The sequence below is a fragment of the Herbiconiux sp. genome, assembly GCF_004297105.1.
Classification (GTDB): domain Bacteria; phylum Actinomycetota; class Actinomycetes; order Actinomycetales; family Microbacteriaceae; genus Herbiconiux.
The window spans coordinates 57,390-115,060 of the sequence record NZ_SCVE01000008.1 but is presented as its reverse complement, the minus strand read 5'-3'; the positions used below and the strand labels follow the sequence as shown (position 1 = coordinate 115,060).

At 69.8% G+C, this 57,671-nt stretch carries 47 protein-coding genes and 1 pseudogene (1 of these 48 only partly in view); 27 read left to right on the top strand and 21 right to left on the bottom strand.

The features are described 5' to 3' along the window. The 3 genes from EPO52_RS05100 to EPO52_RS05090 form a co-directional block, all read right to left on the bottom strand. Positions 1-468 carry the 5' portion of a DNA starvation/stationary phase protection protein gene (locus EPO52_RS05100; RefSeq protein ID WP_290802848.1) on the bottom strand. The gene continues 78 nt to the left of window position 1, outside the view, so 468 of the gene's 546 nt are visible here — the first part of the coding sequence; the start codon lies at positions 466-468; its stop codon lies beyond the left edge, outside the window. A gap of 49 nt (positions 469-517) precedes the next feature. Beyond that, the gene (locus EPO52_RS05095) at positions 518-1,003 is read right to left on the bottom strand and encodes a pyridoxamine 5'-phosphate oxidase family protein (RefSeq protein ID WP_290802846.1); all 486 of its coding nucleotides are present in this window, start codon (positions 1,001-1,003) and stop codon (positions 518-520) included. A gap of 100 nt (positions 1,004-1,103) precedes the next feature. After that, positions 1,104-2,237, bottom strand: a complete 1,134-nt coding sequence (locus EPO52_RS05090) for an AI-2E family transporter (protein WP_290802843.1) — start codon at positions 2,235-2,237, stop codon at positions 1,104-1,106. A 98-nt stretch (positions 2,238-2,335) separates the two neighbouring features. On the opposite strand from EPO52_RS05090, the gene EPO52_RS05085 reads away from it, so the two are divergent. Continuing rightward, complete coding sequence (locus EPO52_RS05085) at positions 2,336-2,704, top strand: ATP-dependent DNA ligase (RefSeq protein WP_290802840.1); 369 nt, start codon at positions 2,336-2,338, stop codon at positions 2,702-2,704. A gap of 74 nt (positions 2,705-2,778) precedes the next feature. Here the strand turns inward: EPO52_RS05085 and EPO52_RS05080 are convergent, their stop codons facing one another. The 7 genes from EPO52_RS05080 to EPO52_RS05050 are packed head-to-tail and all read right to left on the bottom strand — an operon-like array spanning position 2,779 to position 10,829. Then, on the bottom strand, positions 2,779-2,982 hold the full coding sequence (locus EPO52_RS05080) for a hypothetical protein (RefSeq protein ID WP_290802837.1): 204 nt from the start codon (positions 2,980-2,982) through the stop codon (positions 2,779-2,781). 27 nt (positions 2,983-3,009) lie between these two features. Further along, on the bottom strand, positions 3,010-3,699 hold the full coding sequence (locus EPO52_RS05075; protein ID WP_290802834.1) for a response regulator transcription factor: 690 nt from the start codon (positions 3,697-3,699) through the stop codon (positions 3,010-3,012). Beyond that, positions 3,696-6,233, bottom strand: a complete 2,538-nt coding sequence (locus EPO52_RS05070; protein WP_290802830.1) for a DUF4118 domain-containing protein — start codon at positions 6,231-6,233, stop codon at positions 3,696-3,698. The genes EPO52_RS05075 and EPO52_RS05070 overlap by 4 nt, the downstream gene beginning before the upstream one ends. 35 nt (positions 6,234-6,268) lie before the next feature. After that, a complete protein-coding gene (gene kdpC / locus EPO52_RS05065) occupies positions 6,269-6,871 on the bottom strand; it encodes a potassium-transporting ATPase subunit KdpC (RefSeq protein WP_290802828.1) in 603 nt (200 codons plus the stop codon). Between the two features lie 34 nt (positions 6,872-6,905). Then, a complete protein-coding gene (gene kdpB / locus EPO52_RS05060) occupies positions 6,906-9,065 on the bottom strand; it encodes a potassium-transporting ATPase subunit KdpB (RefSeq protein WP_290802824.1) in 2,160 nt (719 codons plus the stop codon). Then, positions 9,065-10,738, bottom strand: a complete 1,674-nt coding sequence (kdpA, locus tag EPO52_RS05055) for a potassium-transporting ATPase subunit KdpA (RefSeq protein ID WP_290802821.1) — start codon at positions 10,736-10,738, stop codon at positions 9,065-9,067. Before kdpA ends, kdpB begins: the two co-directional genes overlap by 1 nt. A gap of 1 nt (position 10,739) precedes the next feature. Next, positions 10,740-10,829: a potassium-transporting ATPase subunit F gene (locus tag EPO52_RS05050; RefSeq protein WP_137836632.1), complete on the bottom strand. Its 90-nt coding sequence runs from the start codon at positions 10,827-10,829 to the stop codon at positions 10,740-10,742. A 342-nt stretch (positions 10,830-11,171) separates the two neighbouring features. Between EPO52_RS05050 and EPO52_RS05045 the strand changes: the two genes are divergently transcribed. From EPO52_RS05045 to EPO52_RS05015, 7 genes and pseudogenes are all read left to right on the top strand, one after another. Further along, the gene (locus EPO52_RS05045; protein ID WP_290802814.1) at positions 11,172-11,645 is read left to right on the top strand and encodes a hypothetical protein; all 474 of its coding nucleotides are present in this window, start codon (positions 11,172-11,174) and stop codon (positions 11,643-11,645) included. Next, complete coding sequence (locus tag EPO52_RS05040) at positions 11,642-12,160, top strand: hypothetical protein (protein WP_290802811.1); 519 nt, start codon at positions 11,642-11,644, stop codon at positions 12,158-12,160. The genes EPO52_RS05045 and EPO52_RS05040 overlap by 4 nt, the downstream gene beginning before the upstream one ends. A 17-nt stretch (positions 12,161-12,177) precedes the next feature. Then, a pseudogene (locus EPO52_RS05035) lies at positions 12,178-12,306 on the top strand (transporter); the annotation flags it as partial. 230 nt (positions 12,307-12,536) lie between these two features. Next, a complete protein-coding gene (locus tag EPO52_RS05030) occupies positions 12,537-13,604 on the top strand; it encodes a TerC family protein (protein ID WP_290802808.1) in 1,068 nt (355 codons plus the stop codon). Then, positions 13,601-14,602 (top strand): hypothetical protein, encoded by a 1,002-nt coding sequence (locus tag EPO52_RS05025; protein WP_290802805.1) that lies wholly within the window; start codon positions 13,601-13,603, stop codon positions 14,600-14,602. The genes EPO52_RS05030 and EPO52_RS05025 overlap by 4 nt, the downstream gene beginning before the upstream one ends. A gap of 33 nt (positions 14,603-14,635) precedes the next feature. Next, complete coding sequence (mtnN, locus tag EPO52_RS05020; RefSeq protein WP_290802803.1) at positions 14,636-15,379, top strand: 5'-methylthioadenosine/S-adenosylhomocysteine nucleosidase; 744 nt, start codon at positions 14,636-14,638, stop codon at positions 15,377-15,379. A gap of 20 nt (positions 15,380-15,399) precedes the next feature. Beyond that, entirely contained in the window at positions 15,400-16,059 is a 660-nt protein-coding gene (locus EPO52_RS05015; protein ID WP_290802801.1) for a pentapeptide repeat-containing protein, read from the top strand. A gap of 21 nt (positions 16,060-16,080) precedes the next feature. Here the strand turns inward: EPO52_RS05015 and EPO52_RS05010 are convergent, their stop codons facing one another. Genes EPO52_RS05010 through EPO52_RS05000 form a run of 3 tightly spaced genes read right to left on the bottom strand, consistent with a single transcriptional unit; the run spans position 16,081 to position 17,519 of the window. Beyond that, positions 16,081-16,344: a type II toxin-antitoxin system RelE/ParE family toxin gene (locus tag EPO52_RS05010; protein ID WP_290802798.1), complete on the bottom strand. Its 264-nt coding sequence runs from the start codon at positions 16,342-16,344 to the stop codon at positions 16,081-16,083. After that, positions 16,341-16,616: a type II toxin-antitoxin system Phd/YefM family antitoxin gene (locus EPO52_RS05005; protein WP_290802795.1), complete on the bottom strand. Its 276-nt coding sequence runs from the start codon at positions 16,614-16,616 to the stop codon at positions 16,341-16,343. The genes EPO52_RS05010 and EPO52_RS05005 overlap by 4 nt, the downstream gene beginning before the upstream one ends. A 48-nt stretch (positions 16,617-16,664) precedes the next feature. Continuing rightward, positions 16,665-17,519, bottom strand: a complete 855-nt coding sequence (locus EPO52_RS05000) for a hypothetical protein (RefSeq protein ID WP_290802792.1) — start codon at positions 17,517-17,519, stop codon at positions 16,665-16,667. A 150-nt stretch (positions 17,520-17,669) separates the two neighbouring features. Here EPO52_RS05000 and EPO52_RS04995 point away from each other — a divergent pair, with 150 nt between their 5' ends. The 4 genes from EPO52_RS04995 to EPO52_RS04980 all read left to right on the top strand — a co-directional run bounded on the left by EPO52_RS04995 (position 17,670) and on the right by EPO52_RS04980 (position 24,012). Beyond that, positions 17,670-18,014: an L-rhamnose mutarotase gene (locus EPO52_RS04995; RefSeq protein WP_290802789.1), complete on the top strand. Its 345-nt coding sequence runs from the start codon at positions 17,670-17,672 to the stop codon at positions 18,012-18,014. A gap of 40 nt (positions 18,015-18,054) precedes the next feature. Next, positions 18,055-18,960, top strand: a complete 906-nt coding sequence (locus tag EPO52_RS04990; RefSeq protein ID WP_290802788.1) for an ABC transporter ATP-binding protein — start codon at positions 18,055-18,057, stop codon at positions 18,958-18,960. Beyond that, entirely contained in the window at positions 18,957-20,621 is a 1,665-nt protein-coding gene (locus EPO52_RS04985) for a hypothetical protein (RefSeq protein ID WP_290802785.1), read from the top strand. Before EPO52_RS04990 ends, EPO52_RS04985 begins: the two co-directional genes overlap by 4 nt. Positions 20,622-20,703: 82 nt before the next feature. Further along, a complete protein-coding gene (locus tag EPO52_RS04980) occupies positions 20,704-24,012 on the top strand; it encodes an efflux RND transporter permease subunit (protein ID WP_290802782.1) in 3,309 nt (1,102 codons plus the stop codon). A gap of 182 nt (positions 24,013-24,194) precedes the next feature. Here the strand turns inward: EPO52_RS04980 and EPO52_RS04975 are convergent, their stop codons facing one another. Further along, complete coding sequence (locus EPO52_RS04975) at positions 24,195-24,578, bottom strand: DUF1304 domain-containing protein (protein WP_290802780.1); 384 nt, start codon at positions 24,576-24,578, stop codon at positions 24,195-24,197. A 124-nt stretch (positions 24,579-24,702) separates the two neighbouring features. Here EPO52_RS04975 and EPO52_RS04970 point away from each other — a divergent pair, with 124 nt between their 5' ends. Continuing rightward, entirely contained in the window at positions 24,703-25,560 is an 858-nt protein-coding gene (locus EPO52_RS04970; RefSeq protein ID WP_290802779.1) for an NAD(P)-dependent oxidoreductase, read from the top strand. Between the two features lie 7 nt (positions 25,561-25,567). Here EPO52_RS04970 and EPO52_RS04965 read toward each other — a convergent pair whose 3' ends face one another. Both EPO52_RS04965 and EPO52_RS04960 read right to left on the bottom strand, forming a co-directional pair. Continuing rightward, positions 25,568-26,674: a hypothetical protein gene (locus tag EPO52_RS04965; protein WP_290802777.1), complete on the bottom strand. Its 1,107-nt coding sequence runs from the start codon at positions 26,672-26,674 to the stop codon at positions 25,568-25,570. Between the two features lie 67 nt (positions 26,675-26,741). Further along, positions 26,742-28,328 (bottom strand): amino acid permease, encoded by a 1,587-nt coding sequence (locus tag EPO52_RS04960; protein ID WP_290802775.1) that lies wholly within the window; start codon positions 28,326-28,328, stop codon positions 26,742-26,744. 139 nt (positions 28,329-28,467) lie between these two features. On the opposite strand from EPO52_RS04960, the gene EPO52_RS04955 reads away from it, so the two are divergent. The 9 genes from EPO52_RS04955 (at position 28,468) to EPO52_RS04915 (ending at position 40,419) form a co-directional block, all read left to right on the top strand. Then, a complete protein-coding gene (locus tag EPO52_RS04955) occupies positions 28,468-29,094 on the top strand; it encodes a TetR/AcrR family transcriptional regulator (RefSeq protein WP_290802773.1) in 627 nt (208 codons plus the stop codon). 77 nt (positions 29,095-29,171) lie between these two features. After that, a complete protein-coding gene (locus EPO52_RS04950) occupies positions 29,172-32,195 on the top strand; it encodes an MMPL family transporter (RefSeq protein WP_290802771.1) in 3,024 nt (1,007 codons plus the stop codon). After that, entirely contained in the window at positions 32,192-34,276 is a 2,085-nt protein-coding gene (locus EPO52_RS04945) for a YhgE/Pip domain-containing protein (protein WP_290802768.1), read from the top strand. Before EPO52_RS04950 ends, EPO52_RS04945 begins: the two co-directional genes overlap by 4 nt. A 63-nt stretch (positions 34,277-34,339) precedes the next feature. Further along, entirely contained in the window at positions 34,340-35,596 is a 1,257-nt protein-coding gene (locus tag EPO52_RS04940; RefSeq protein ID WP_290802766.1) for an MFS transporter, read from the top strand. A 45-nt stretch (positions 35,597-35,641) separates the two neighbouring features. Beyond that, complete coding sequence (locus tag EPO52_RS04935) at positions 35,642-36,568, top strand: LLM class F420-dependent oxidoreductase (RefSeq protein WP_290802763.1); 927 nt, start codon at positions 35,642-35,644, stop codon at positions 36,566-36,568. 274 nt (positions 36,569-36,842) lie between these two features. Next, positions 36,843-37,793, top strand: coding sequence for a polyphosphate kinase 2 (ppk2, locus tag EPO52_RS04930; RefSeq protein ID WP_290803068.1), 951 nt, complete (start codon positions 36,843-36,845; stop codon positions 37,791-37,793). Beyond that, a complete protein-coding gene (locus EPO52_RS04925; RefSeq protein WP_290802760.1) occupies positions 37,790-38,551 on the top strand; it encodes a hypothetical protein in 762 nt (253 codons plus the stop codon). The genes ppk2 and EPO52_RS04925 overlap by 4 nt, the downstream gene beginning before the upstream one ends. A 66-nt stretch (positions 38,552-38,617) precedes the next feature. Beyond that, entirely contained in the window at positions 38,618-38,980 is a 363-nt protein-coding gene (locus EPO52_RS04920; protein ID WP_290802757.1) for a cupin domain-containing protein, read from the top strand. Further along, complete coding sequence (locus EPO52_RS04915; protein WP_290802754.1) at positions 38,980-40,419, top strand: FAD-dependent oxidoreductase; 1,440 nt, start codon at positions 38,980-38,982, stop codon at positions 40,417-40,419. Before EPO52_RS04920 ends, EPO52_RS04915 begins: the two co-directional genes overlap by 1 nt. A 100-nt stretch (positions 40,420-40,519) precedes the next feature. On the opposite strand, the gene EPO52_RS04910 is transcribed toward EPO52_RS04915, so the two are convergent. Then, the gene (locus EPO52_RS04910; protein WP_290802751.1) at positions 40,520-41,839 is read right to left on the bottom strand and encodes a M1 family metallopeptidase; all 1,320 of its coding nucleotides are present in this window, start codon (positions 41,837-41,839) and stop codon (positions 40,520-40,522) included. Continuing rightward, positions 41,836-45,888 carry a Pls/PosA family non-ribosomal peptide synthetase gene (locus EPO52_RS04905; RefSeq protein WP_290802749.1) on the bottom strand — a complete coding sequence of 1,351 codons (4,053 nt, stop codon included), beginning with the start codon at positions 45,886-45,888 and terminating at the stop codon, positions 41,836-41,838. The genes EPO52_RS04910 and EPO52_RS04905 overlap by 4 nt, the downstream gene beginning before the upstream one ends. Before the next feature lie 64 nt (positions 45,889-45,952). Between EPO52_RS04905 and EPO52_RS04900 the strand changes: the two genes are divergently transcribed. Continuing rightward, entirely contained in the window at positions 45,953-46,246 is a 294-nt protein-coding gene (locus EPO52_RS04900) for an antibiotic biosynthesis monooxygenase (protein WP_290802746.1), read from the top strand. A gap of 269 nt (positions 46,247-46,515) precedes the next feature. After that, a complete protein-coding gene (locus EPO52_RS04895; RefSeq protein ID WP_290802744.1) occupies positions 46,516-48,945 on the top strand; it encodes a DEAD/DEAH box helicase in 2,430 nt (809 codons plus the stop codon). Positions 48,946-49,219: 274 nt separating this feature from the next. Here the strand turns inward: EPO52_RS04895 and EPO52_RS04890 are convergent, their stop codons facing one another. Then, positions 49,220-50,098, bottom strand: a complete 879-nt coding sequence (locus EPO52_RS04890; protein ID WP_363339311.1) for an energy-coupling factor transporter transmembrane component T — start codon at positions 50,096-50,098, stop codon at positions 49,220-49,222. Beyond that, entirely contained in the window at positions 50,095-52,089 is a 1,995-nt protein-coding gene (locus EPO52_RS04885; RefSeq protein ID WP_290802741.1) for an ABC transporter ATP-binding protein, read from the bottom strand. The genes EPO52_RS04890 and EPO52_RS04885 overlap by 4 nt, the downstream gene beginning before the upstream one ends. 159 nt (positions 52,090-52,248) lie before the next feature. On the opposite strand from EPO52_RS04885, the gene EPO52_RS04880 reads away from it, so the two are divergent. Beyond that, positions 52,249-53,715 (top strand): hypothetical protein, encoded by a 1,467-nt coding sequence (locus EPO52_RS04880; RefSeq protein WP_290802738.1) that lies wholly within the window; start codon positions 52,249-52,251, stop codon positions 53,713-53,715. 186 nt (positions 53,716-53,901) lie between these two features. Here the strand turns inward: EPO52_RS04880 and EPO52_RS04875 are convergent, their stop codons facing one another. Beyond that, positions 53,902-54,468, bottom strand: coding sequence for an ECF transporter S component (locus EPO52_RS04875; RefSeq protein WP_290802735.1), 567 nt, complete (start codon positions 54,466-54,468; stop codon positions 53,902-53,904). Between the two features lie 121 nt (positions 54,469-54,589). Between EPO52_RS04875 and EPO52_RS04870 the strand changes: the two genes are divergently transcribed. Further along, the gene (locus EPO52_RS04870) at positions 54,590-55,669 is read left to right on the top strand and encodes an agmatine deiminase family protein (RefSeq protein WP_290803063.1); all 1,080 of its coding nucleotides are present in this window, start codon (positions 54,590-54,592) and stop codon (positions 55,667-55,669) included. A 110-nt stretch (positions 55,670-55,779) separates the two neighbouring features. After that, positions 55,780-57,477, top strand: coding sequence for an amidase (locus EPO52_RS04865; RefSeq protein WP_290803060.1), 1,698 nt, complete (start codon positions 55,780-55,782; stop codon positions 57,475-57,477). Positions 57,478-57,671: the final 194 nt, after the last annotated feature.

The window sequence follows — 57,671 nt, the reverse complement described above, 5'->3', positions numbered from 1 at the left end:
CAGGATGTCGGCGCTCGTCGGGTCGGCATCGTCGACCTCGTCGTGAACCTCGCGCATCGTGCCCACGACCGCCTCGAGGCGCGCCGTGATGAGGTCGACGGTCTCCGCCGTGTCGATCTCACCGTTCGGATACTCGGGCAGCGTGGTGGTGGCGGCGACGGTGTCGCTGCGGCCATCCGGAGCCGCGTGCAGGGCGCGGAGGCGCTCGGCCACGACGTCGCTGAACTCGCGGGCGTCGTCGATGATCTCATCGAGCTGCAGATGGAGGTCGCGGAAGTTCTTGCCCACCACGTTCCAGTGCGCCTGCTTGCCCTGCAGGTGCAGTTCGACGAGGTCGACCAGCACCTTCTGCAGGTTGTCGGTGAGCTGCTTGGACGCCTTGAACCCGCGCTCGGCGTTCTGTCGTCTGGTGGGGCGCGCACCGCCGTCGGCGGGCGCTTCGGTCTGGCGTTCGATGGTGTTCGTCATGGTGTGATTCCTTGCTTTCGAGAGAGAAGAGAAGCTGGCTGGCTTCGACCTAGAGGTCGACGGTGCGGTTCTCGCCGAGATCGGGCTCGCCGCCGCCCACGGCCGCGCGCGCGATCTTCAGCAGCTGCAGCGGCTTGGGGTCGTCGATCGACCAGTACTCGGCCGAGTCCGCCTCGATCTTGAGGAGGGCGACCGACGGGTCGTCGCGTCCCTCGGGGAACCACGCCTCGACGCTCTTCGACCAGAGCTCGTCGATCTTCGCCTGGTCTTTCACCACCGATGCGGTGCCCGAGATCGACAGGTAGCCCTTGCCGGACTCGAACGAGGCGTTGGCCAGCGGATGCGCCGCGATCTCGTCGGTCTTCTCACTCGGATGCGGCGTGAAGAACCAGAGGTCGCCGTCGAACTCGGCCTCCTGCACGCCCATCGGGCGGCTGTGCAGGGCCCCGGCCGCCGACTGGGTGGTGACGAGGGCGATCTTCGATGCCTTGATCAGTTTCGCGATGGTCTCGATGTCGTCGTCATGTGTGCTCATGTCCGCGAACCTACGCCGCCCCACGACAACCGCCAGGGGTTGCCACCCCCCTCCCAGGAGGGCTACGGCATCCGCTCGGCCCGGATCGCGAGGCGCTCGGTCAGACCTTGGCGTCCTGCTTCGGGAAGACGACCTTCTGAACGATGATGATCGCCGAGGCCGCGACGGGGATGGCCACCAGTGCGCCGAGCACCGAGCCGAGGGTTCCTCCGGCCACCGCCGCGATCACGACGATCGCGCCGGGCACGGCCACCGCGCGGTTCATGATGCGCGGGCTGAGGAAGTAGGCCTCGACCTGCATGTAGATGATGTAGTAGATCGCGGCGGCGAGTGCGGTGAGCGGCGACGCGAAGAGGCACACGAGGGAGATGATGATCGCACCGCTCAGCGTGCCCACCAGCGGGATGAGCGAGGCGAGGAACGCTATGAAGGCGAACAGCACCGGCAGCGGGGCGCCGATGATGGTGAGGAAGATGAGGCTCAGCACGCCGTTGATGGCCGCCAGCCCGATCTGGCCCACGACGTACCGCCCGACGGCTCCCGTGACGTCATCGGTGAGGGCGGCGAACGAGACGCGCTTGTTGGCCGGCACGAAGCGGTAGGTGATGCGCTTCATGCTGCGCAGCGACGCGAGGAAGTAGAGGGTGAGGATCAGCACGATCACGGCACCGGTGGCCCCGCTCGCGATGCCCGTACCCACGGCGAGCAGGCCTCCGCCGAGGGTGAGCAGGTTGTTCGGGTCCTGCACGAAGGCGGTGGCGCCCTGCACGGCCTGGTTGATGTCGATCACGCCGCTCAGCTGCGACTCGAGGCCGGTGACGAAGTCGCTGTTGGCCAGATCGGTGAGGAACTGAGGTGCCTTGTCGATGAAGTTGGCGGCCTGGTTGACGATGAGCGGGATGACCGCGAACAGCAGGCCCCCGAAGAGCGCGATGACGGCGGCGAACACGATGGTGATGGCGAGGCCGCGCGGCATCCGCCGCTCCAGCCAGGAGACGAGGGGGTCGAGTCCGAGAGCGAGGAAGAGTGCGACACCGATGTAGATGAGCACGGTGCTGAGCTGGGTGACCACCCCGCCGATGAGGAGCGACAGCAGCACACCGAGGCCGCCGACGAGGCCGATGCGGAACGCGTTCACGCGCACCGAGGGAATGCTCTCGTTTCCGGCGACGGCGAGGTCGGAGCCGGGCTGCATGACCTCGGCCTCCGGATCACGCGGCTTCTTCTTGAACACGGCACACCCCTCTCGACTCCCGCAACACTAGTCCGACGCGCGCGCGCCCGCCCATCGTGCGTTAATGGACTGATCAGCACCGCGGCGGAGGAACACGCATGGGAAAACTTCTGTACGGATCATCGACGATCGAGATCGAATTCGACGACCGCACCCTCACGCATCTTCAGATCGTCATCGCGGCGAAGTTGCGCCGCAAGGAGAGCTTCTTCTTCTCCTGGAAAGACGATCCCGCGATCGGTGACGGCCGTTCGAGCATCTGGCTCGACTCGTCGATCCCGCTCTACTTCAAGTTCGCGGGCGGCCGGGTGCCGTCGATCAACCGGGAGTGGCTCGACATCCTCACTGCGTCGTCGAACGGCAGCGGTGGCCTGCAGTTCACCGAGGAGCCCGGCAGCGGCAACGGCTCGTCGAACGGCAACGGCAACGGTCACGGCGGCGCGTCCGGCCCCGCGACCGTGCGCTGATCGAGAAACTGCGGAAATGCGAGAGACCGAGGCCGTCTGGCGCCTCGGTCTCTCGCATTAACGGCACGACTGGATCAGAGCGACGCCTCGAGGGCGGCCTGCGCCTCGTCGAGGCTGCGATGGGTGCCGAGGTCTTTGCCGCTTCGGCCGGTGACCACGAAGCCGTGCACCCACTTCTCGGTGACGATGCCGACGGGCCGGGCATCGGCCGCGGTGGCGACCCAGAGCCCTTGTTGCTTCTGGCGCCAGGTGAGCGCCGGTGCGAGTGTTTCAGTCATGGTTCTCCTTTGAACTCGACTCACGAATCATAGACCTGCGTCCGGCTCGAACCGGTACCCCATTCCCGTTTCGGTCAGGATGTGCACGGGATGCGCAGGGTCGGGTTCGAGCTTCTTGCGCAGTTGCCCGATGTACAACCGCAGGTACCCCGTCTCGTGCACATCGGGTGTGCCCCAGATCTCGGTGAACAGCTGCGCGTGGGTGAGCAGCCGGCGCGGATTGCGCACCAGCAGTTCGAGGATCTTCCACTCCGTCGGCGTCAACCGGATGGCTGTGCGCTGCCCGTCGCGCGTCACCGCGTGGGCGGCGAGGTCGATCGTCACCCCGCTCATGGTCACCACCGGCCGGCTCACGGCGGCGGGTGATCGGCGGGTGAGCGCCCTCACCCGGGCCAGCAGCTCGTCGATCGCGAACGGCTTGGTGACGTAGTCGTCGGCCCCGGCGTCGAGCGCATCGACCTTGTCGGCGGAATCGGTGCGCCCGGAGACGACGAGGATCGGCAGCGGCGACCAGGCACGCACCGTGCGGATGACGTCGAGCCCATCGAGGCGCGGCATGCCGAGGTCGAGGATGAGGAGGTCGGGCGGATGCGCCGACGCGGCCGCGATGGTCTCCTTGCCGTCGGCCGCGGTGCGGATCTCGTGCCCCTGAGCGCCGAGCGTGACGCGCAGGGCGCGGAGGATCTGGGGGTCGTCATCGGCGATCAGGATCCTCACGACGTCACCGCCTGGAGGGTGACCACCATGGTGGAGCCGCCGAGCGGTGTCTCCTCGAACTCGAGGGTGCCGTTCATCCCCTCGACGAAGCCCTTCGCCAGGGCGAGTCCCAGCCCGAGACCCGTGGTGTTGTCGGTGTCGCCGAGCCGCTGGAACGGCACGAAGATGTCGTCGCGGCGGTCTTCCGGCACGCCCTTGCCTGCATCGATCACGCGGATCTGCACCACGTCGTGGAAGGCGGATGCGGCGATCACCACGCGTCGGCCTGCGGGCGAGTACTTCATGGCGTTCGACAGCAGATTCGCCAGCACACGCTCCAGCAGCACCGGGTCGGCCTGGATCGCGGGGAGATCGGTCGGGATGTCGAGGTCGACCTCGGCCGGCCCCACCTCCAGCTCGTCGAGCGTCGCGGGAACGAGGTCGACCAGGTCGACGGGTTGGAGGTTCACCGCGAGCACTCCCGCCTGCACGCGACTCACATCGAGCAGGTTCGTGAGCAGGTCGGTGAGCGACTTCAGACTCGTCTCTGCGGTGTCGAGCAGCTCGTCGCGGTCGTCGTCGGAGAGCGATGCCCCCGAGGTGCGCAGCCCGGTCACGGCCGCGGTCGCGCCCGCCAAGGGCCTCCGGAGGTCGTGGCCGACAGCGGCGAGCAGGGCGCTGCGCACCTTGTCGGCCGCGGCGAGGGGCGCCATCTCGCGCGCGGTCTCCTCGAGGTCGGCATTCGCCAGGGCGGAGGCGAGCTGGGCGACGATCACGCTGAGCAGCCTGCGGTCGGAGGATTGCAGTGCCCGGCCGTGCAGCTCCAGCACCGCCTCGTCGTTGACGGGTACGCGATCGACCGAGTCGTCACCCGATCCGGATGCGGCACCGCCCGCGCGCCCGGAGGCGGAGTCGCCGACCCCGGTGCCGGCCGGCTCGCCATCGGCGGCGAGCACGCGATCGCCGACGAGGATGCGCACGCCCGTGAGCCCGAACGCCTCGCGCGTGCGGCTGACGAAGGCCTGGAAGGCGTCCTGGCCCCGCAGCACCTCACCCGCGACGCTCGCGATGAGCTCGGATTCGGCGGCCGACCGGCGGGCCGCCCTGCTGCGCCGCGCCGCCTGGTCGACCACGATCGAGACCAGCACGGCGATCACCACGTAGAGGATGAGGGCCAGCAGATGGAACGGCTCGTCGACCGTGACGGTGTAGAGCGGGTCGACGAAGAAGAAGTCGAGCGTGAAGCCGCTCAGAACCGCCGCGAAGAGCGCCGGCCAGATGCCGCCGACGAGAGCCACCACCACGACGAGCAGCTGATAGCTCAGCACATCGGAGGTGATCGAGTCGTCGTTGCGCATCGACGCCAGCAACCAGGTGAGCAGGGGCCCGCCCACGAGAGCCAGCACGAAGCCGTAGACCCGGCGCCGGATCGTCAGCGAACCACGGGAGCGCGGGAGCGAGATCCGGCTGCCGGCCGCAGCCGAGTGCGTCACGATGTGCACGTCGATGTCGCCCGACTCGCGGATGACGGTGGCCCCGATCCCGGGGCCGGTGAGCAGGGCGGCCAGCCGGCTGCGGCGGCTCACACCGATCACGAGCTGGGTGGCGTTGGACGCCCGCGCGAACTGCACCAGCGCCTCGGGCACGTCGCTGCCGACCACCTGGTGGAAGCTTCCGCCCAGCGACTCCACCAGCATTCGCTGAGCCGCCAGGGCACCGGGGTTCGTGTCGCGCAACCCGTCTTGGCTCGTCACGTGCACGGCGAGCAGCTGCCCGCCGGCGGAGCGGGCGGCGATGCGTGAGCCGCGGCGGATGAGCGTCTCGCCCTCGGGCCCGCCGGTCAGGGCCACCACGACGCGCTCGCGGGCCTCCCACTTCTGGCCGATCCCGTGCTCGGCGCGGTACTTCTGCAGCGAGGAGTCGACCTCGTCGGCCAGCCAGAGCAGGGCGAGCTCGCGGAGCGCGGTGAGGTTGCCGAGGCGGAAGTAGTTCGAAAGGGCGGCGTCGATGCGCGCCGCCGGATACACGACGCCCTCGGAGAGCCGGTCGCGCAGCGCCTGCGGGGCCAGGTCGACGACCTCGATCTGGTCTGCCTCGCGGAGCACCGCATCCGGGATCGTCTCCCGCTGCGGCACGCCCGTGATCTGCTGCACCACGTCGTTGAGCGACTCGATGTGCTGGATGTTCACCGTGGAGATCACGTCGATACCGGCATCGAGCAGCGTCTCGACGTCGCGCCACCGCTTCTCGTGAGCGAGTCCCGGTGCGTTCGTGTGGGCGAGCTCGTCGACCAGGGCGTACCCCGGTGCCCGGGCCAGCACGGCGTCGAGATCCATCTCCTCGAGCTCGACGCCGCGATGGGAGATGCGGGCACGGGGGATGATCTCGAAGCCGGCCGTCATGGCTTTCGTGGCGGCGCGGCCGTGGGTCTCCACCACGGCCACCACCACGTCTTTGCCCTGGGCCCGCAGCCGGCGGCCCTCTTCGAGCATGGCGTAGGTCTTGCCGACGCCGGGAGCGGCGCCGAGCAAGACCCTCAGCCTGCCCTGTTTCACAGGTGCACCATATCGCTGTTGTCCCTGTGCGCCGCTCAGCGGACGAGCTGCGAGAGGGCCACGTTGAGCTGCAGCACGTTGACGGTGGGCTCACCCAGGTAGCCGAGGTCGCGGCCCTGCACGAAGGCGTCGACGAGTTGGCGAACGGATGCCTCGTCGAGGCCACGGGCATCCGCGATGCGGGAGACCTGCTCGTAGGCGTACTCGGGGCTGATGTGGGGGTCGAGCCCCGAGCCCGAGGTGGTGAGCGCATCCACCGGGATGTCGCCCTCGGCCACCCCGTCGCTCTCCGCGATCGCGGCCTTCCGGGCCTCGATCTCGGCGATGAAGTCGGGGTTCTCCGAGCCGTAGTTCGACCCGACCGAGGCGGCCCCGTCGTAGCCGGCCGCGGAGGGCCGCGACTGGAACCACTCGGGCAGGGCGGCACCGTCGGCGTCGGTGAACGACTGGCCGATCAGCGAGGAGCCGACGGGCGCGCCGTCGACGGTCACGATCGAGCCGTTCGCCTGAGCGGGCAGCGCGAGCTGTCCGATGCCCAGGATCGCGACGGGATAGGCGATGCCGAGCACGACGGTGGCGACGATCATGTACCGGATCGCGACCCAGTAAGGGCGGGCGAACCCGCGATTGGTAGCCATTTCGATGTCCTGTCTCTTCTTTTCTGTGCGCGGCTCAGAAGCCGGGGATGAGGCTGATGACGAGGTCGATGATCTTGATCCCGATGAAGGGCGCGATCACCCCGCCCAACCCGTAGATGAGGATGTTGCGGTTGAGGATGCGCGAGGCCGACATGGGCCGGTACTTCACGCCGCGGAGGGCGAGCGGGATGAGCACGACGATCACGAGCGCGTTGAAGATCACGGCCGAGAGGATCGCCGAGGCCGGCGAGTGCAGCCCCATGATGTTGAGCAGTCCGAGCCCGGGGAACACCGCGGCGAACATCGCGGGGATGATGGCGAAGTACTTCGCCACGTCGTTGGCGATGGAGAACGTCGTCAGGGCGCCGCGGGTGATGAGCAGCTGCTTGCCGATCGCCACGATGTCGATGAGCTTCGTGGGGTCGGAGTCGAGGTCGACCATGTTGCCGGCCTCCTTCGCGGCGCTCGTGCCCGTGTTCATGGCCACGCCGACATCCGCCTGCGCGAGAGCCGGGGCATCGTTGGTGCCGTCGCCCGTCATCGCCACGAGGCGGCCGCCCTCCTGCTCCTTTCTGATCAAGGCGAGCTTGTCTTCGGGAGTGGCCTCGGCGAGGTAGTCGTCGACTCCGGCCTCCTCGGCGATGGCCTTCGCGGTCAGCGGGTTGTCGCCCGTGATCATCACGGTGCGGATGCCCATGGAGCGCAACTCGGCGAAGCGGGAGGCCATGCCCTCCTTCACGATGTCCTTGAGGTAGACCACACCGAGGATCTGGGCAGGCTGCCCCGAGTCGCGCGTCGCCACCACGAGCGGGGTGCCGCCCAGCTCGGCGATCGCGTCGGTCTGCTCCTGCAGTTCGTCGAAGAGCGAGCTGCCCGCCGTGCCGCTCTCGCGTGCCCAGGCCGTGACGGCCGAGCCGGCGCCCTTGCGGATCTGGCGTCCGTCGGCGAAATCGATGCCGCTCATGCGGGTCTGTGCGGTGAAGGGCACGATCTCTCCGTCGACCGACGAAGGCCGGCGGAAGCCCTGCTCCTCCGCCAGATCGACGATCGACTTGCCCTCGGGAGTGGGGTCGGAGAGCGACGACAGGGCGGCCGCATCGCGCAGCGCGAGGGTGTCGACACCCGTCAGGGTGCGGAACTCGGATGCGCGGCGGTTGCCGTAGGTGATCGTTCCGGTCTTGTCCATCAGGAGTGTGGTGACGTCGCCGGCCGCCTCGACCGCACGGCCCGACATGGCCAGCACGTTCCTCTGTACCAGCCGGTCCATGCCCGCGATGCCGATGGCCGAGAGCAGGGCGCCGATGGTGGTGGGGATGAGGCACACCAGCAAGGCGACCATCACCGCGATCGAGGGTGCCGCATCCGAGTACCCGGCGATCGGGCCCAGGGTGAGCACCACGATCAGGAAGATGATCGAGAGGCTCGCGAGCAGGATGTTGAGGGCGATCTCGTTCGGCGTCTTCTGCCTCGACGCGCCCTCGACGAGCCGGATCATGCGGTCGACGAAGGTCTCGCCGGGCTTCGACGTGATCTTCACGATGATGCGGTCGGACAGCACCCGGGTGCCGCCGGTGACCGCGCTCCGGTCACCGCCGGACTCGCGCACGACCGGGGCGGATTCGCCCGTGATGGCCGACTCGTCGATCGAGGCGATGCCCTCGATGATGTCGCCGTCGCCGGGGACGAGCTCGCCCGCCACCACCACGACCACGTCTCCGAGGCGCAGGTCGGCCGAGGCCACCTGCTCGGTGGTGGCGCGATCGGCCGCGGCATCCGTCGTGGCGTCGTAGTCCACGACCCGGGCGGCCATGGTGCTGGTGCGGGTGGCTCGGAGTGTGGCGGCCTGAGCCTTGCCTCGGCCTTCGGCCACGGACTCCGCGAGGTTCGCGAAGAGCACGGTGAGCCACAGCCACACGGCGATCGACCAGGTGAAGGCGAGCGAGGTGGCCTGCGGGCCTGTCTCAGCGGGCAGGAAGGGCTGCGCGATCGCGATCACCGTGGTGAGCGCGGCGCCGATCTCCACGAGGAACATGACGGGGTTGTGCCACATCTCGCGCGGGTCGAGCTTGCGCACGGCGCCCGGCAGGCCGTTCGCCAGCTGGGCGAGGCTGAAGGTGCGCGCGCCGGGCGAGTGTTCCGCGGCGGCGGGCCGGGTCGACGGCTCGGGTGAGCTGGTGGGTGTGAGGGTGGACATTACTGAAGCCCTTCGGCGAGAGGTCCGAGTGCGAGCACGGGGAAGTAGGTGAGAGCGACGACGATGAGCACGACGCCGACGAGGAGGCCCACGAACTGCGGGCGGTGAGTGGGGAGCGTCCCGGCGGTGACGGGCACCTTGCCCTGCGCGGCCAGCGAGCCGGCCAGTGCGAGCACGAACACGATCGGGATGAACCGGCCGAGCAGCATCGCCACACCGAGGGCGGTGTTGAACCACGGGGTGTTGGCCGTGATCCCGGCGAACGCCGAACCATTGTTGTTGCTGGCCGAGGTGAATGCGTAGAGCACCTCGGTGAAGCCGTGCAGGCCCGGGTTCCAGATCGACGTTCCCTCGACGTCCTCACGGATGGCGGGGATCGCGAAGCTGAGCGCGGTTCCGACGAGCACGATCGTGGGCGTGGTGAGGATGTAGAGGCTCGCCAGCTTGATCTCGCGCGGGCCGAGCTTCTTGCCCAGGTACTCCGGGGTGCGGCCCACCAGCAGGCCGGCGATGAACACCGTGATGATCGCGATGATCAACATGCCGTAGAGGCCCGAGCCGACCCCACCGGGGGCGATCTCGCCGAGCATCATGTTGAACAGCGTCATCATGCCGCCGAGCGACGTGAAGCTGTCGTGCATCGAGTTCACGGCGCCCGTCGAGGTGATCGTGGAGGTCGTGGCGAACAGCGTCGACGCGGCGATGCCGAATCTCTGCTCCTTGCCCTCCATCGCGCCGCCGGCGAGCTGTGTGCCGGTTCCGGAGCCCATGATCTCGAACGTGGTGAGCGCGGCGAGCGACACCACGAACAGGGTGCCCATCGCGGCGAGGATCGCGTAGCCCTGGCGGTTGTCACCGACCATCTTCCCGAACGCCCGGGGCAGCGAGAACGGGATTGCGAGCATCAGCACGATCTCGAAGAGGTTCGTCCAGGGTGTCGGGTTCTCGAACGGATGCGCGGAGTTCACATTGAAGAAGCCGCCTCCGTTCGTGCCGAGCAACTTGATCGCCTCCTGCGACGCCACCGGCCCGCCCGGAACCGTGGCGGTGCCGCCGGTCAGGGTGGTGACCTCGGTGAACCCGGAGAAGTTCTGGATGACGCCGCCCGCGATCAAGACGATCGACGTGATCACGGCGAGCGGGAGCAGGATCCGGAAGGTGGCGCGGGTGAGATCGACCCAAAAGTTGCCGAGCGTGCCGGTGCTGCGCCGCGAGAATCCTCGGATCAGTGCCACGGCGACGGCGATGCCGACACCGGCCGAGACGAAGTTCTGCACTGCGAGGCCCGCGATCTGCACGGTGTAGCCCATGGTCACCTCGGGTGAGTAGGACTGCCAGTTCGTGTTCGTCACGAACGAGACCGCGGTGTTGAACGACAGGCCTTCAGGAACGGCGGGCAGCCCCAGCGAGTAGGGCAGCACCTCCTGCAGCCGCTGCAGGGCGTAGACGAACAGCACCCCGATGAGCGAGAAGGCGAGCACCCCACGGAGGTAGGCGCCCCAGGTCTGCTCCCGGGTGGGGTCGACGCCCACGACGCGGTAGAGGCCGCGCTCGACCTTCAGGTCCTTGGAAGATGTGAAGGTGTAGGCGATGTAGTCGCCCAGAGGACGGTAGATCACCGCGAGGATGATCGCGAGGGTCGCCAGTTGGGCGATCAGAAGCCATGCTTCCATGTCAGAACTTCTCCGGCTTCACGAGAGCGACGATCAGGTAGGCCACTCCGGCCACACCCAGCACCGCGGCGACGAGTTCGAGAACGATCACAGCTTCCCGACCCCCCAGGCGACGAAAGCGACCACGCCGAAGACGGCGAGGATCGCGACGATGTAGACGACGTCGAGCACTGTGTTTCTCCATCCGACAGGCGCCCAGGGTGGGCGCACGGGTACGGAGGACGATCATGCTCGCCGGATCGGCCCCATCACGGGGTCCTAACGGATTCCTGACGGGCGCGCGGGGCGATCCATCGGAATGCAAACGGAATCCTGTCACCGTGACCGTCCCGACGGGCCGCGTGCAGTGGTCCGCGTCAGGATTCACGGCATTCCCGCTCGTATCCCGTTAGGACCGGCCACGAGGAGCTCGAGGCGGCGTAGACCTTCCCCCGTGACTCTCACCAGCATCCTTCCCACCCTCCGCGCCAGCATCCCCGATCCGTTCGCCATCGACCGGTGGCCTGAGTGGACGCATCCGACCACCCGCGACGTCATCGTCTCCGGAGTGTCGATGCTGAGACTCGTCGAGATCTGCGACACCCCGTGCGTGCACGTGGCGGCGGCCGTGATCCCGGGGACGCACGGACGGCCCTCCGGCCTCGAGCAGGCATCCGTGATCGTCGCCCGCGTCACGGCGGTCCCGCGCGCCGGCGTGCTCGAACTCGACGCCGCACTCGGCACGGTGCAGGCGCATCTCGACGAGGCCCGCCTGATCGGGCGCGTCTCGACGCGGCGCATCCGCTCGTACGAGCTCGGCGCTTCGTGCGTGTCGCTCCCCGACGACGTCGTGGCCGGCGACCTCGTCGCCATCCCCTGCCGCGGAGCGATCACCTGCCGCTCCCTGCGAACGGGGGCTCGCCCATGAGCATGATCCACACGCTCAACTGGTACCGCCGCCACCACGTGGGGCATCCCGACCTGGCGCTCTGGCCCGAGGTCACCGCCCTCACCCGGGAAGACATCGTGCTGGCCGGCGAATCGATGTCGCAGCTCGCTCGCGCGGCCGGCACCCCGTGCACCCGCGTGGCGGAAGCCGCCCGCGGGTCATGGTCGTCGGTGCTCGGAGAACGCTACTGCGCCGTGATCGTGACGGCCGTGGAGACCGTCGTTCCGGCCTCGCGGGGCGCCGACAGGGAGGTGTGGGTCGACGCGGAACTCGACGGCTGCGAACCCCTCGCGGATTCGATCCGGATGATCGGCCGCCGATCCTCGCACCCCGAGGTCCCATTCGTGGTGCGGCCGTCGCGGCGCTCTGGTGACCTGCGAAGCGTGCTGCCCGGCGACGTGGTACCCGGCGACCTCCTTGCCTTCGTCGTGGTGCGGCCGGTGGCGCTTCACGACATCCGTCGCCGCAGCCGGCACCACGAGCGGCTGTACTGAACCTCGAGGGAGCGGCCATGGCCATCATCGAAAACGCCATCGACGTCAACGGTCGCCGCACCGAGAGCCCGCACAGCCTCGACGAGACCTACGAACTGCTGCGCGAGCGCGACGGGATGGCGTGGATCGGCCTGTACCGGCCGAGTCCGAGCTGCTCCGTGAGGTGATCAGCTTCCAGAGGGCCAGACGCGACGCCTGACCGAGACGGCAAGCGGTGGCTCTGATAGGCTGGGTGCAACAAGGGGAGTACTCCCGTCTGCGGTGAGCCCGTCAATACGGATGCGTCGAAGCATCCCGGGCCACAGGTTCCGATCTCGGTCGGAGCGGAGGAGACCTTGGCGTCATCGTTCACGCCGAATCCCTTTGGAGTACGCCCATGCAGGTCACCCCGCTGATCTGGATCATCACGATCCTCGTCACGATCGCCTTCTTCGTCTACGAGTTCTTCGCCCACGTGCGAAAGCCCCACGAGCCCACCATCGCCGAATCGGCGCGCTGGTCGGCGTTCTACATCGGCCTCGCACTGCTGTTCGGGGTGGGCATCGGACTGGTCTCGGGCTGGAACTTCGGCGGCGAGTACTTCGCCGGCTACCTCACCGAGAAGGCGCTGTCGATCGACAACCTCTTTGTGTTCCTGCTCGTCATGTCGGCGTTCGCCGTGCCGAAGGCCTACCAGCAGAAGGTGCTGATGATCGGCATCGTCATCGCGCTCATCCTGCGCGGCGGGTTCATCGCCGCGGGCGCGACACTGATCGAGAACTTCTCCTGGATCTTCTACCTCTTCGGCGCCCTGCTCTTGTTCCTCGCCTACCGTCAGGCGTTCTCGAGCCACGAGTCCGACCCCGCGAACGGCCGGTTCATGCGCTTCGTGCGCCGCATCCTGCCCGTGAGTGACGAGTACAACGCCGACAAGCTCACCGTGAAGAAGAACAGCAAGCGCTTCGTCACACCGATGTTCCTCACCATCGTCGCGATCGGCTTCATCGACCTCGTCTTCGCGGTCGACTCGATCCCCGCCATCTACGGGCTCACCAACGAGGCCTACATCGTGTTCACGGCGAACGCGTTCGCGCTGATGGGCCTGCGGCAGCTGTTCTTCCTCATCGGGGGGCTGCTCGAGCGACTCGTGTACCTCTCCCAGGGGCTCGCGGTCATCCTCGCCTTCATCGGCGTGAAGCTCGTGTTCCATGCGCTGCACGTGAACGAGCTGCCGTTCATCAACGGCGGTCAGCCGATTCTCTGGGTGCCCGAGATCCCGATCTGGTTCTCGCTGCTGTTCATCGGGGCCACGATCGCGGTCGCCACTGTGGCGAGCCTGCTGAAGACGCGGTCGGATGGGCGAGCCGAGGTCGTGGCGTCGTCGGCGCACCCGACAGCGCCCGTCGATTCCCGCACCACCTCCGTGTCCACACCCTCCCTCGAGCGAAAGGATGACTCCGCATGAGCATGTTCTCGAAACTCAGCGATCTGGCGAAGAAGGCTCTCGACAGCTCGGGCTCGGCATCCGGGTCGCGTCCGGGCGGCGGGTCGGGTCAGACGGACTGGCGCTCGGTGGTGCGGAGCGCCGCCGATGCGCTGACGGGAGACGGGCGGCCGGGCGAACAGCGCCCCAGTGACGGCCGGCCGTCGCACGGCGCCGCACAGCAGAACGACTCCGGCTGGTCGGGCTCGCAGCGATCCGCCTCCGCTTCCACCGGTGGCCACGGCTCTGCGGGCCCGGCCCGGCCCACGGCGCAGGAGAGCTCCCCGGCCGCGATCGACCCCGCCGACCGGGCCGCGATCGCCCGCTACGACTACCTCCTGAAGACCGCCGACCCGCATCAGATCGAGGGGGTGCACCGCGAGGCCTTCGCGCGCCTCACTCCCGCGCAGCGGGCACAGGTCGACGAGCGGATGCGCGCCGAACTGCCCGAATCGGAGCGACCGCGGTCATCCGGGGTGGACGACCTCGCTCGCGCCGCCGCGCGCACCGAGGCGGCGCGTCCCGGTGCGCTGCGCGGGCTGCTCGCTCGGGCCGGCGGCCTCGGGGGAGGTTCCCGTGGCGCGGGGCGGGCAGGCTCCGGCGGCGGCATCGGCCGCGGCGCCCTGGCCGGTGGTGCGGTCGCCGGGGCGGGACTGGCCGCCGGCGGCATGCTCGCCGCGGTCGCCGGCGGTGCCGTCGTCAGCTCGGTGGCCGGCCCGCTCCTCGAGCAGGCCGCTTCGTTCGGTGTCGACTTCGACGCCCTGGCCGGCTCGCTCGATATCGAGGGCCTCACGGGTGGTCTCACCGACGGGCTCGCCGGCGGAGTCGACGAACTGGCCGCGGGGGCGGGCGAGACCGTGTCCGGGCTCGGCGACCAGGTCGGGGGCATCGCGGAGCAGGTGGGTGGACTGGGCGAGCAGGTGAGCGGCCTCGCATCCGGATTCACCCTGCCCGGCCTCGACGACCTCTTCGGCCGCTGACCGACCCGGCACAGGATGGGTTACGGTACCGAGGTGACTTCTCAAGCCGTTCTCGTCGTCGTCGCCATGGCTGAAGAGGCTGCACCCTTCCTCGCGAGGGCCGACCACACCACCGAACCCGTGAAGTCGGGTGAGGCCACCGAGCGCTGGCTCGCGATCGACGGCCTGCAGGTGCTGCTCGTGCAGAGCGGCATCGGCTTCGTGAACGCGGCGGCCGCGACGGCGCGCGCCCTGCTGCGCATCGTCGACGAGACGGGGGCTGATGCCGCGGTGGTCGTGTCGGCCGGAACCGCCGGCGGACTCGGGACGGATGTCGGTGTCGGCGATGTGGTGATCGGCAGCGAATACATCAACATCGATGCGGATGCCCGGGCGTTCGGTTACCCGCGCGGCCAAGTTCCCGGCATGCCCGCCCGGCACGAAGCCTCACCGCGCCTGCTCGAACTCGCGGGCGAGGTGTGGCCCGATGGGGCGGTGGCGGCATCCGGTGGGTCGGTGCGGATCGGACCCATCGGTTCCAGCTACGCGTTCATCGCGGCCGAGCGCGCGGCGCTCGCCCGGGTCGATTTCCCGATGCTCGACGCCGTCGACATGGAGTCGTCGGCCATCGCCCAGGTGTGCCGCTCGCACGGGGTGGGTTTCGCCTCGGTACGTGGCATCTCCGACGGCGCCACCGACGAGGCCGCCGCCGACTTCCTCGAGAACACGCCCGACACGGCGGCGCGCTCGGCCGAGGTGGCGCTGGAACTGGTGAAGCGGTTCGTCGGCGGCGAATGACGGCCTGCTAGATTCCGGCCATGGCCTCGAAACGCACCGCCCCGCCCCGCCTCGACCCGATCGTGCTGCGCGATCTGCGGGAGGGGCATCCGGATGCGCTGGAGCCCCATGAGACCGTCGAAGGCGAGCGGTTCACGGCCGCCGACCTCTCCGGGCGCGATCTCAGCGGGGCGACGTTTCTCGAGTGCGAGTTCTCGGGTCTCGCCGCTCATGAGACTGATCTGCGAGCGGCCTCCTTCGTCGAATCGACCATCGAACGCCTCGATGCCCCGATCTTCGCCGCTCCGCGCTCTCGGTTCCGCGAGGTGTCGATCGCGTCGTCGCGCCTCGGATCCGCCGAGTTCTTCGAGGCGAGCTGGAGCTCGGTGCGTCTCGAGCAGTGCAAACTCGGCTACCTCAACCTCGGCGGCGCCGCGCTCGAAGACGTGCTCTTCACCGACTGCACCATCGACGAACTCGACCTGAGCGATGCCCGCGTCACCCGTCTCGCCTTCGAGAACTGCGAGGTGCGTACGCTGCGCCTCACCCGTTCACGGCTCACGGATGTCGACCTCCGCGGCCTCGAGCTGAACGCCCTCCTCGACGCGGAGGGCCTCCGAGGTGCAACGCTGAGCGACACCCAGGTCGCCCAACTCGCCACCCTCTTCGCCACCCAACTCGGCATCCGCATCGACCCCTGACGCGATGCCGGGGTTCGCGTACTACAGGCGGTAGACGTCGGCCCGATGGGCCACCCGCACGACGAGGAGGGTGTGGGTGGAGTCGTCCAGTGTGAACAGCACGCGATAATCACCACGTCTCGCCGAGCGAACACCTTCGAGTTCGTTGCGGAGTGGTTTGCTCAGACGCTCCGGGTTCGTCGGCAGGGTGACGGTCGCGAATTCGACGATCGCAGGTGAGATGCGTGTCGGAAGTCGCTGAAGACCGCGAAGTGCCGCCGGCGCGAACCGCACCGCCCAGTTCACGCGTTCGGCAGGCCGAACATGGCGCGCACGTCATCGGCTCCGACCGTTCGGCCCTCCGAGGCCGCCTCACGAGCCTCGGCGAGGTCGTCTCGTATGCCGGGCTGGGAGAGCCAGAACAGAGTCTCGTGCAGTGACTCCAGATCGTCTTCATTGATCAGCACCGCGGCACCATGGCCGTGTCGCGTGATGCGAATGATCTCGTGCTCACGGTCGACGTCGTCGACCAGCGCTGAGAGCTTGTCTTTGGCTTCACTGAGGGCTACCGTCTTCATGAGCTCATACTAGCCCGACTATTAGCCGATGGATAGCCCGAAGACCGGCTAGTCGAGCGACAGGGCCTCGCGGATGCGGGTGCGCTCGGCGGCGAAGGCGGGGTAGTCGTCGAAGTAGCGCACCTTCTGCGACGCCTCCGAGCTGCCCGTGGCGTCGCTGAAGGTGTAGCCCGGGGCGTTGGAGAGCACGCACTCGGCCCAGCTCTCCGCCACGTCCTCCACCATGTTCGTGGCCGCGTACTCGCTCACGAAGGTGTCGAACGAGCCGTGCTCGCGGAAGAACGCGGCGACCTCGTCCTCATCCGCTCCGTCGTCGGCTGGTATCGCGGTGCCATACGCGGCCCAGAAGCGCGACTGGAAGCCGGCGACGAGCGACGAGGGCTCGGGGCATCCTTCTCCCAGCTCCACCGTGGGGCACGCGCCCGTGGTCTCCGGAACCTGATCGGTCGACAGGGTCAGGATGTGGCCGACCTCGTGCACCATGGTGTGCTCGAGCTCGGCCTCGTCGTCGATCCAGGCGGTGTTCACGTCGGCGTTCCATCGGGAGGGGTCGTCCGCGCGCATCACCGATGCCATCGAGGTGTCGTCGGGGTCGTTGTAGACGGCGAACTCGTCGAGGGAGTCGACCCGATCCCCGGCCACCGCCGAGAACAACGACCACAGCTGCTGTGCCGTCTCGTCGGGCACCACGCCGTCGGCGCTCGGTCCGAGCGCGGCACCGTCGGGGATGTAGCGCACCGCGTCATCCGCGAGCCGCACCTCGCCCGGCTGCACGTCGGAGCGCGAACTCGCGCTCTGGCTGCCGGCCGAGTCGTAGGCGGCGAGGCCGAGCGACAATCCGCCGGCCACCACCACGATGCCCGCCACGACGGCGCCCAGAGCGATGAGCGGCCGCTGTGACATGGTCGAACTGTAGCGGACACCGGGCGACCGCCCGGAGTGGTGGTCGTCGCGGTGACGCTGTGGCCTCCGGGGTCGAACCGGGTGTACTCTCGATGAATCGTTTCACCCGCGCCGCGACCTGCGAGCGCCATCGACGACGAAGGAGTTCTCGTGAGTGCTGTCGAAGGCGGGAGCCGATCCCAGCGGGTCTGCTTCGTGATGCGGTTGAAGCCCGAGCGGGTGCAGGACTATCTCGTGGCACACGAGACCGTGTGGCCCGAGATGCTCGACGCCCTGCGCGAGACCGGATGGCGCGACTACTCCCTGTTCGTGCTCGAAGCCGAGGCGCTGGTGGTGGGCTATCTCGTCACCGACGACTACGAGCGCGCCCAGGCCGAGATGGCGAAGCGCGAGGTCAACGCGCGCTGGCAGGCGGGCATGGCCGAGTACTTCGCCGACTCCACGAATCCCGACGAGACGGCGGTGCGTCTCACGGAGTACTTCCACCTCGACTGATCCGTTCCCGCGCTGCTGAAATCGGAGTAATTTCGCCGCCATGAGCGACGTCATCGAGATTCGCGGGCTCCGCAAGCGCTACGGGCGCACCACCGCGCTCGACGGCCTCGACCTCACGGTGGCCGCGGGGGAGGTGCACGGTTTCCTCGGGCCGAACGGCGCAGGAAAATCCACCACCATCCGCGTCATCCTGGGTCTCGCCCGGGCGAGCGGGGGCGAGGTGCGGGTGTTCGACCGCGATCCCTGGCGCGACTCGGTGGCGGTGCACGAGCGTATCGGCTCGGTGCCCGGCGACGTCGCTCTCTGGCCCACGCTCTCCGGCGGAGAGGCGATCGACCTGATCTGCCGCCTCCGTGGCTCGCAGCGTGATCGCGCCGCGTACGACCGGGAACGGGCACGTCTGATCAGCGCGTTCCAGTTCGACCCGCGTAAGAAAGGGCGTGCGTACTCCAAGGGCAATCGACAGAAGGTGGCTCTCATCGCCGCGTTCGCGGTGCCGGCCGCCCTCTACGTCTTCGACGAGCCCACCAGCGGTCTCGACCCTCTCATGGAGTCGGTGTTCAACCAGGAGGTCGCCCGGGTTGCCGCCGCCGGAGCGACGGTGCTCCTGTCGAGCCACATCCTCTCCGAGGTCGAACGGCTGTGCACCAGAGTGAGCATCGTGCGGGCTGGCCGGGTGGTCGAAGCGGGCACCCTGGCCGAGCTCCGCCACCTCACCCGCACCGAGATCTCGTTCGCCGTCGAGGGCGTTCCGGATGCTCGGGTCGCCGCCATCCCGTACGCCCATGATCTGGCGGTCGAGCACGGCCGGGTGCGGTTCTCGGTGGACAGCGCCCAGGTCGGGCGGGTCCTGTCGTCGCTCGGCGACCTGCCGCTCGCGAGCCTGCGGGTTGCGCCACCCACCCTCGAAGAGCTCTTCCTCCGGCACTACGGAGACCGCTTGTGAGCGCGTTCCTCGCCCTGCTGATGCAGCGCATCCGCCGGGATCGCGTGCAGCTCCCCATCTGGATCCTCGGCAACGGCCTGCTCGCGCTGTTCGCCTCGGTCTCGGTGGCGAACAGCTACGGAGACCCGGTCGAGCGCACCGGGATCCTCCTGCTTGCCACCGGCAGTCCGGCCATCCTGCTGCTGCGCGGACTCCCGCAGGGCGCCGATCTCGGCTCCTTCGTCTTCTTCGAGATCTTCATCTACCTCGCGCTGGTGGCCGCGTTCATGAGCACCTTCCTCGCCGTGCGGCACACCCGGGCGGAGGAGGAGTCCGGTCGAGCCGAGCTCGTGGGTGCGACACCGGCCGGCCGATCCACACCCCTCGCCGCGACCGCGGCGTACGGCGCGCTCGCGGCCCTCGCGATGGGCGTGAGCGTGACGCTCGGGCTCGTGGCGGGGCGGCTTCCGCCGGCCGGTGCCGTGGTGACGGGCGCGGCCGTGGCCGCCACGGGTATCGCCTTCCTGGGAATCGGGCTGGTGTGCGCGCAGATCGTGCACTCCGCGCGCGCGGCGAACGCGCTCGCCCTCGCCGTGACCGGAGTGGCGTTCCTGCTGCGCGGGATCGGCGCCGCAGCCGGCACCCCGAGCGCCGACGGAGTCTCCATGACCGCGGCCTGGCCCACCTGGCTCTCGCCCCTCGGGTGGGGCGAGGAATCCGCCGCGTTCTCCACGGGAACACTCTCTCCGCTCCTCCTCGACCTCGCGCTCGCGACCGTCGCGGTGGCCATCGCCCTGATCGCCGCGCGGCGAAGGGATCTGGGCGCCGCGCTGCTTCCCGACCGGCTCGGCCGCGCATCCGCCCGCGGGGTGCTGAGCTCGTCGTTCGCGTTGGCGTGGCGCCTGCAGTGGCCCTCGATGCTCGCGTGGGCGCTCGGCGCCGCGGTGCTCGGGGTGCTCGTGGGTGCGCTCGCCCCTCTGGCCGATGCCGTGACCCAGCGCGACCCGTCCCTCGCCACAACCCTCGGTTCTCTCCTGCCTGCGGGGGCGGCGGGGGAGGGCACCGCACACCTGCTGCTCGGAGCGCTGTTCGCGATCATCGGCGTGCTCGCTGCCGGCAGCGCGACGCAGACGATCATCCGGATGCGGCAGGAGGAAGCCGCCGGCACGGCAGAGCTGGTGCTCTCCACCCCGCTCTCCCCCCTCCGTTGGCTGGCCGGCTACCTCGCGCTCGGTGCGATCTCGATCGTGCTGGTGCTGGCGGCGGGAGCAACGGCCGCACTGATCGGCGTGCTCGGAGCGGGCTCGCCCGGGGAGACGCCCGGCACCGGCTCGAGCGTGGCGACCGGCCCCGAGCTGGGCGACGTGGGCGCGACCGCGGTCGCACAGCTCCCCGCCGCGTTCGTCTACCTCGGCGTGATCGCGCTCGTCTTCGCCCTCGTGCCGAAGGCCACGATCCCGCTCGGCTGGGGGCTGCTCGGTGCCGGTCTCGTGCTGGGAGTCTTCGGTGGTGCGGTGGGGATGCCGCAGTGGCTGCGCGACATCTCTCCCTTCCAGCACACCCCGGTCGTGGTGGGCGGCCAGGTCGACTGGTCGGGTGGATTCTGGATGCTCGCGGTGGCCGCGCTCGCGGTGGTGGCGACGCTCATCACCGGTCGCCGACGCGAGCTCGTTCTGGGCTGAACAGCGTTCCGCTCGCACGAGGAGATGAGATAGTTAAGTTGCCTAGGCGTCCGCCCCGGCTCGCGACGACAGAGAGACATCCGTGCATTTTCTCGCCGTTCTCAGTATGAAGAACCGGGCGCTCATCGCCCTCGTCACGATCGTGGTCGCCGTGTTCGGCGGGCTCGCGCTCACGAGCCTCAAGCAGGAGCTCATCCCGTCGATCGACTTCCCGCAGCTCGCGGTGCTCACCACCTACCCCGGTGCGAGCCCCGAGGTCGTGAACGACGAGGTGTCGACGCCGATCGAGACCGCCATCCAGGGTGTCGAGGGTCTCGACACCACGAGTGCCACCTCCAGCACGAACCTCTCGATCATCTCCGCCACCTTCACCTACGGCACCGACCTCGCCACGGCCGAGCAGAAGATGACGCAGGCGATCAACCGCATCAAGTCGCAGCTGCCCGCCGACCTCGACCCGCAGGTGCTCTCGGGCAGCATCAACGACCTGCCCATCATCTCGATCGCCGTCACGGGGGAGGACTCGAAGACCCTCGCCCAGCAGCTCGATACCACCGCCGTGCCCGACCTGGAGGCGGTCGACGGCGTGCGCGCCGCCCAGGTGCTCGGCCAGGTGGGCCAGCGCGTCACCATCACACCCGCCCCCAGCGCGCTCGCCGTGACAGGAACCACCACCTCCGACATCACCGACGCGGTGAAGAACAACGGCGTGCTCATCCCCGCCGGAACCCTCACACAGGACGGCCAGAGCTACTCCGTGCAGGCGGGCGCCAAGCTCACCTCCACCGACGAGATCGCCGCGCTGCCGCTGCCCGCCGTGAACGACGACGGTTCTCCGGTGACCATCGGGCAGGTCGCATCCGTCGCCCTGGTCGACGACCCGGTGACCTCGATCTCGCGCGTCAACGGTCAGGATGCGCTCACCATCTCGGTCACCAAGGTTCCCTCGGCGAACACGGTCCAGGTCTCGCAGGGCGTGCGCGATCTTCTGCCGCAGCTCGAGTCGGCTCTGCCCGGGGCGACGTTCACCATCGTGTTCGACCAGGCGCCGTTCATCCAGCAGTCGATCGAGTCGCTCGCCACCGAGGGGCTGCTCGGACTGTTCTTCGCGGTGCTCGTGGTGTTCGTGTTCCTGCTGTCGATCCGGTCCACCATCGTCACGGCCATCTCGATCCCCACCTCGGTGCTCATCACGTTCATCGGCCTGCAGGCCGCGAACTACACCCTCAACATCATCACTCTCGGAGCGCTCACCATCGCGATCGGGCGCGTGGTCGACGACTCCATCGTGGTGATCGAGAACATCAAGAGGCACCTGTCATCGCTCGCGGGGGTGGAGCTCTCGCCGAAGGAGGCGGGGGCCGCGCGCGCCTCGCTGATCATCGATGCGGTGCGCGAGGTGGGCGGCGCCATCACGGCCTCCACCATCACCACGGTCGCGGTGTTCCTGCCGCTCGCCTTTGTGGGCGACACCACGGGCGAGCTCTTCCGGCCCTTCGCGCTCACGGTCACGATCGCGTTGCTCGCGTCGCTGCTCGTGGCGCTCACCATCGTTCCGGTGCTCGCCTACTGGTTCGTGCGCCCGCCCAAGGCGAAGACGACGGTTCCGGATGCGCACCCCCACGCCGGTGCGCCGGCCCCGGATGCGCAGACCGAGCTCGCCGCCGAGGGCGCGGGCGAGCATCCGCACGGCTCCCACGCCGGCGCTCTCGTGACGGGCGGCACGACTGCCGTGCCCACGACCGGCGTGCCCACGACCGCCGGGCCCGGCACCGCCGTCGCGCTGATCGAGCCGCCCACGCGACGCGCCCGCAACCACCGCGTCGACATCGAGGACGAGCCGCCCACCGCGCTCCAGCGCCGGTACCTCCCCATCATCGCCTGGACGCTCAAGCACTCCGTGGTCACCATCCTGATCGCCCTCGTGGTGCTGCTCGGCACGCTACCGCTCACGCTGCTCATGAAGACGAACTTCCTCGGTTCGAGCGGCCAGAACACCTTCACCGTGACGCAGACCGTGCCGGTGGGTTCGAGCCTCGACGCGCAGTCGGCCGCCGCGCAGCAGGTCGAGACCGCGCTCGAGGGCATCGACGGAATCGACACCGTGCAGCTCACCATCGGCTCGAGCGGCAGCTCGCTGCGCGACGCCTTCTCGGGCGGCGGCGACAGCGCTATCACGTACAACATCACCACCGCCGACGACGTCGACCAGGATGCGCTGCAGGACACGGTGCGCACCACGCTCGAGGCGATTCCGGATGTCGGCGCGATCTCGGTCTCCGCATCATCCGGTTTCGGCAGCTCCTCCGACATCGCCATCGATGTGCAGGCCACCAACCAGACCGATCTGGCCACCGCATCCGCAGCCGTGCTGGCGCAGATGCAAGGGCTCGATGCCGTCAAGCAGGCGTCGAGCAACCTGAGCGACTCGCGCCCCTACGTGCAGGTGGCGGTCGACCGGGATGCCGCAGCCCGCGCCGGGCTGAGCGAGGTGGTGGTGGGCGGCATCGTGTCGCAGGCCATGCAGCCCACGTCGGTGGGCTCGATCGTGATCGACGACACCAACTACACGATCTACATCACGTCGGCATCGCCCCCGGCGACGCAGGACGAGCTGGCGGCGCTGCAGATCCCGACCGCGGCCGGATTCGTGCGGCTCGACTCGATCTCCACGGTGTCGGTGGTCGACGGACCGGCCACGATCACCACGCAGAAGGGTGTTCGAACGGCCACCATCTCGGTGACGCCGAACAGCGAAGACCTGGGCACGGCGTCGTCGGAGGTGCAGCAGGGCCTCGACGAGGTGCAGCTGCCGGCCGGCGCCACGGCCACCGTGGGCGGGGTGGTCACCGATCAGTCGGACGCGTTCTCACAGCTCGGCATCGCATTGCTGATCGCGATCCTGATCGTCTACGTGGTGATGGTGGCCACGTTCAAGAGCCTGCTGCAGCCCATCCTGCTGCTCGTGTCGATCCCGTTCGCGGCTACGGGCGCCATCGCGCTGCAGGTCATCACGGGGATCCCGCTCGGCGTTCCGTCGATCATCGGTGTACTGATGCTGATCGGCATCGTGGTGACCAACGCCATCGTGCTCGTCGACCTCGTGAACCAGTACCGCACGAGAGGACTGCCTGTTCGGGAGGCGCTCGTCGAGGGTGCATCACGACGTCTGCGGCCCATCCTCATGACGGCGCTCGCCACGATCTTCGCGCTGCTGCCCATGGCCGTGGGCCTCACGGGCCACGGCGGGTTCATCTCGCAACCGCTCGCGATCATCGTGATCGGCGGCCTGGTCTCCTCCACCCTTCTCACCCTGATCGTGCTCCCGGTGCTCTACAACCTGGTCGAGGGCACCCGCGAACGCCGCCGCAACGCGCGCGAGGTGCGCTAGTCGCGCTTCGGCCCGTGCCGCTGTGCGGCGTAGCGGTTTCCCTGTGCGCGACGTCGTTCAGACACTGAACCCGACGCGTCCGGACCGTGTAACTATGCAAATGCGACACACCAACCCCATATAGGCCACCGGTCTGCTCTTTTCATATAGTTACACCGCCCCGCCACCCGTAACCAGCACCGTTACAGCGAGAGCGCCATGAAAATCAGCGCCAGCAGCGGGAACGTGCCCTGCACCGCCGCGGCGCGCAACCGCGAGCGCCCCGTGCTCAGCAGCACGAGGGCCGCGGCGAGCATCGATCCCACGGCGAGGAAGACGAGGGCGTAGCCGGGCTGGCGGGCATCCGTCCACAGCAGGATGACGCCCACGGCCGCGCCGATGGCGAGGAACAGGTTGTACCAGCCCTGGTTGTAGGCGAGGGGTGCGGTGGTGTCGGCATCGGCCTGGCTGGAGAGCCCGAAGATCTTCCACGTGGCGGGTTGCCGCCACCGGATGCTCTCCAGAACGAAGATGTACACGTGCACGAGGGCGGCGAGCCCGGCGAAGAGGGAAGCGACGATGGCCATGCGCTCAGCCTAGGGCGGCGTTCGGATCGAGGTCGCGCGATTGTGCCGTGATCCGCTCACGGCGCCGGGTTTGAGCGACCACGATCGTCACCCGCATAGGGTGGAGTGCGTCGACAGGAGCAGCATGACGAGGATCGCGGTCACCGGAGGAAGTGGGAAGCTCGGTCGCGCCGTGGTGCGCGAGCTGCTCGACAACGGGTACGAGGTGGTGAACCTCGATCAGGCGCCGTCGCCGCATCCGGATGCGCGTGCCTCCTTCGTGCGGGTCGACCTCACCGACTACGGCCAGGTGCTCGAAGCGCTCACCGCGGTCGATGACCGCTACGCGAGGATCGACGGCATCGCCCACCTCGCCGCCATCCCCGCGCCCGGCCTCACGACCAACTCGGCGACGTTCGCCAACAACGTGCCCACGAGCTACAACGTGTTCGCGGCCGCACAGGGCGCCGGTATCACGAACGTGGTGTGGGCCTCCAGCGAGACCGTGCTCGGTCTGCCGTTCGGCGAGAACCCGCCGCCGTCGTTCCCGGTCGACGAGGAGTACCCGGTGCGCCCCTCCACCACCTACTCGCTCGGCAAAGCGGTGGAGGAGGAGATGGCGCGGCACTTCACCCGCTGGAATCCCGACCTGAAGCTCATCGGTCTGCGCTTCTCGAACGTGATGGACGAGGCCGACTACGAGGCCTTCCCCGCCTTCGAAGACGACCCGGTGAGCCGTTCGTGGAACGCGTGGGGCTACATCGACGCGCGCGACGGCGCGCAAGCCGTTCGTCTCGCGCTCGAGAGCACCCTCACGGGGTTCGAGGCGTTCATCATCGCGGCCGCCGACACGGTCATGTCGACGCCGTCAGCCGAGCTGGCGGAGCGATTCTTTCCGCACGTCCCGTTCCGCCGCCCGGTCGAAGGCACCGAGACCCTGCTCGGCATCGACAAGGCCCGACGCCTGCTCTGGTTCGATCCGAAGCACAGCTGGCGCGGCTGACCCGCCGTCAGGACGCGGTCACGAGGGCCTTCTGCGTGATCGACAGCTCGCCGCTCGGCAACCACACGACGTCGATCTCGGCGTAGACGTCGTTGTCGGTGCTGCTCGTGGCGTCGACCGTCGACGGGTCGGCCGAACTACCGGCGCCCGAGACCACGGGATCGGCCTTGCGGTACACGCCCGAGACGGTGAGACCCGCGTCGGGGAATCCGGATGCGTCGACGCAGTCGGCCGTGTAGCCGCCGTCATCCTGCACCAGCACGAGACAGGGCTTGCCCGACTCGTCGCGCGCGGCGTAGAGCGGCGCGGGCCCGCTGAGCGCGCGGAACGTGCCGATGTCGAGCCAGGTGCTGTAGAGCAGCGCCGGAACGTCGGAGTCCTGCTGGGGCCGGGCGAGCACGTCGAGCGCCCAGGGGACGGCCGTGGGCCCGGGCGCGGTCGCATCGGTGGCGCCGCCGCCCTCGATCACTCCGCCGAACTGGTTGATCCCCGGGTCTCCGCCGTCGGCCGAGCCGCCGGTCGTTCCCCCATTTGCGGCGGAGGATCCCCCGGGGTGGTTCGCGGGCAGCACGACCGCCAGCGCGATCCCGGCACCGACCAGCACACCCACCAGACCGGCCGCGACGGGCACGGCCCATCGCGGCCTCCGCGCCGCACCCCACGCGTGCTCATTCAGCACCTGCGTCGATCCGTCGGCGTCGTCGTCGTCGGCTGATGCCGATGCCGATGCCGGTCCGGCTGCGGCGGAGCTGCTCGAGGACACGGTCGGGCCGAGGTGAGCGGGGCCCGCGGCCGTCTCGGTCACCGGAGGCGCCATCGCGATCGCGATCGCGCGGCCCATTGCCTCACGGTCGGCGCGCACCCGAGCGCGCAGCGCCGTGAGCGCGGCCGCGTCATCGGTCGCCGACTCCGGATGCGCCTCGCGCGAGTACATCCGCACCTCGAGCTCACCGATGCGCCGCAGCGGCGAGGGGGTGCCGTCGGGCGCGTCGGCATCCGGATGCGCGTACCACCAGAGCGCGTTCTCGAACCCCGCGCCGCCGGAGTACGCGGCGGCGAGCCGATCGTGCAGGGCTGCATCGGCGCGCGCCCGCTGGTAGATGTCGTCGCTCATGTGACCTATTCGTCGCCGATCAGCATATGCGCTGGTCGCCACCCCGAACAGGCCTCCCGCGGAGGCGTCAGGGGCCCTTCGGGTCGTCGCCCTCCAGGGGGGAGCGGTTCGCGACCGTGGGGTAGGCGCCCGTGAAGCCCGAGCGCGCCGCGGCGATCGCGGTGATGCGGTCGCGATACACGTACCAGCCCACGATCAGCAGCGGGATGATGATCACGAGCGACGCGATCGTGAAGGTTCCGGTGGGGAAGTCGAAGGCCATCAGCACGAGCACCGCCACCAGGAACGCCAGCGTGAGGTACGACGTGAACGGCGCCCCGAACAGCCGGAACTTCGGCCGCACGTACAGCCCCTTGTCGGCCAGCTTCTTGAACTTCATCTGGCAGAGCACGATGGTGCCCCAGCTCGAGACGATGCCGAGCGCCGCCACGTTGAGCACGATCTCGAAGGCCTGCGACGGCACCACGAAGTTGAGCCCCACACCGAGCAGCGCCACGGCCGACGTGAGCAGGATGCCGCCGAACGGCACTCCGCGCCGGTTGATCTTGCCGGTGAACTTCGGCGCGGCCCCCGAGCTCGACAGCGAGTGCAGGATGCGGCCGGTCGAGTAGAGGCCGGCGTTGAGGCTCGAGAGCGCGGCGGTGAGCACCACGAAGTTCATCGCCGACCCCGCGATGGCGGCCACCGTCGGGTTGCCGATGTGCGAGAAGAACGTGACGAACGGGCTCTCGGTGGCCATATAGGTCGACGCGGGAAGCAGCAGCGCCAGCAGCAGCACTGACCCGCAGTAGAAGACGGCGATGCGGATGACCACGCTGTTGATCGCGCGCGGCATGATCTTCTCGGGGTTGGCGGTCTCGCCGGCCGCCGTGCCCACGAGTTCGACACCCGCGTAGGCGAACACCACGCCCTGGATCATGACGACCGCCACCACCAGGGTGTTGATGCCGTTGGGGAACAGCCCGCCCTCGGCCACGATCATCGGGATGCCCGTCACGCCGACATCCGTCGGGAACGCGAACGCGAGGAACACCACACCGATGATCAGGAACGCCACGAGCGCCGCCACCTTGATGAGGGCGAACCAGAACTCCATCTCGCCGAACACCTTCACCGAGATCATGTTCGCGCCGAGCACGATCGCGAGCGCGATGAGTGCGAGCAACCACTGCGGCACATCCGTGAACAGGCTCCAGTACTGCACGTACACGGCCACCGCCGTGGAGTCGACGATGGCGGTCATCGCCCAGTTGAGGAAGTACATCCAGCCCGAGACGTAGGCCGCCTTCTCGCCATAGAACTCCCGCGCGTACGAGACGAAGGAACCGGATGACGGCCGATGCAGCACCAGCTCCCCGAGTGCCCGCAGGATGAGGAAGGCGAAGAACCCGCACACCGCGTAGTCGACCACGAGCAACGGTCCGGCCTCGTGCAGGCGCCCGCCCGCTCCGAGGAACAGGCCCGTGCCGATCGCGCCACCGATGGCGATCATCTGCAACTGCCGGGGCTTCAGCGACTTGTGGTAGCCCGCCTGCTCGCCGGAGAAGTCCTCCACGGCGGTGAGCCGATCGCCCAGCACCTCGCGCGGCGATTCCTCCGCATCCGCGATGTTCTCCTGGCCGGCCCCGTTGCCGTCGCTCGAATCGTTCCTCATGTCGCTCCCGCCCATGGTGCTCTCGTTTGCTTCGAAGAGACGCTACTCCCGACTCGTTTCCGACGCGTTACCTGGCAGGAATCTTCGAATCTGACCGATCGGCCAGGCGCTGACCGATCGGTCAGCCTAGGCTGAGAGCGTGCCCACCTCCTCCGCCCAGCCGATCCAGCGCGTCGTGAACGACGCCAGCGCCGAGCTGCGCCAGGTCGCGCTGCAGATGTTCGCCGAGAACGGCTACACGGGCACCAGCCTCCAGCAGATCGCGGATGCGGCGGGCTACTCGAAGTCGAGCGTGCTCTACCACTTCCGCTCCAAGGAGGCGCTCTTCGAGGCCGCTCTCGCTCCGGCGGTCGCCGAGCTCGACCAGTTCCTCGATTCGATCGTCGAGAAACTCACCTCCGATGTGAGGCGCGACGAGTTCGTGGTCGACTTCGTCGATCTGCTGCTCGAGCACCGGCTCGCCGCGCACATCATCATCAACCAGGGTCAGACCCTGAGCGACATCCCCATCATCGACCAAGCCCGCGGGCTCATCGAGCGCATCGGCGAGTCGTTCATGTCGGGGCTGCCGACCACGAAGCAGCGGATCCGTCTCGGTGTCGCGCTCGCCGGGGCCGCCTACATCCTGGTGGCATCGACCCCCACCCTTCTCGAAGGCGAAGACATCGTCGAGGTCAGAGAGGCCCTCATCGACGTCGTCACCGAACTGATCACCCCGCTGGCGGCAGAGCGGCGCCCCCAGACCGGGGCGTCGTCACCGAGCTGATCAGCCCACTACCGGCCTAGCCGTCGAAAGAACACCCCTAACCCGACGAACACCCCGAACACCGAGGAGCCTCTCCCGTGGCCACACTTCTCTACCGCATCGGCCGCTTCGCCTACCGGCGGGCCTGGTACGTCATCGTGGCCTGGGCCCTCGCGCTCGCCGCGGTGCTGGGCAGCGGTCTCGCGCTCGGCGGAGCGTTCCAGGAGAGCTTCACCATCCCGGGCACCGAGTCGCAGCAGACCATCGACAAGCTCGAGAACCTCTTCCCCTCGGCGGCCGGCGCTTCGGCCACGGTGATCGTGGTGGCACCCGACGGCACCACCGTGAACGACCCCACCGTGAAGCAGGAGATCACGGCGGTCTCCGATGACATCGGCACCATCGACCAGGTGGCGAGCACCGTCTCGCCCTACTCCGAGTACTCCACGAACGCCATCAGCGACGACCAGACCGCCGCCCGCATCACCGTCCAGTTCGACGGCGCGTCGACGGATGTCACCGACGCCACCCTCGAGCAACTCAAGGCCACCGGCGACTCCCTGATCGCCGACGGCATGACGGTGGCCTACGGCGGCCAGGTGTTCCAGAACACGACCTTCGGGCTCACTCCCACGGAGGGCCTCGGCGTGCTCTTCGCCGCCGTCGTACTCTTCGTCACCTTCGGCTCGCTCCTCGCGGCCGGCCTGCCGCTGCTCTCCGCACTGATCGGTGTGGGCCTCGGGGCCGGAGGCATCATGGTGGTGGCCGCATTCACGCCGGTCTCGAGCACCGCGCCGACGCTGGCCGTGATGATCGGGCTCGCGGTCGGCATCGACTACGCGCTCTTCATCCTGTCGCGGCACCGAAGTCAGCTCGCCCAGGGGATGGAACCGGAGGAGTCGGCCGCGCAGGCCGTGGCCACCGCCGGTGGCGCCGTGGTGTTCGCCGGCCTCACCGTGATCATCGCCCTGCTCGGGCTTCTCGTGGTGGGCATCCCGTTCCTCTCGGTGATGGGTGTGGGTGCGGCCTTCGCGGTGTTCGCGGCCGTGACGATCGCCATCACTCTGTTGCCCGCCATCATGGGGCTCGCGAAGCACCGGCTGGCACCGAAGCCCGGCTCGCGGGCCGCCCGCCGGGCGATCGCCGCGAGCTCGCACGACGACGACGGCGATGCCGGCGCGCAGGGCCACGCCGCGGCGTCCGGGGCCTCCCTCGGTGAGGCCTCCGGTGGAGCCTCCGGTGGAGCATCCGGTGAGCCCGCCGGCACGAAGGCCGCGCTCAAGCCCTCGCTCGGCGGGCGCTGGGTGGCGCTCATCGCCCGCGCGCCCATCGTGTTCGTGATCGCCGTGCTCGGCCTCGTGGGAGTGGCATCCATCCCCGCCTTCAGCCTCGATCTCAACCTGCCGACCGCCGCCACCGAGGCGAAGGACAGCCCCTCGCGCATCGCCTACGACACGATCGCCGAGAAGTTCGGGCCCGGGTACAACGGCACGATCGTGGTGGTGGCCGACATCACGCAGACCACCGCCATCCAGGACGACCTGGCGGGCATCCGCACCGAGCTCGAGTCGGTGGAGGGCGTGGCGACCGTCGGCCCCGGGATCCCCGACGAGACGCTCGACACCGCGATCTTCCAGGTGATCCCCACCACCGCCCCTGATTCACCGGACACGAAGGCGCTCGTCGAACGGCTCCGCGAGATGAAGGGCGACATCGAGGCCAAGTACGACGTCCCGTTCACCGTGAGCGGTCAGACGGCCGTGGCGATCGACGTCTCGAACCAGCTCACCGCCGCGCTGCTGCCCTTCGGGATCCTCGTGGTGGGGCTCTCGATCATTCTTCTCGCGATGGTGTTCCGCTCCATCGCGGTGCCGATCAAGGCGGCGCTCGGGTTCGTGCTCTCGGTGGGTGCCTCCTTCGGTGTCTCGGTGGCCGTGTTCCAGTGGGGCTGGCTGAACGACGTGCTCAACGTTCACGCCACCGGTCCGATCATCAGCTTCCTGCCGATCCTTCTCATGGCCATCCTCTTCGGGCTGGCCATGGACTACGAGGTGTTCCTCGTCTCCGGCATGCGCGAGGAGTACGTGAGATCGAAGGATGCGAAACGTGCCGTGCGCATCGGCTTCCAGCACGGCGCCCGGGTGGTGACGGCGGCGGCGCTCATCATGTTCTTCGTGTTCTTCGCCTTCGTGCCCGAGGGCGACGGGGCCATCAAGGCCATCGCGCTGGCGCTCGCCGTCGGTGTGTTCGTCGATGCCTTCCTCGTGCGCATGACGCTCGTGCCCGCTGTGATGTTCCTGCTCGGCGACCGGGCCTGGTACCTGCCGAAGTGGCTCGGCCGTATCCTCCCCGATGTCGACGTGGAGGGCGAGAGCCTGCGCGAGCACATCGAGGAGCGCGAGTGGGCTCGCGCCCATCTCGGCGCCGCGGCCACGGCCGAAGACCTCGTGGTGGAGGGCGCCGGCGCACCGGTGTCGTTCTCCGTGGAGCCGGGCACCGTCGCGGTGGTCACCGGCGAGACGGCAGCTCGCCGTCTGCTCGGCGCCGCCCTCGCCGGACGGATCGCGCCCGCATCCGGTCACCTGCAGGTGCTCGGCTACTGCCTGCCCTCCGAGGCCCGGCCGGTCGCGAAGCGGGTCACCCTCATCGACCTCGAGTCGCGGCGGCTCGATGTGACCACCACGGTGGGGGATGCTCTGAACGAGCGGTTCGCGCTGGCCCGGTCGTTCGTGCAGCGGGTTCCGCGCGGCGAGGCCGACCAGCTCGTCGCCCGCATCAACCGGGCGCTCGCCGGAGCACCCGATGAGGTGCCGATCGACATCCATCGCACGCTCGGCGAGCTCTCACCGCTCGCGCTCGCGCTGCTCCACGTCGCCTTCGGCGTGGCCGACGGTGCGGAGATGCTCGTGATCGACGCCGGCGACGGCGAGTTCGCCGACCCCTCCACTCCGGCGTTCGCCGCGGCGGTGACGAGCATCGCGGATGCCTCCACCACCGTGGTGCTGGGGCTGGCCTCCGAGCCGGGCAGCCATGCCTCGACCGTGGGCGACCGCGCTCTCACGCGGATCGACCTGTCCCTTTCATCCTCCCTCTCGTCCACCCCGGAAGGAGGCCTCCGATGAGCGCCTCGACCTCGACCCCCACTCCCCGCATGCGCCGGCGCACCAAGATCGTTCTGCTCGTGCTCACGGTGCTGGCCGTCGCCTTCACCCCGCTCGCGGTCAACGGCCTGTTCGCCGGCGCGCTCGCGAACGCCGACACGAGCCTCTCGAGCATCCCGGCCGCCATCGTGAACAACGACACGATGACCACCACCACGAATGCCGACGGCACCCAGACCGTCAACTTCGCGGGCCGCGCCGTGGTCACCGAGCTCACGGGCAACGACTCGGGGTTCGACTGGAACCTCACCAACTCGGATGACGCGGCCGCCGGCCTCGCGAACGGCACCTACTACGCGGTGCTCACCATCCCGGAGGACTTCTCCGCCACCATCAACACCCTCGGCACCACGACCCCTGAGCAGGGGCTCATCGACATCCGCACGGATGACTCGCACGGCTACCTCTCGGGCATCGTGGCGAGCACCGTGGCCTCGGCGGTGCAGGCGGGCTTCGGTCAGACCGTCACGGCCCAGGTGGTGAACGGCATCTACACGAGCTTCGGCACCGTGGGCACGAGCCTCTCGGATGCCGCGAACGGTGCGACGCAGCTCGCCACCGGTGCCGACGGACTCGCCACAGGGTCGTCGCAGCTGGCCGACGGATTGAACCAGCTCGGCACCGGTGCGGCCTCGGCCGCGTCGGGTGCGTCGCAACTGTCGGACGGGCTCGGGCAGCTGAGCACGGGCGCGGCGTCGGCCGCATCCGGGGCGAGCGAGCTGAGCTCGGGACTGAAGACGTACACGGACGGAGTCACATCGGTTTCGGGCGGTCTCGGCGAGTTGGCGACCGGCAGCACCGGCCTCGGCACGTTGTCGAGCGGGATCTCCACCTACACACAGGGTGTCACGGGCACGTCTGCCCAACTCAATGCCTTGGTGGCGCAAGCCAAGGCAGACCCTGGCGCTCCGATCAGTTCCATCGTGGATCAGCTCACGACGGTCTCCACTCAACTGGGAGGTATCGCCGGTCAGGGCGACAAGCTCGCCGCCGGAGCTGCGGGACTCCCGCAGCTCGAGTCCGGCATCGCGGCCGCCGCGTCCGGCGCGAGCCAGCTCGCGGCCGGCGGCCCGGCGCTCGCCGACGGCGCCGCGCAGCTCGACTCGGGTGTCGGCCAGCTCGCCTCGGGTCTCGCGGCCACCGTGCCCGGCGCACAGGAGCTGTCGAGCGGGGTGGGGCAGCTCGCATCCGGAGTGCAGCAGACGGTGCCGGGAGCCCAGCAGCTCTCGAGCGGTGCGACGCAGCTCGGTGACGGTGCACAGACCCTCGCGAGCGGACTCCAGTCGGGAGCCGATCAGCTCGGCGCGAACGTCTCGAGCGACACCTCTGCGGCCTCCGACGTGATCGCCGAGCCCGTGAAGGTCGACGTGTCGACCGAGAACCAGGTGTCGAGCATCGGTCAGGTGATCTCCATCCTCATGCTGCCGACCGCGCTCTGGATCGGTGCCCTCGCCCTCTTCCTCTGGATGCGTCCGTTCTCGCGGGCGGTGCTGGCCAGTTCGGCCACCACGGCTCGGCTCACCGTGCGCACCTTCTTGCGGGCATCCGGTATCGCGGCCGCGCAGGTCGTGCTGCTGGTGGCGTTCTTGCACCTGGTGCTGGGGGTGGCGTGGAGCTCGTTCCCGGCCACGCTCGGGTTCTCGCTCATCGTGGCGCTCGCGTTCACGGCGTTCCACCAGCTGCTCAGCACGGCCTTCGGCCGGGTGGGTGCGATCGTCTCGCTGGTGCTGCTGGCTCTCCAGCTGGCCTCGACGGGTGGACTGTACCCGGCGGAGATCCTCTCCGGGCCGTTCCAGGCGATCAACTCGGTGAGTCCGCTCGCGTATGCCGTTTCGGGCATACAGGCGATCCTGACGGGCGGCGACGCGTCGGTCGTGCTGAATGCCGCGCTCGTGATGGGTGGGATGCTCGTGGTCAGTGTGCTGCTCTCGGGCGTCGCCCTCGCGCGCCGCCGCCGTCCGGTGGAACTGGGATGGGTCGTCCCGGCCCGCCGCCGGGCCGCCGCGCGTTCTCCGAAGCCGCTCTCTCCGAAACTCTCGTAACGGGGTCGTGGCCGCACCTGCGGACGACTCGATGGTGCGGCGGGCAGGCATAGGCTTGGACGAATGATGACCGTGCTGCGCGAGAGGTTCCCCTGGGGGCTGCTCGTGGGGATCGTGTGCATCGGGTTCATCCTGCGCGGGCCGATCGTGGCGGTGGCCCCGATCACGGGCGAGATCAGCGCCGACCTGTCGATGACGGCGGCGCAGGCCGGACTGCTCACGAGCCTCCCGGTGCTGTGCTTCGCGCTGATGACGCCCTTCGCGTCGCTCTTCGTGGGCAAGGCGGGCGCCAACGTCGCCACGTCGATCGCGATCGTCGGTGTGGGGGTCGGGTCGATCATCCGCTCGGCCGGCGGCGTCGAGGCGACCTTCGCCGGAACGATCATCATGGGCGCGTTCATCACGATCGGCAACGTGGTGATCCCCGTGATCATCCGCCGCGACATACCGACCGAGCGTGTGGGAATCGTCACGGGCGCCTATACCTCGGCGATGAACGTGAGCTCGATGATCACGTCGCTCGCCACCGTGCCGCTGGCTGTGGCCTTCGGCTGGCGGGGAGCGCTGCTGGCGTGGCTCGGCTTCGTGGTTCTCGCCGCGATCGCGTGGTTCGGTGCGATTGGGCCACGGCGCGCGTTCCACTGGGGCCCGGTGCGGCCGGCCATCGAGACCGGCGCCGTCGACACGATCGTGATCGACACCCGCGGGATCCCGCTCGCCGCTCCTGAGCCGCGCACGTGGCGCAATCTCTCGGCCGTGTTCCTCGCGCTCGCGTTCGCGGGCCAGGCGTTCTCGTACTACGGGCTCACCGCCTGGTTCCCCACCATCCTGGAGCAGGAAGTGGGCTATTCGGCCGCGACGGCGGGGTCGAGCTCATCGATCTTCCAGATCGCCGCGGTGGTGGGTGCGCTCGGGGTGCCACTGATCTCGAAGCGGCTCGGCATTCCGAAGACGTTCATCGGCGTGGCGGTGCTGTGGATCAGCTTCCCGCTCGGCATGATCCTCGCCCCGCAGGCGTGGCCGGCGTGGGGATTCCTCGGGGGTGTCGCCCAGGGTGGCGGCATCACGATCGTGTTCATGCTCATCGTGCAGCTCGCGATGACCGGAACCCACGCCCGTCGCCTCTCCGCGATGGTGCAGGGCGTCGGCTACGCCCTCGGTGCCACCGCCCCCACCCTCATCGGCGCCGTGCACGACGCCACCGGCACCTGGACGCTCCCCATCGGCGTGGTGCTGATCGCCACCCTCGTCTTCACCGCCAGCGGTCTCGCCGGCGCCCTCCGCGCCACGGGCCCCCGAGGGCGCCCGGCCGGCCGCTGACCCGCCTGGCCGAACCACCGCAGCAGACGCAGCAGAATAGATCCCATGCAGTTCAGGATCTTCACCGAGCCCCAGCAAGGCGCCTCCTACGACGATCTGCTCGCGGTGGCTCAGGCCACCGAGGCGCTCGGCTTCGACGCGTTCTTCCGCTCCGACCACTACATGCGCATGGGTGACGGCGATCCGGGCCCCGGACCCACCGATGCCTGGACGACGCTCGCCGGCCTCGCCCGCGAGACCCGGCGCATCCGCCTCGGCACCCTCGTCTCGTCGGTCACCTACCGCTATCCGGGCATCCTCGCCATCCAGGTGGCGCAGGTCGACCAGATGTCGGGCGGCCGCGTCGAGTTGGGCCTCGGCACCGGATGGTTCGAAGCCGAGCACAAGGCGTACGGCATCCCGTTTCCGCCCAAGCGCTTCGACCTGCTCGAGGAGCAGCTCGAGATCGTGACGAGCCTCTGGGCCACCGAACCCGGCGAGACCTACTCGTTCACGGGAGAGCACTACACGCTCGAGAACTCGCCGGCGCTGCCGAAGCCCGTGCAGTCGCCGCTGCCCGTGATCGTCGGAGGCAAGGGCACGAAGCGCACCCCGCAGCTGGCCGCCCGCCACGCGACGGAGTTCAACATCCCCTTTCCCGACCCGGGCACGGTTCCGGGCCTGTTCGAGAACGTGCGCCGTGCCTGTGCCGATTTCGGGCGCGACCCCGACGACATCGTGTACTCGGCGGCATTCGTGGCCGCGACGGGAGCGGATGAGGCATCCTTCGTGCGCCGTGCCGCCGCCATCGGGCGCGAGCCGGCCGAGCTGCGGGTCAACGGGCTGGCGGGCACCGCATCCGAGGTGGTCGACAAGCTCGGCGCCTTCCGAGAGCAGGGCGGAGAGCGCGTGTACCTGCAGATCCTCGACCTGCACGACCTCGACCACCTCGACTTCATCGCCCGCGAGGTCATCCCGCAGCTCGCCGACTAGCACCCCCCCCCGCTCGCCCCTGCCCGTCCCAGATCCGTCACTTTTGGCGCGAAATCTCCGAATTTCGCGCCAAAACTGACGGATCCAACGGGGGAGGTGCTCCGCGTTCGTCACTTTTTGCGCGAAATCGTCGAGATTCGCGCAAAAAGTGACGGATCTGGCCACAAGGGCGGGGCGTCACCGTCTGTTCACCTGCGCGTCGACCGGCGGGCGTACGCTGCTGCGCGTGACGGTACTTTTCGGGGGCGGGCCCCTGCCGACCGGGCTCGACGAGATGCTCGGCTACACGGTACGCGACGATGATGACGACGATCCGGTGCTCATCCGCACCGACGGCACCGCGGTCGACACCTGGCGCGAGGGCTACCCCTACGACCACCGGATGGATCGCACCGAGTACGAGGCCTCGAAGCGCCTGCTCCAGATCGAGCTGCTGAAGCTGCAGAACTGGATCAAGCGTGACGGCCGCCGCCTCGTGATCGTGTTCGAGGGCCGCGACGCCGCCGGCAAGGGCGGCACCATCAAGCGCTTCACCGAGCACCTCAACCCACGCGGTGCTCGCGTGGTGGCGCTCGAGAAGCCCACCGAGCGCGAGTCGGGCCAGTGGTACTTCCAGCGCTACGTGCAGCACCTGCCCGCGGCCGGCGAGATCGTGCTCTTCGACCGCTCCTGGTACAACCGGGCGGGCGTCGAGCGGGTGATGGGCTTCTGCAGCGACGCCGAGTACGAGGAGTTCATGCGGCAGGTGCCGATGTTCGAGAGCATGCTCACGGGCGACGGAATCGATCTCGTGAAGCTCTGGTTCTCGGTCTCGGCCGACGAGCAGAAGACGCGCTTCGCCATCCGCATGGTCGACCCGGTGCGCCAGTGGAAGCTCTCACCCATGGACCTCGAGTCGCTCGACAAGTGGGGCCGCTACACCGAGGCCAAGGAGGCCATGTTCGCGGCCACCGACACCGCCACGGCGCCCTGGACGGTCGTGAAGAGCAACGACAAGAAGCGCGCCCGCCTCGAGGCGATGCGCTCGGTGCTCGGCCTCTTCGACTACGCCGACAAAGACCCCGAGATCGCGATCCCCGCCGATCCGCTCATCGTGGGATCGGCCGCCGAGGTCTACGAACGCGGCGAGAACCGCATCGCCACGCGCGAACCGTCCGAGGATCGCGAGCCGCGCGACGACGATGGCGTCCGCGGCAGCCGCCCCGACGACGGCTCCGGCGTATGACCTCGCGCGTGCACGTGCGCTGGGTGCCGGTCGAGCCCGGCCCGGCCGACGTGCACGCCCTGCTCCCGCTCCTGTCTCCGGCCGAGCGTCTCCGCTTCGACGAGACGCCGGATGCGGCCGCCGCCACCCGTTTCGCGGTCGGCCGTGCCGCCCTCCGGATGCTCGTGGCCGAACTGCTCACGGAGAAGGCGCGCTCGCGCGACGAGGCGGCCCCTGCAGTCGCAGCCGCCGACATCCTCGTGACCGCGACCTGCCCGCAGTGCGGCGGACCACACGGTCGGCCGATCGTCGAGGCGCCGTCGCGCAAGGGCAAGCCCGTGAGCGTGAGCATCGCGCACTGCCGCAGCGGCGTCGCGGTCGCCGCCAGCTGGAACGGTGCCATCGGCATCGACGTGGAAGTAGCGGATGTCCCGGCCGAGACGCTCGAGTCGATCTGCACCCTGGTGCCGCCCGCATCCCGCCCCGCTGGCCGGCGGTGGGAGCCGGTTCAGCACTGGACGCGGGTGGAGGCGGTACTCAAGGCCGATGGCCGCGGGCTGCTCGTCGATCCCGCCGAGGTGAAGGTCGAGGCCCATGACGGCCTCGTCACCGCCGAGCTCACGACGCAGTACGTGCTCGCCGAGCTGCGGGTCGACCCCGAGGTGCGCGGCAGCGTCGCCATCGAGGTGCGCGAGGGCAAGAAGGCGAAGGCGCCGCTCGTGGGCTGGAGACGGCTCGAGCTCGACCAGCTCGCCGTCGCGGCTCCCCAGCCGTCCTGACCCGGCCCGCCGCGGGTTCGTTCTACACTTCTCGCGAGAGCCGAACACCGGCGCAGAGGGAGTGGCATGGTCGACGCGATGGATGCGCGCATCCGCAAGACCGAGGTACTGCTGGCCGAGACCGAAGCGGTCGAACAGCACGACGTGATCTGGGGCGCCCCGGTTGCACGCACGGTGCCGCTCGTCAGCTCGACGGGCCCGGTCGACATCGGCATCTGGGAGCTGCGCGAGGGTGCCGCCCGTGATGTGGAGGTCGACGAGCTCTTCGTGGTGCTGGCCGGCCGTGCCCTCCTCACGATCAACGACGGCACACCCCGCGAGATCGTGCCGGGTGACGTGGTGCAGCTCGCGGAGGGCGACGCCACGACCTGGGTCGTGCACGAGTACCTCCGCAAGGTCTACATCATCACCGGCGCAGGGCCGAGCTGATGGGCGTGCCCACCGCCTACGGCCCCTCGACCCCGGTCGATTCGCGGCTCGTCGACCGCTCTCTGGCGCACGTGCGGCCCCGCTCCTTCTGGCTCGACAGCACGCCCGACCCCGACGGGACGAGCTCGCGCGGCAGCGATGCATCCGGTCTCCGCCATGCCGACCTGATCGTGGTGGGCGGTGGCTACACCGGGCTGTGGGCGGCGCTGCAGGCCAAGGAGCGCGACCCCTCCCGCACCGTCGTGCTGCTCGAGGCCGTCACCATCGCCTGGGCCGCCAGTGGCCGCAACGGTGGATTCTGCGACGCGAGCCTCACCCACGGCGACGAGAACGGCAAGCGCCACTTCGCCGACGACCTCGACACCCTGAAGAGGCTCGGGCTCGAGAACTTCTCGGCCATGCGCGACACGATCGAGCGCTACGGGATCGACGCCGAGTGGGAAGACGTGGGCATGCTCCAGGTCGCCACGGAGCCCCACCAGATCGCGTTCATCGAGGAGCTGGCCGCCGACAACGGCGAGGTGTTCCTCGACGCAGAGGCCACCCGGGCGCTCGTCGACTCGCCGCTTTACCGGGCGGGGGTTCACCTGCGCGAGGGCATCTCCCTGGTGCATCCGGTGAAGCTGGCACAGGGGCTGCGGAGGGCGTGCGAGTCGCTCGGCGTCGAGATCCACGAGCACACGCGGGCCACCGGCCTGCGCCGCTCGGGCGATGGCTCGATGGTGGTGCAGACGGATGCGGGCGAGTACACCGCGCCCCGCGTCGCGTTGGCCACGAACGGCTTCCGCTCGCTGGTGCGCCGCGCCGACTTCCTGGTGGTGCCCGTGTACGACTACGCGCTCATGACCGAGCCGCTCTCGGCCGAGCAGCTGGGCCGCATCGGGTGGCAGGGCCGTCAGGGCATCGGCGACTCCTCGCGCCAGTTCCACTACTACCGGCTCTCCGCCGACAACCGTGTGCTGTTCGGCGGGTACGACGCGATCTACCACCGGGGTGGCCGCATCCGGAACAGTCAGGATCAGCGGCCCGCCACGTTCCGCCTGCTCGCCGACCATTTCTTCCGCACCTTCCCGCAGCTCGACGACGTCGACTTCAGCCACGCCTGGGGCGGGGCGATCGACATGTCGACGAAGCTCGTGGCGCACATCAGCACGGCGTACGGCGGCCAGGTCGCCTATGCGGCGGGCTACACGGGTCTCGGGGTCGCGTCGACGCGGGTGGGCGCGCAGACCATGCTCGATCTGCTCGACGGCCGCGACACCGAGCTCACCCAGATGCCCATGGCCCGGAAGCTGCCGTTCCCCATCCCGCCGGAGCCGATCGCGTATCCCGCGATCCAGGTGGCGCGGGCCGCGGTGGCGCGCTCCGACGAGAACGGAGGGCGCGACGGGCTGCTGCTGCGCGCCATGGGCGCCTTCGGCATCGGCTTCGACACCTAGGGGGCGGTTTCCGCGCCGAAATGCATAAGAAAAGGCACCTATGTCGACACTATGTCGATGAAGGTGCCTTTTCTTATGCAGTTCCGCGGCAACCCGCCCGTCAGGGCAGGGTGGGCAGCGCCGTGGCGTACAGCCACGCGTCGAAGAGCCCTGCGAGTGCGCGCCCGGTGCGCGCCTCCGCGAGCGCCACGAACGCCGCCGTGTCGGCGGTGCCGTGCCGGTGCTCGGCCGACCACGCCTGCAGCAGCGCGAAGAAGTCGTCGTCGTCGCCGATCGTGCGCCGCAGCGCGTGCAGAGTGAGGGCGCCCCGCTTGTACACCCGGTCGTCGAAGAGCGAGACGGCGCCGGGCTCGCCGATCACGAGGTCCTGCGGGGCGATTTGCAGTCGCGCGTAGTGCGACCGCGCGAGCGAATCGGCCGACTCCTCGCCCTGCTCCTCGGCCCACAACCACTCCGCGTAGCAGGCGAAGCCCTCGTTCAGCCAGATGTCGCGCCAGGCCCGCAGCCCCACGCTGTTGCCGAACCACTGGTGTGCGAGCTCGTGCGCGATGAGCCGATCGGATCCGCCCACCCCGTCGACGTGGTTGGCGCCGAAGATGGCCATCGCCTGCGCCTCGAGCGGGATCTCGAGCTCGTCGGCCGTCACTACCACCGCGTACCGCTCGAACGGGTACGGCCCGAACGACGTGGCGAAGAAGCGGATCATGTGGTCGAGCTCGCCGAAGTCGGCACGCACTCGCGAGTCGAGTTCGGCCGGGAACGCGAAGTCGACGGGCACGCTCTTGCGTGCGTGCGTGGTGCGCCGTTCGTAGTGCCCGATCTGCACGGTGGCGAGGTAGGCGGAGGTCGGTGCCTCCTGAGCGTATTCCCAGGTGGCTCGGCCGCTCCGCACCGACCGCCGCACCAGGGTTCCGCTGCAGATCACGGCGTAGTCCTCTTCCGCCGTGATCCGGATGCGGTAGGTCGCCTTGTCGCCCGGCCGGTCGTTGCACGGCAGCCAGGTCGACGACCCCGAGGGCTGCGAAGCCGTGAGTACCCCGTCATCGAGCTCCTCCCAGCCGATGGCTCCCCAGACGCTGCGGCGCGGTGCCGGACGCCCGCCGTAGGTGATCTCGAGCTCGAACCGGGTGCCCGCCGGGATGGTCGCGGGCGGCCGCACGATCAGCGCGTGCGATGGCTGCGAGAACCGCAGCACCTTGCGTCCGTCGAGCTTCACCTTCGAGGCCTTCAACCGCGACAGGTCGAGGTGCACGCTGTCGAGATCGACCACGGCCTCGGCCACGATCACGGCGACGCCATCGAGCCGGTTCGTCTCCACCCGGTAGTCGAGGGTCAGATCGTAGGAGTGCACCCGGTACGACCAGGTGCCGACTCCGGGAGTGTAGGGGTCTCCGGGAAAAGCGACTCCGCGCCCCGTCACGAAGCGCTCGGCTCGCGCACGATGGATTCGAGCGCGGAGGCGCGGTACTCCGACGTGCGCACCTCGCGCCACGGCCCGATGGGGTTTCCGCTCCAGCGGCTCCCGAGCGGCACGAGCTCGCCCCGCATCACGAGCGAGGCGGGGCCGACCGTGCCCTGGGCGGCGATGCGCGCGGCGGGCAGGATCACGCTGTGCGGCCCGAGGGTCGCCCCCACGTCGAGGGTCACGGTGTCGAGGCTCATGATTCGATCATGGAACAAATGCGTCTGAACCACACATCCGCGATTCACGGTCGACGCGTCGGCGAGTTCCACGAGGTCGGCCTCGGGCAGCCAGTAGGTCTCGATCCACACGCCGTGCCCGATGCGCGCACCGAGGCTGCGCAGCCACCAGACGAGCGCCGGTGTGCCGGACGCGGCCTGGGCGAACCAGGGAGCGGCCACCATCTCGGTGAACGTGTCGGAGACCTCGCTGCGCCAGATGAAGCTCGACCAGAGCGGATGCTCGCCCGCCCTGATGCGCCCGATCAGCACCCACTTCGCCAGGGTGCTGATGGCGGCGGCCACCGCCCCTGCCACGAGCAGGACGGGCCCGCTCACGATGATGGCGAGAACCAGCCCCACCGTGTTCACCAGTGCCGCCAGCACGAGCAGCACCGCGAGCCCCAATCCGCAGGTCACGAACACGGGGATGACGCGCCCGAGTTCCCACAGCACGCGGGCCACCCGCAAGCGAGCCGGGGGCTCGAAGGTGCGCGAGACATCCGCGTCGGCCGCCGTGCGCCGCAGCCGCACCGGCGGCGATCCCAGCCACGACGAGCCCGCCTTCGACTTACGAGGAGCGGATGAGAGCACCGCCACCAGTCCCTCGCGCGGCACCTTGTGACCCGCGGCAGCCATACCCGAGTTGCCGAGGAACGCACGCTCGCCGATCTCGGCCCGGGCCACGTGCATCCAGCCGCCCCCGAGCTCGTACGAGCCCACGAGCGTGTCGTCGGCGAGAAAGGCACCATCGCGAACCGTGGTCATCGCGGGGATGAGCAGCACGGTCGAGGCTTCGACGTTGCGGCCCACCCGGGCTCCCAGCATCCGCAGCCAGACAGGGGTGAAGAGACCGGAGTACAGCGGGAAGAGGAGGGTGCGGGCGAGGTCGAGCAGACGCTCGGTCGACCAGAGCTGCCAGCCCACCCGGCCCCGCACGGCGTGCACGCCCTCGGTGACGCCGATTCCGAAGAGGCGGGTGAGCACCACCACCTCACCCGCGAGAACCACGCCGGCGGCGAGGGTGGCGGGCACGAGCGCGAGGGCGGCGCGGCCGCTCGCCTCGGCGAGGTCGGCGGATCCGTTCATGAAGGCAGCCACGATGACGCCGCCCACGGCGAAGGCCAGGAGCGGCATGAGCGAGAGCACGAGCGACGAGACCCCATAGGCGAAGACCCAGAAGGTGCGCCGCGGCGGGCGCTCGGCCGGCCACCAGTCGCGCGACTTGCCCACACGGGCGGCGGGGGAGCCGGCCCAGCGCTGCCCCGAGGGCACGCGGCCGAACACGGCCGACCCCGGGTCGATCTCGGCGCGCTTGCCGATGCGCGCGCCGGGGAGGAGGGTGCTGCGGGCCCCCACGGTGCTGCCCGCGCCGATGCGCACGGCGCCGATGCGCACGGTGTCGCCGTCGATCCAGTAGCCCGAGAGGTCGACCTCGGGCTCGATTGCGGCGCCCCGGCCGACGGTGAGCATGCCGGTGACGGGCGGGAGGGAGTGCAGGTCGACGTCTTCCGCGATACGGGCGCCCAAGGCGCGGGCGTAATAGCTGATCCAAGGGGCTCCGGCGAGGCTCACGGCACCGACCTGGTGCGCGATCTGCTCGGCGAGCCAGAGTCGCAGGTGCACGCCGCCGCCGCGCGGATGATCGCCCGCCTTCACGCCGCCGAGCAGCAGTCGTGCGGCCAGCACCGAGATCGCCATGCGGCCGAAGGGCGTGGCGAAGAGCACGAGCCCGATGAGCAGGACCCACCAGTCGACGACAGGCAGGAAGTCGAAGTCGCCGAAGGCGTCGAGGATCGTGGTGGCCGTGAGCAGGTAGACGAGCCAGCGCAGGCCCGCGAGCACGAACAGCGGGCCGCTCAGAACGGTCTGCAGCACACGCATCCGCAGCGGTGTCGCGCGGGCGACCGAACTGCTCGCCGCGACGCGTGATTCCGGGGCACGGGCGGCGACCTCGGCCGCCATCGCACCGAGTCGCGGATGCGCGTACACGTCGGCCACGGTGAACTCCGGGTCGATCTCCCGGATGCCGGCCACCAGCTGGGCGGCCGCCAGGGATCCGCCGCCGAGGTCGAAGAAGTTGGCGGCGGGATCGGTGACCACCGTGCCGAGCACCTTGCTCCAGAGCACCGCGACATCGCGGATGGCGGGGTCGATCTCGGTGTCGTCATCGATGGCCGCGCCCGGCAGGGGCCACGGCAGTGCCGCCTTGTCGACCTTGCCCGAGGTGCGGGTGGGCAGGTCGTCGAGCACGGCGATGAGCGGCACGAGCGCGGCGGGCAGCTCGTCGCGGAGCGCCTGCACGGCGGCCTCGCGATCGAAGGAACCCGGATCGACGGCCACCACGTAACCCACGAGCATCTGGTTGCCGGCATCCGTCTTGCGCACGGTGACGGCGGCGCCGGAGACTCCGGGAAGTCCCTGGAGCGCCGACTCGATCTCGCCGAGCTCGATGCGGCGCCCGCCGACCTTCACCTGGTCGTCGGCGCGGCCCTGGAAGAGCAGACCCTCGGCCTCGTAGCGCACGAGGTCGCCGCTGCGGTAGGCGCGGTGCCAGCCCAGGGAGGGGAAGGGGGCGTACTTCTCGGCGTCCTTCTCGGGGTCGAGGTACCGGGCCAGGCCGACGCCCCCGATGATGAGCTCGCCCACCTCGCCCTCGGCCACACGAGCGCCCTCGGCATCGACGACGGCCAGCACCCAGCCGTCGAGGGGGAGGCCGATGCGCACCGGGCCCGGGCCGCCGAGCAGAGCGGCGCAGGCCACGACCGTGGCTTCGGTGGGGCCGTAGGTGTTCCACACCTCGCGGCCGTCGACGGAGAGGCGCTCGCCGAGTTCGGGCGGGCAGGCCTCGCCGCCGAAGATGAGCAGCCGCACGTTCTCGAGCGACTCGGCGGGCCAGAGGGCCGCGAGGGTCGGCACGGTCGAGACGATCGTGATGCCGCGGGTGGTGAGCCACGGACCGAGATCCATGCCGCTGCGCACCAGGGAGCGGGGAGCCGGCACGAGGCAGGCGCCGTGCGCCCAGGCGAGCCACATCTCCTCGCAGGAGGCGTCGAACGCCACACTCAGGCCGGCGAGAACGCGGTCGGTGGGGCCGATCGGCTCGTCCTGGAGGAAGAGTGCCGACTCGGCGTCGACGAACGCGGCCGCCGAGCGGTGGCTCACGGCCACGCCCTTGGGGGTGCCGGTCGAGCCGGAGGTGAAGATGATCCAGGCGTCGTCGCCGGGCTCGGGGGGCGACACGATCGGCAGCGAGGAGGTGCTGGGGTGGGGGGCCGCGGCGGTGGTGTCGAAGAGGCGGGCGGGCGCGGCATCCGGGGGCGTCGCTTCTGCGTCCGGCAGACCGCGATCGCCGGTGCCGCGCTGCGACGGCTCCCAGCGGCCGGTCCCCGTGATGACCCCCACCACCTGGGCCTCGCCGAACACGAGGTCGGCGCGCTCATCCGGGTCGTCGGCGTCGACGGGCACGTAGGCGGCACCGGCCGCCAGTACCGCGAGGATGGAGATGTACAGTTCGCGTCGGCCCGACGGCATGCGGATGCCCACCCGGTCGCCGCGCTGCACCCCCGCGTTCTGCAGCCGGGCGGCCGTGGAGATGACGCGGGCCATGAGCTCGCGGTAGCTCAGTGCACCGGCGGCGTCTTCGAGTGCCGACGCCTCGGGATGCCGGGAGACGGTGTCGCGGAAGATGTCCAGCAGGGTGCGGGCCGGGGTGACTTCCGCGCCGCGATCGAGCGGTGCCTGTGCGTCGCCGGAAGAGGGAGCGGTGCTCAGGGACATGGGGGTCATTGTCCACGACGAAGGTTAACGACAGGCATCGCGCACGCGGGCGCGGCGGGCCTACGCTGAAGGCATGACTGTCATCTCGATTCTCGACGCGCGCATCAAGGCCGACGCACTCGATTCCGCGCCCGCCCTCATCACCTCCATCCTCGAGACCACCCGCGCCTTCGCCGGGAGCCTGGGCACCGAGGTGGCCATCGACGCCGACGACCCCGCTCACTTCCTCCTCGTGGAGCGCTGGGAGTCGATCGAGGCGGATGACGCCTACCGTGCCTTCCGGGCCACCCCCGAGGGCGTATCCGGTCTCGCCGACATCCTGGCGGCGCCCCCGGTGCTGACCCGCGCGGAGCTCACCGACATCTGAGTCACCTCGGTGGTGCCCGCATCCGGAGGCATCATCGACAGGAGCCGGCCGGTCGTGTAGTGTTGATCGGTCGGCTCTGGACACCGCGAGTTGCATCGCGGATGGGTTTGTAAGTCTGGTGGGCCGGTTTCCCAGTCAGTGCGTCGAAGCGCTGGTCACTGGTGAATGTCGCGTACGACACGGCCCCCGCTACTCCCGGGGATCTAGTTAGCACTTCCAGCACGTCGTGTGCTGGGGTGTGCGCATTTCGAGATAACCCGGAAAGAATCATGCCCAAATCCAACAAGTCCGGTGGCTTCAAGGCCGCCAAGAACTACGAACCGCGCACTCCCGGCAAGGGCGGCCCCAAGGCCGGCAGCCGCAGCCCGGGCCATCGCGGCTACAAGGCCGTCGACGAGAGCGCCCCGCGCGCCAAGCAGCGCTGGAACGCGGATGATCGCGCGTCGCGCGGCGCCGCGCCGTCGGGCCGCGGCACCGAACGTGCTGACCGTCCCTCGTACGGTGACCGCCCTGAGCGCTCGTCGTACAGCGACCGTGGTGCGCGCCCGTCCTACAACGACCGCCCGGCCCGTGGTGGCTACCAGGGCGACCGCAGCGAGCGCCCCGCCTACGACCGCAACGACCGTCCGGCTCGCGATGGCGAGCGCGGCGGATACCGCGGCGACCGCCCGGAGCGTCCGTCGTACGGCGACCGCACCGAGCGTCCCTCGTACGGCGACCGCCCCGCTCGCGGTGGCTACGAGCGTCCCAGCCGCGAGAACGGCTTCAACAAGTCGGGCACCGGCACCGGCCGCGCCGAGCGTCCCTCGTACGACCGTACCGAGCGTCCCGCGTATGGCGACCGTCCCTCCCGCGATAGCGAGTCGGGTGGCTATGGCCGCCGCGAGCCGCAGCGCACCGACCGCCAGAAGTGGAACGACGCCCGCAACGAGGAGCGCCGCGCGGAGAGAGCCGCCGAGCGGACCGGCCGCCCCACCGGCGGAAAGCCCCCGCGCACCGACGACCGCGGCTATAACCGCAGCGCCCGTCCGACGGCCGACTACCAGCCCGGACAGCGCGCTGATCGGACCGCCCGCTGGGAGCCGTCGCAGCGCGACGGCGCGGCCACGTCCCGTGATCGCCGTACCGGCGAGCGCGGTCGCCCCAATAACGCCGAGCGCCCGGCCTACATTAAGGATCGCGCAGAGCGCCCGGCCTACACCGACCGTGCTCCCCGCACCGGTGGTTACGAGCGCTCCGAGCGCCCGGCCTACAACAAGGACCGCAGCGAGCGTCCGGCCTACAACGACCGCGCTCCCCGCACCGGTGGTTACGAGCGCTCCGAGCGCCCCGCCTACAACAAGGATCGCTCCGAGCGTCCGGCGTACAACGACCGCCCCGCGCGCTCGAGTGACAACCACGAGTCCCGCGCCAGCCGCGGCAGCGACTTTTACCCGAGCCACGGCAAGCCCGCCTTCCACGGCGCGGACGAGGACGTCGTGCTCGAGCGCCTCGAGGCTCAGGCCACGCTGGCCGTCGACGTCGAGGGCGCCACGTTCGCGAGCCTCGGTCTCGGCGGCAACATCGTGCGTGTGCTCGGCGAGCTCGGCGCGGCCAGCCCGTTCCCGATCCAGTCGGCCACCATCCCCGAGGTGCTGAACGGCCGCGACGTGCTCGGCCGTGGCCGCACCGGCTCCGGCAAGACCATCGCGTTCGGCGCCCCCCTCGTGGAGCGCCTGATGGAGAACGGTGGCGGCGCGAACCGCAAGCCCGGCCGCAAGCCCCGTGCTCTCATCCTGGCCCCCACGCGCGAACTGGCGCTGCAGATCGACCGCACCGTTCAGCCGATCGCGCGCGCCGTCGGCCTCTTCACCACCCAGATCTACGGCGGCGTGCCCCAGGCCCGCCAGGTGGGCGCCCTGCAGCGCGGTGTCGACATCATCATCGGCACCCCCGGCCGCATCGAAGACCTCATCGAGCAGCGTCGTCTCGACCTCTCCGAGGTCACGATCACGGTTCTCGACGAGGCCGACCACATGTGCGACCTGGGCTTCCTCGAGCCGGTGCAGCGCATCCTGCGTCACACCAAGCAGGGCGGCCAGAAGCTGCTCTTCTCGGCCACCCTCGACAAGGGTGTGGCGAACCTCGTCGACGAGTTCCTCGTGAACCCGAGCGTGCACGAGGTCGCCGGTGAAGACCAGGCGTCGTCGACCATCGATCACCGGGTGCTGATCGTCGAGAGCCGAGACAAGAGCGAGATCATCCGCCAGCTGGCCGACCGCGACGGCAAGACGCTCATCTTCGCCCGCACCCGCGCCTACGCCGAGATGCTCGCCGAGCAGCTCGAAGACGCCGGGTTCCCCGCCACCAGCCTGCACGGCGACCTCAACCAGTCGCGCCGCACGCGCAACCTGCAGATGCTCACCTCGGGCCGGGTCAACGTTCTCGTGGCCACGGATGTCGCAGCCCGCGGCATCCACGTCGACGACATCGACCTGGTCATCCAGGCCGACGCGCCCGACGAGTACAAGACGTACCTGCACCGTGCCGGCCGCACCGGCCGCGCGGGTAAGAAGGGCACCGTCGTCACGCTCATCCCTCGGGCGCGCGGACGTCGCATGAACGAGCTGCTCGACCGGGCGGAGATCGAGGCCGAGATGGTCACGGTGGTTCCGGGCGACGCTCTCGTGGGCCAGCTCGCGGCCGACCAGGCCCGCTAGCGCACCCCCGCTCCAGATCCGTCACTTTTTGCGCGAAATCACGTTTTTTCGTGCAGAAAGTGACGGATCTGGTGCGGTGTGTCCAGTGCTCGATACCTCTGGTTTCGGCGTAGACGGCGCCCGCCCACGTCGAGTTGCCCCTTGTTGTGGGCTCGAGCACGTGGTTGCCACATCATGTGGCAACCACGTGAGCACGCCACCACCCGATCGCGCGATCGTCTGCAGCCGGGCACGGGCTCAGGCACGGTCGCGGCGCGGCGATCAGAACCTGCCCTCAGCTCGCGCCGACCAGCACGAGGGCGGCGGTCAGCGCCCAGAATGCGGCCATGAAGAGCCAGTCGCGCATCCGGAACGGCACGAGGTGCCGTTCGGTGCGGGTGCCGAACGCGCCGAAGGCGCGGGAGTCCATGGCGAGAGCCACCCGTTCGGCATGCCGGAGGGCACCCGCGAGCAGCGGCACCACATAGCCGAGCCAGCGGCGCAGAGCGGCGAGCGGGCCTCGGCCGGGTGCCACGCCGCGCACCCGGTGCGCCTGCCGGATGATGTCGAGCTCGTGCCGGAACCGCGGCACGAATCGGTAGGCCGCCAGAACCGTGTAGCCCACGCGATACGGCACGTGCAGCTGCTGCACGAGTGCGCGCACGAGATCGGGCCCGGTGGAGGTGAGCCCGGCCAGCAGCGAGAGCAGCAGGATGCCCGCGAGCCGTAGTGCCGTCGTCGCACCCACCAGGAGTGCGCCGGCGGTGAAGCGGTAGTCGCCGATCTGCACGAGCACAGTGGATGCCGCGCCTCCCGCGGTCGCCGCCTCCGCCGGATCGGCCCACAACCCGAAACTCACCGACAGCACCGCCACGACGGCGGGCAGCACGACGAACACCCCGACCGCGGCCCGTCGCGTGAGGTGCGCGCCCACGAGGATCAGCGCGCCTGTCACGATGCAGAACAGCACCGGGAGCTCGATCCCTCGCGCCACGATCAGCACGATCATGGCGGGCAGCGGCCCCCCGACCTTCGCCAGCGGATTGAGCCGGTGCAGAAACCGCACGGGCCCGTGGTCGACGGCTTCGGCGTAGGGATCGACCGGCATCCGGCCCGCCCGCCGCCCGTCACGAACGGATGCGCCACCGTCGCCCCTCGGCACCGGCACGCTCACGGCATCACGCCCGAGTCGCTCACGTCCGACCCCGGCAGCCCACCCGCGGCGTCCGGCCGCGCGAGCCGCTCACCCTCGGCCGGCCGCGCGAGCCGCTCACCCTCGGCCTGCCGCGCGAAAGCGCCCGCCACCTCCTCGAGCCGGGTGAGGCGCGTCACCGGGTGCCAGCGTGCATCCGCCGCGGCCCGCACCGCGCGCACGAGGGCCGGACGCCGCAGCCCCGCGGCCTCCACGGCGCCCGAGGCCAGCACCTCGTCGACGGTCCCGTGGGCGCTCACCGCACCGTCCGAGAGCACCACGAGGTGTGAGGCGTGATCGGCCACGAGCTGGAGGTCGTGCGTGACCACCACGACGGTGGTGCCCGCGCGGTTGAGGTCCGAGAGCAGGTCGAGCAGTTCGGCGGAGCGCTGGCGGTCTTGGCCGAACGTGGGCTCGTCGAGAGCGAGCAGGGGCGCGCCGGCGATCAGCGCGGTGCCCACCGAGAGCCGTCGCTTCTGCCCGCCCGACAGCAGGAACGGATGCACGTCTCGATGCTCCTCGAGACCGAAGCGGGCGAGCATCCGGTCGACGCGTTCGCGCACCTCGTCCGGGGCGGCGCGCTGCAGCTCGAGCCCGTGGGCGAGTTCGTCGGCGACCGTGTGCCGGACGAACTGGTGCTCGGGGTTCTGAAAGACGAAGCCCACGGTGCGCGCGAGCGTGCGCACATCGGCGCGCGCGGGGTCGATCCCGAGCAGGTCGACGGATGCGCGGGGCGGGGTCACGACCCCGGCCATCGCCTGCAGCAGGGTGGTCTTGCCGGCGCCGTTGGTGCCGACGATCGCCACGAACGAACCCCGCGCGATCTCGAGATCGATCCCGTGCAGGATCTCGCTGCCGCCCCGCGCCACCCGCAGCCCGCGCACGCGGACCGCGGCGCCGTGCGCCCCCGTGGTCGCCGGAGCGGACGCCGTAGCCGCCCCCTTCGCGCCCGAGGCCGATGGCGACTCCGCCCGATCGCCCGCCGCTCCTGTGCGATCCCGTGATTCCGGGGACGAGCTCGCCTCCCCAGACCGGGGCGGCGCTGGGAGTCGCTGATTTCGTGCGCTATCGGTATCGGTATCGGTATCGGTATGGGCGCCCGGCGCCTCGCGTCCTCCGAGGCCGTCGAGCACCTCTGTGAGTGCCTCGGGCGTGAGCGGCAGCTCATCGACCCGGTGGCCGGCGCGCCGCAGGCGCAGACCCGCGATCACGGCGGTGGGCAGCCACACCCCCAGTGCCAGCAGGTCCTCCGCGTGCCGCTGGAGGACATCGGCGGCCGGTCCGTCGAACGCCGGCCGGCCCCGGTGGTCGAGCACCACGATCCGGTCGACCAATCCGATCGCGGCATCGAGATCGTGCTCCACGAGCACGAGAGCATGCCCACCCTGACGCACGAGCACCTCCAGCACCGCATAGACCTCGTCGATGCCGACGGGGTCGAGGTTCGCGGTCGGTTCGTCCAGCACGATCACGGGCGACCGAAGCGCCAGCGCGCACGCGATCGCCAGCCGCTGGCGCCCGCCGCCCGAGAGCACGTCGGGATTCTCCTGCCGACGTTCCCACAACCCCACCTGCCGCAGCGCGAGCTCCGCGCGCGCCAGCACCTCGCCGACCGGCACGCGCAGGTTCTCGGGCCCGAAGCACACCTCGTCGAGCACGGTCCCGGTGACGATCTGCGCATCCGGGTCCTGGAAGACCATCGACACCGTGGCGCTCGCCTCGGCCACCGTCAGCTCGGTCGTGGGGCGGCCACCGATCGACACGGTGCCCTCGAGCTCCGCGGGCACGGCGTGCGGAACGAGCCCGTTGAGGGCCAGGGTGAACGTCGACTTGCCGCATCCGGAGGGCCCGAGCAGCAGCACCACCTCGCCGGCACGCACCTCGAGCGATGCGCCGTCGGGGGTGAAGCGCTCGCCGCCCTCGTGCCGGATGCGCACTCCTTCCGCGCGGACGAGCGGGCGAGAGAGCGGCATGTGAACAGCTTAGGTAAGCCTTGCCGACCTGATGCGTCCGAATGGATTCGCGCCGCGCCCTGGGTTTTTCCAGGCAGCCTTGTTAGGGTCGAGAGGTTCCCGTTGTGGAGTCGTCCCTAGCGGCACCACGTCAGCAGTTCCACCCCGAAAGTCTTTCGTTTGCCGAATCCTCACTCGCGATCCGACGCCCCGGCGTCCCGCGATGCGAACCGCGGTGCCGGTTCCGAGGGCCGGTCAGAGGCTCTGACCCGCCGTCAGCTGCGTGAACTGAGGCTCGCCGAAGCCGCTCGCATCGAGGCCGCCGGGTCGGTGGCGTCGGATGCCGCGCCCGCGGTGACGGCAACCGCCCCCCTCACCCGCCGCCAGCTGCGCGAGCAGGAGGCGCTCGAGCGCGAGGCGCAAGAGGCCCTGCGCGCCGAAGAGATCGCCACGCTGGAGATCGCCGAGATCGGCACAGCGGCCCTCGAACCCGATGTTCCGCTCGCCCTCGAGCCGGTGGTTCCGACAGGAGACGACCTCGTCGTCTCGGCCTTCGACCCCGAGCCGGCCCTGCACATCGCATCGGTGCAGATCACCTCTCCCTCTGCGCGTTCCGCCGATTCCGCACCGGCCGACGCCGCGCTCCTCGCCACCTCGCGGTCCACCGGCCCGATCGCGACCGAGACGATGATCGTCACCTCAGAGGCCCAGACGGCCTCCCTCCGCCCGCGCCGGGCCGCGCCGGCGCCCCGCGCCTCGCGAGCATCCCGCACGACGACCGCGCCCGTCCGCCCCGCCGTCGCGGGTGCCGCGACTTCCGGCACCGGTGCTCCCGCCTCGCGCCGCCGGGGCTGGGCCAAAACCGCCTTCAGCGCCGTCGCCATGGCCTTCGTCGTGGCCATGACCGCGGTCACCGCCCTTCCCACCACGGTCTCGGCCAGCCCCGAAGACGCGAACGTCGTGAACCTCAGCCTGAGCGCCGGCACCGACGCGCAGACCCAGCAGCTGGTCACCGCCGGGTCGGCATCCGGAACCGTCGATCGTGACGGCTACGGCGTCTCCGACGCGGGCGAGCTGCAGGCCGCCGGCTACTCCACCGCTCAGCTGCTCGTGGGCCGCTCGCTGGCGCAAGAGCTCGTGAACGCCATGGACTCCGGCAAGCTGGTGGGCTCGCAGCCCGACCACATGAAGGAGATCCGCTGGATCGCGCAGGGCGTCACCGTGCCCGACTGCGGCGTCGACTACCGCATCCTCGAGATCATCGCGATCGCCGTGCGCAACTTCGACCAGGTGGGCGTCAGCGACATCAACCGCAAGTGCACCGGCCAGATCGAGGGCGGCGGCACGAGCTCGATGCACTACGTCGATGGCGGCGGTCACGCGGTCGACTTCTACCTGCTCGACAACAAGAGCCTCAACGGTGCAGATGCCGGCACGCTCAAGATGATCAGCCTCCTCGACCCCGTGATGCCCGTGGGCTCGCGCGTCGGTCAGGCGAGCTGCCGCACCTCGGCGGGTGTGCACGTGAACCTCACCAACTGGACCGAGTTCGACGACTCCTGCACGCACATGCACGTCGACGTTCCGGTGACGGATGCTCCGCTGCTCCTCAGCGACTCCTCCCTCGTCACGGCCACCGGCCAGTAACCCGCCCCCGGCGCGACCCACCCACCGCCGGCGCGACCCACCCACCGGCTCACCGCGGACTACGCCACGAATGCGGGCGAGTGCCTCGCTATCCGCCGCGGTTGCCGCGATTCTTGGTCGAACCCGTACGACCGACCCGGCTGCGGCGGCCGGATGCGCGCCACAGGGCGCAGCGGCCCCGAATTCTCAGCGACGCGGCGCCGCGGTGCCGGCCGGGCGGGCGATGCCGCGGGCCACGCCTGTGGCGGCGAGTGCGCGCGCCAGCGCCAGCGCCACGATCGTGAAGATCACCGGTGACGCCACCGACCCCACGAGAAGGATGATGCCGCCCAGCGCATCGAGCGCGTGCGTGCCGATCAGCCGGTACATGCCGGCGGCCAGGATCACACCCGAGATCACGGCGCCCACCAGGAACAGCCACACGGGGAAGTGCCGATAGCGGCCGATCGCGAACGGGATCTCCTGAACGAGCCCGATGCCCACGGCGATGAGCGCGGCCCAGAATCCGAGGGGCTGGAAGGCGGCGGCCACGAGCCCCGAGATGGCGGCCACGAGCACGGCGACCCCGCCGCGCCGGAACAGGTACTGGGCGATCGCACCGGGCACGAAATACACCCCGAGTGTGAGCCCGTAGAACACCGGTGCCACCGCCAGAACAGAGCCGCCGATGTAGGCGTTGACGATGAACAGGATCCCGCCCGCCACACCGAGCGCGGCACAGCTCAGCAGCAGACGGGTGCTGACGTTCTTCATGAGGCCTCCAGCAGAAGTCTATTTGCGTTGACACACCCCCGGCGTGCGGCTAGCCTCAGGGTATTGATCAGACGGTCAATAAGCTTGTTCCGCAAAGGAGACCACGGTGAGCACCTGGCGCATGCCCCCGGAGACCCACCCTCAGGAGCGCGTCTGGATGGCATTCCCCCGCCCCAATGCCGCGCTCGGCGACACTCCCGCAGAGCGCGAGGCCGCCTATGCCGCCTGGACCTCGGTGGCTCACGCCGTGGCCGAGTTCGAGCCGGTGACCATGGTGGTCGACCCCGTGGAGGTCGCCCGGGCGCGCCGGATGCTCTCCTCGGCCATCGACATCGTCGAGCGTCCCCTCGACGACAGCTGGATGCGCGACATCGGCCCCAGCTTCGTGCTCGACGAGTCGGGGGCGCTGGGTGCCGTCGACTGGGTCTTCAACGGCTGGGGCGGTCAGAGCGACTGGGCGGTGTGGGAGAACGACCAGCACATCGCGCGCGCCGTGGCGGGCGAGGCCGGTGCATCCGTGGTCGCGTCGTCGCTCGTGAACGAGGGCGGCGCCATCCACGTCGACGGCGAAGGCACCGTGCTGGTGACCCAGACCGTGCAGCTCGACCCGGGCCGCAACCCCGGTCTCGACCGCGCGGCCGTCGAGGCCGAGCTCGCCCGCACGATCGGGGCGACCACGGTCATCTGGCTGCCCCGGGGCCTCACCCGCGACTACGAGCCGTTCGGCACGCGCGGGCACGTCGACATGATCGCCACCATCCCCTCGCCCGGCACGCTGCTGGTGCACCAGCAGAACGACCCGGCGCATCCCGATCACGCGGTGATGCGCGAGTTGCGTTCCTTCCTCGCGGGGCAGACGGATGCGGCCGGCCGGACCTTCTCCATCGTCGACATCCCGGCTCCCGACACCCTGCGCGACGGCGAGGGCTTCGTCGACTGGAACTACGTGAACCACCTCGTGGTGAACGACGGCGTGATCGCCTGCGGCTACGGCCCGGGGGAGGAGCGGGCGGATGCCCGTGCCCGCGAGATCCTGGCCGAGGTGTACCCGGGGCGCAGGGTGGTGACCGTCGATGCGCGGGAGATCCTGGCCCGGGGCGGCGGTATCCACTGCATCACGCAGCAGCAGCCGGTGTCGGGCGTGGCGCTGCCCGAGGCCGCTGCGCTGCCCGAGGTCATCGCGGACGGAGAGGCGGCATGAGCGCGGATGCGGGCGCCGCACCGCTCCCGGTGCCGCCCGGCGGCCCGTCGCACTCCGGCTCCGGCGCCGTACTGAGGACGGCATCGCCCGGCGGCTCTGCCCCGGCGGGGATGTCGGGCTCCGTGCCCTTCACCGTCGTCGAGGCGTCGATCGCCGAGCTGCGCGCGGCTCTGGAGTCGGGCGCTGTCACGAGCGAGGAGCTCGTCGGGCGCTACCTGGAGCGGCTGGCCCACTACGACAGCGCCGGCATCCGTCTGAACGCCGTGCCCGTGCTCGACCCACGGGCGCTCGAGGCGGCGCGTGAATCCGATCGGCGACGCGCGGCCGGGCAGACGCTCGGGCCTCTGGACGGCATCCCGTACACCGCGAAAGACAGCTACAAGGCCGAGGGGCTCACCGTCGCTGCGGGTTCGCCCGCCTTCGAGCACCTCCGCGCCGGCGGCGACGCGTTCACGATCGAGCGGCTGCGGGCCGCGGGTGCCGTGCTCATCGGCCTCACCACGATGCCGCCGATGGCCAACGGCGGCATGCAGCGGGGCGTCTACGGCCGTGCCGAGAGCCCGTACAACCCCGACTTCCTGCCCGCGGCCTACGCCTCGGGATCGTCGAACGGATCAGGGGTCGCCACCGCTGCCAGCTTCGCCGCCTTCGGGCTCGCCGAGGAGACCTGGTCGTCGGGCCGGTCGCCCGCGTCGAACAACGGACTCGTGGCCTACACGCCGTCGCGCGGGGTGATCTCGGTTCGCGGCAACTGGCCGCTCGTGCCCACGATGGACGTGGTGGTACCCCACACCCGCACCGTGGCCGACCTGCTCGAGGTGCTCGAGGTGGTGGTGGCCGACGACCCCGAGGCGCGCGGCGACTTCTGGCGGGTGCAGCCGTGGGTGGCGATCCCGGCGGCCTCGGCGGTTCGGCCGCCGTCGTATCGGGCGCTTCTCGAGGGGTCGGATCTGGCGGGAAAGCGTTTCGGTGTGCCGCGGATGTACATCAACCGCGACGAACGCAAGCGCGTGCCGATCGAGACCCGCGACACCGTCATCGAGCTCTGGGAGGCGGCCCGCCGCGATCTCGAGGCGCTCGGCGCCGAGGTCGTGGAGTGCGACTTCCCCGTTGTGGAGAACTACGAGGAGGACCGCCCTGGCCGCCGCTCGATGTACGCCCGCGGTCTCGTGCCGGCCGACTACGCCGACCGCGAGCTCTGGGACCTCTCGATCTGGGCCTGGAACGACTTCCTCGACCAGAACGCCGATCCCGATCTGCACCGCCTGGTCGACGTCGACGGGCCGCGCATCTTCCCCCGGCCCGAGGGCCAGCTCCCCGACCGCTGGGGCGATCTCGACTACGACCTCGGCGAGTACGTGGAACGAGCCCGGCGCGACGGCATCGCCGCGCTGAGCGACATCCCCACCATCGCCGAGGGGCTCCGCGGTCTCGAGGAGACCCGGCGCATCGACTTCGAGGAGTGGCTGTCGGCCGAGGGGTTCGATGCCGTGGTCTTCCCGGCGGCGGCCGATGTGGGCCCGGCCGATGCGGATGTGAACGAGGCCTCGGCCGACCTCGCCTGGCGCGATGGTGTGTGGGTCTCGAACGGCAATCTCGTGCCGCGGCACCTGGGCATCCCGACGGTCACGGTTCCGATGGGCGTGCTGCGCGACATCCGGATGCCCGTGGGCCTCACCATCGCCGGCCGCGCCTACGACGACACGGCGTTGCTGCGGTATGCGGCCGCGTTCGAGCGGTCGGGCACGCGCCGGATCGCGCCCCCACGCACTCCGCCCCTCCCGTCGGAGGGCGCCGCCGCCCGCTGAGTTCGGGGGCGGCCGGGTTGCCACAACTTGTGGCAAGCGGCAGCGAGTTGCCACATCTTGTGGCAACTCGGCCTTCGGCGGGCGCTCGTGGTCGACTTGCCACAACTTGTGGCAAGGGCACCCGAGTTGCCACATCTTGTGGCAACCCAGCCTTCGGCGGGCGCTCGTGGTCGACTTGCCACAACTTGTGGCAA

Coding starts and splice junctions, on each gene's coding strand:
- EPO52_RS05040 (WP_290802811.1), top strand. CDS start 11,642: ATGAGCATGATCCACACGCTCAACTGGTACCGCCGCCACCACGTGGGG.
- EPO52_RS04935 (WP_290802763.1), top strand. CDS start 35,642: ATGCAGTTCAGGATCTTCACCGAGCCCCAGCAAGGCGCCTCCTACGAC.
- EPO52_RS04940 (WP_290802766.1), top strand. CDS start 34,340: ATGATGACCGTGCTGCGCGAGAGGTTCCCCTGGGGGCTGCTCGTGGGG.
- EPO52_RS04925 (WP_290802760.1), top strand. CDS start 37,790: ATGACCTCGCGCGTGCACGTGCGCTGGGTGCCGGTCGAGCCCGGCCCG.
- EPO52_RS05030 (WP_290802808.1), top strand. CDS start 12,537: ATGCAGGTCACCCCGCTGATCTGGATCATCACGATCCTCGTCACGATC.
- EPO52_RS04885 (WP_290802741.1), bottom strand. CDS start 52,089: ATGCCGCTCTCTCGCCCGCTCGTCCGCGCGGAAGGAGTGCGCATCCGG.
- EPO52_RS04975 (WP_290802780.1), bottom strand. CDS start 24,578: ATGGCCATCGTCGCTTCCCTCTTCGCCGGGCTCGCCGCCCTCGTGCAC.
- EPO52_RS04900 (WP_290802746.1), top strand. CDS start 45,953: ATGACTGTCATCTCGATTCTCGACGCGCGCATCAAGGCCGACGCACTC.
- EPO52_RS05000 (WP_290802792.1), bottom strand. CDS start 17,519: ATGTCACAGCGGCCGCTCATCGCTCTGGGCGCCGTCGTGGCGGGCATC.
- kdpC (WP_290802828.1), bottom strand. CDS start 6,871: ATGGCTACCAATCGCGGGTTCGCCCGCCCTTACTGGGTCGCGATCCGG.
- ppk2 (WP_290803068.1), top strand. CDS start 36,843: ATGCTCGGCTACACGGTACGCGACGATGATGACGACGATCCGGTGCTC.
- EPO52_RS04865 (WP_290803060.1), top strand. CDS start 55,780: ATGTCGGGCTCCGTGCCCTTCACCGTCGTCGAGGCGTCGATCGCCGAG.
- EPO52_RS04905 (WP_290802749.1), bottom strand. CDS start 45,888: ATGACCCCCATGTCCCTGAGCACCGCTCCCTCTTCCGGCGACGCACAG.
- EPO52_RS05015 (WP_290802801.1), top strand. CDS start 15,400: ATGGCCTCGAAACGCACCGCCCCGCCCCGCCTCGACCCGATCGTGCTG.
- EPO52_RS05080 (WP_290802837.1), bottom strand. CDS start 2,982: ATGACTGAAACACTCGCACCGGCGCTCACCTGGCGCCAGAAGCAACAA.
- EPO52_RS05085 (WP_290802840.1), top strand. CDS start 2,336: ATGGGAAAACTTCTGTACGGATCATCGACGATCGAGATCGAATTCGAC.
- EPO52_RS04895 (WP_290802744.1), top strand. CDS start 46,516: ATGCCCAAATCCAACAAGTCCGGTGGCTTCAAGGCCGCCAAGAACTAC.
- EPO52_RS04875 (WP_290802735.1), bottom strand. CDS start 54,468: ATGAAGAACGTCAGCACCCGTCTGCTGCTGAGCTGTGCCGCGCTCGGT.
- EPO52_RS04965 (WP_290802777.1), bottom strand. CDS start 26,674: ATGAGCGACGACATCTACCAGCGGGCGCGCGCCGATGCAGCCCTGCAC.
- kdpB (WP_290802824.1), bottom strand. CDS start 9,065: ATGTCCACCCTCACACCCACCAGCTCACCCGAGCCGTCGACCCGGCCC.
- EPO52_RS04920 (WP_290802757.1), top strand. CDS start 38,618: ATGGTCGACGCGATGGATGCGCGCATCCGCAAGACCGAGGTACTGCTG.
- EPO52_RS04870 (WP_290803063.1), top strand. CDS start 54,590: ATGCCCCCGGAGACCCACCCTCAGGAGCGCGTCTGGATGGCATTCCCC.
- EPO52_RS05025 (WP_290802805.1), top strand. CDS start 13,601: ATGAGCATGTTCTCGAAACTCAGCGATCTGGCGAAGAAGGCTCTCGAC.
- EPO52_RS05095 (WP_290802846.1), bottom strand. CDS start 1,003: ATGAGCACACATGACGACGACATCGAGACCATCGCGAAACTGATCAAG.
- EPO52_RS04990 (WP_290802788.1), top strand. CDS start 18,055: ATGAGCGACGTCATCGAGATTCGCGGGCTCCGCAAGCGCTACGGGCGC.
- EPO52_RS04960 (WP_290802775.1), bottom strand. CDS start 28,328: ATGAGGAACGATTCGAGCGACGGCAACGGGGCCGGCCAGGAGAACATC.
- EPO52_RS05005 (WP_290802795.1), bottom strand. CDS start 16,616: ATGAAGACGGTAGCCCTCAGTGAAGCCAAAGACAAGCTCTCAGCGCTG.
- kdpA (WP_290802821.1), bottom strand. CDS start 10,738: ATGGAAGCATGGCTTCTGATCGCCCAACTGGCGACCCTCGCGATCATC.
- EPO52_RS04970 (WP_290802779.1), top strand. CDS start 24,703: ATGACGAGGATCGCGGTCACCGGAGGAAGTGGGAAGCTCGGTCGCGCC.
- EPO52_RS04915 (WP_290802754.1), top strand. CDS start 38,980: ATGGGCGTGCCCACCGCCTACGGCCCCTCGACCCCGGTCGATTCGCGG.
- EPO52_RS04945 (WP_290802768.1), top strand. CDS start 32,192: ATGAGCGCCTCGACCTCGACCCCCACTCCCCGCATGCGCCGGCGCACC.